At 37.6% G+C, this 57,671-nt stretch carries 59 protein-coding genes and 1 other annotated feature (1 of these 60 running past the window's edge); of the genes, 39 read left to right on the forward strand and 20 right to left on the reverse strand.

Annotated features, from left to right (window positions below; translation table 11 throughout):
* Positions 1-159 precede the first annotated feature (159 nt).
* The 9 genes from gyrA to dnaA all read right to left on the reverse strand — a co-directional run bounded on the left by gyrA (position 160) and on the right by dnaA (position 12,462).
* Entirely contained in the window at positions 160-2,676 is a 2,517-nt protein-coding gene (gyrA, locus tag GVV22_RS10490) for a DNA gyrase subunit A (protein WP_159650002.1), read from the reverse strand.
* Positions 2,677-2,686: 10 nt separating this feature from the next.
* On the reverse strand, positions 2,687-4,606 hold the full coding sequence (gyrB, locus tag GVV22_RS10495) for a DNA topoisomerase (ATP-hydrolyzing) subunit B (RefSeq protein ID WP_159650003.1): 1,920 nt from the start codon (positions 4,604-4,606) through the stop codon (positions 2,687-2,689).
* The gene (gene recF, locus GVV22_RS10500) at positions 4,606-5,703 is read right to left on the reverse strand and encodes a DNA replication/repair protein RecF (RefSeq protein ID WP_236261958.1); all 1,098 of its coding nucleotides are present in this window, start codon (positions 5,701-5,703) and stop codon (positions 4,606-4,608) included. The genes gyrB and recF overlap by 1 nt, the downstream gene beginning before the upstream one ends.
* Entirely contained in the window at positions 5,675-5,896 is a 222-nt protein-coding gene (locus GVV22_RS10505; RefSeq protein WP_159650004.1) for an RNA-binding S4 domain-containing protein, read from the reverse strand. The genes recF and GVV22_RS10505 overlap by 29 nt, the downstream gene beginning before the upstream one ends.
* Positions 5,897-6,086: 190 nt before the next feature.
* Entirely contained in the window at positions 6,087-7,946 is a 1,860-nt protein-coding gene (locus GVV22_RS10510; protein WP_159650005.1) for a PTS fructose transporter subunit IIABC, read from the reverse strand.
* Between the two features lie 2 nt (positions 7,947-7,948).
* Entirely contained in the window at positions 7,949-8,860 is a 912-nt protein-coding gene (locus tag GVV22_RS10515; RefSeq protein WP_159650006.1) for a 1-phosphofructokinase family hexose kinase, read from the reverse strand.
* A gap of 107 nt (positions 8,861-8,967) precedes the next feature.
* Positions 8,968-9,705: a DeoR/GlpR family DNA-binding transcription regulator gene (locus GVV22_RS10520; protein WP_159650007.1), complete on the reverse strand. Its 738-nt coding sequence runs from the start codon at positions 9,703-9,705 to the stop codon at positions 8,968-8,970.
* 2 nt (positions 9,706-9,707) lie between these two features.
* Complete coding sequence (dnaN, locus tag GVV22_RS10525) at positions 9,708-10,826, reverse strand: DNA polymerase III subunit beta (RefSeq protein WP_159639949.1); 1,119 nt, start codon at positions 10,824-10,826, stop codon at positions 9,708-9,710.
* 262 nt (positions 10,827-11,088) lie between these two features.
* Positions 11,089-12,462 (reverse strand): chromosomal replication initiator protein DnaA, encoded by a 1,374-nt coding sequence (gene dnaA, locus GVV22_RS10530; protein ID WP_159650008.1) that lies wholly within the window; start codon positions 12,460-12,462, stop codon positions 11,089-11,091.
* 596 nt (positions 12,463-13,058) lie between these two features.
* Here dnaA and rpmH point away from each other — a divergent pair.
* The 8 genes from rpmH to GVV22_RS10570 all read left to right on the forward strand — a co-directional run bounded on the left by rpmH (position 13,059) and on the right by GVV22_RS10570 (position 19,891).
* Positions 13,059-13,193: a 50S ribosomal protein L34 gene (rpmH, locus tag GVV22_RS10535; protein ID WP_003774176.1), complete on the forward strand. Its 135-nt coding sequence runs from the start codon at positions 13,059-13,061 to the stop codon at positions 13,191-13,193.
* A gap of 46 nt (positions 13,194-13,239) precedes the next feature.
* On the forward strand, positions 13,240-13,566 hold the full coding sequence (rnpA, locus tag GVV22_RS10540) for a ribonuclease P protein component (protein ID WP_159650009.1): 327 nt from the start codon (positions 13,240-13,242) through the stop codon (positions 13,564-13,566).
* A 24-nt stretch (positions 13,567-13,590) separates the two neighbouring features.
* The gene (yidC, locus tag GVV22_RS10545; protein WP_159639953.1) at positions 13,591-14,436 is read left to right on the forward strand and encodes a membrane protein insertase YidC; all 846 of its coding nucleotides are present in this window, start codon (positions 13,591-13,593) and stop codon (positions 14,434-14,436) included.
* Positions 14,437-14,452: 16 nt separating this feature from the next.
* A complete protein-coding gene (locus GVV22_RS10550; protein WP_159650010.1) occupies positions 14,453-15,067 on the forward strand; it encodes a protein jag in 615 nt (204 codons plus the stop codon).
* A gap of 38 nt (positions 15,068-15,105) precedes the next feature.
* Positions 15,106-15,660, forward strand: coding sequence for an aminoacyl-tRNA hydrolase (pth, locus tag GVV22_RS10555; RefSeq protein WP_159650011.1), 555 nt, complete (start codon positions 15,106-15,108; stop codon positions 15,658-15,660).
* Positions 15,657-19,079, forward strand: coding sequence for a transcription-repair coupling factor (mfd, locus tag GVV22_RS10560; protein ID WP_159650012.1), 3,423 nt, complete (start codon positions 15,657-15,659; stop codon positions 19,077-19,079). The genes pth and mfd overlap by 4 nt, the downstream gene beginning before the upstream one ends.
* A complete protein-coding gene (locus GVV22_RS10565) occupies positions 19,069-19,332 on the forward strand; it encodes an RNA-binding S4 domain-containing protein (RefSeq protein ID WP_159634878.1) in 264 nt (87 codons plus the stop codon). The genes mfd and GVV22_RS10565 overlap by 11 nt, the downstream gene beginning before the upstream one ends.
* 238 nt (positions 19,333-19,570) lie before the next feature.
* Positions 19,571-19,891 (forward strand): FtsB family cell division protein, encoded by a 321-nt coding sequence (locus GVV22_RS10570; RefSeq protein WP_159650013.1) that lies wholly within the window; start codon positions 19,571-19,573, stop codon positions 19,889-19,891.
* Between the two features lie 21 nt (positions 19,892-19,912).
* On the opposite strand, the gene GVV22_RS10575 is transcribed toward GVV22_RS10570, so the two are convergent.
* Together GVV22_RS10575 and GVV22_RS10580 are read right to left on the reverse strand one after the other, a co-directional pair.
* The gene (locus GVV22_RS10575; protein ID WP_159650014.1) at positions 19,913-20,455 is read right to left on the reverse strand and encodes an NUDIX hydrolase; all 543 of its coding nucleotides are present in this window, start codon (positions 20,453-20,455) and stop codon (positions 19,913-19,915) included.
* On the reverse strand, positions 20,439-20,657 hold the full coding sequence (locus GVV22_RS10580) for a hypothetical protein (protein ID WP_159650015.1): 219 nt from the start codon (positions 20,655-20,657) through the stop codon (positions 20,439-20,441). The genes GVV22_RS10575 and GVV22_RS10580 overlap by 17 nt, the downstream gene beginning before the upstream one ends.
* 101 nt (positions 20,658-20,758) lie before the next feature.
* Here GVV22_RS10580 and tmk point away from each other — a divergent pair, with 101 nt between their 5' ends.
* The 9 genes from tmk (at position 20,759) to GVV22_RS10625 (ending at position 28,721) form a co-directional block, all read left to right on the forward strand.
* Positions 20,759-21,391, forward strand: a complete 633-nt coding sequence (tmk, locus tag GVV22_RS10585) for a dTMP kinase (RefSeq protein WP_419178514.1) — start codon at positions 20,759-20,761, stop codon at positions 21,389-21,391.
* Positions 21,375-22,316: a DNA polymerase III subunit gene (locus tag GVV22_RS10590; RefSeq protein ID WP_159650017.1), complete on the forward strand. Its 942-nt coding sequence runs from the start codon at positions 21,375-21,377 to the stop codon at positions 22,314-22,316. Before tmk ends, GVV22_RS10590 begins: the two co-directional genes overlap by 17 nt.
* Before the next feature lie 11 nt (positions 22,317-22,327).
* Positions 22,328-23,173, forward strand: coding sequence for a 16S rRNA (cytidine(1402)-2'-O)-methyltransferase (rsmI, locus tag GVV22_RS10595; RefSeq protein WP_159650018.1), 846 nt, complete (start codon positions 22,328-22,330; stop codon positions 23,171-23,173).
* Positions 23,174-23,183: 10 nt separating this feature from the next.
* Entirely contained in the window at positions 23,184-24,158 is a 975-nt protein-coding gene (guaC, locus tag GVV22_RS10600; RefSeq protein ID WP_159634899.1) for a GMP reductase, read from the forward strand.
* A 30-nt stretch (positions 24,159-24,188) separates the two neighbouring features.
* Complete coding sequence (locus GVV22_RS10605) at positions 24,189-24,587, forward strand: Fur family transcriptional regulator (protein WP_159634902.1); 399 nt, start codon at positions 24,189-24,191, stop codon at positions 24,585-24,587.
* A gap of 46 nt (positions 24,588-24,633) precedes the next feature.
* Positions 24,634-25,401 carry a tyrosine-protein phosphatase gene (locus GVV22_RS10610; protein WP_159650019.1) on the forward strand — a complete coding sequence of 256 codons (768 nt, stop codon included), beginning with the start codon at positions 24,634-24,636 and terminating at the stop codon, positions 25,399-25,401.
* A gap of 95 nt (positions 25,402-25,496) precedes the next feature.
* Positions 25,497-27,416, forward strand: coding sequence for a methionine--tRNA ligase (gene metG, locus GVV22_RS10615; protein ID WP_159650020.1), 1,920 nt, complete (start codon positions 25,497-25,499; stop codon positions 27,414-27,416).
* A 43-nt stretch (positions 27,417-27,459) separates the two neighbouring features.
* A complete protein-coding gene (locus GVV22_RS10620; protein ID WP_159650021.1) occupies positions 27,460-28,062 on the forward strand; it encodes a histidine phosphatase family protein in 603 nt (200 codons plus the stop codon).
* Between the two features lie 50 nt (positions 28,063-28,112).
* Complete coding sequence (locus GVV22_RS10625) at positions 28,113-28,721, forward strand: histidine phosphatase family protein (RefSeq protein ID WP_159650022.1); 609 nt, start codon at positions 28,113-28,115, stop codon at positions 28,719-28,721.
* A 31-nt stretch (positions 28,722-28,752) separates the two neighbouring features.
* Here GVV22_RS10625 and GVV22_RS10630 read toward each other — a convergent pair whose 3' ends face one another.
* Genes GVV22_RS10630 through GVV22_RS10640 form a run of 3 tightly spaced genes read right to left on the reverse strand, consistent with a single transcriptional unit; the run spans position 28,753 to position 31,960 of the window.
* Positions 28,753-30,738, reverse strand: coding sequence for an ABC transporter permease (locus tag GVV22_RS10630; protein WP_159650023.1), 1,986 nt, complete (start codon positions 30,736-30,738; stop codon positions 28,753-28,755).
* The gene (locus GVV22_RS10635; protein WP_159650024.1) at positions 30,735-31,604 is read right to left on the reverse strand and encodes an ABC transporter ATP-binding protein; all 870 of its coding nucleotides are present in this window, start codon (positions 31,602-31,604) and stop codon (positions 30,735-30,737) included. Before GVV22_RS10635 ends, GVV22_RS10630 begins: the two co-directional genes overlap by 4 nt.
* Positions 31,601-31,960: a GntR family transcriptional regulator gene (locus GVV22_RS10640; RefSeq protein WP_159650025.1), complete on the reverse strand. Its 360-nt coding sequence runs from the start codon at positions 31,958-31,960 to the stop codon at positions 31,601-31,603. The genes GVV22_RS10635 and GVV22_RS10640 overlap by 4 nt, the downstream gene beginning before the upstream one ends.
* Positions 31,961-32,089: 129 nt before the next feature.
* Between GVV22_RS10640 and mnmG the strand changes: the two genes are divergently transcribed.
* From mnmG to GVV22_RS10705, 13 genes are all read left to right on the forward strand, one after another.
* Positions 32,090-33,949 (forward strand): tRNA uridine-5-carboxymethylaminomethyl(34) synthesis enzyme MnmG, encoded by a 1,860-nt coding sequence (gene mnmG / locus GVV22_RS10645; protein WP_236261959.1) that lies wholly within the window; start codon positions 32,090-32,092, stop codon positions 33,947-33,949.
* Positions 33,950-34,104: 155 nt separating this feature from the next.
* On the forward strand, positions 34,105-35,076 hold the full coding sequence (locus tag GVV22_RS10650) for a Gfo/Idh/MocA family protein (RefSeq protein WP_159650027.1): 972 nt from the start codon (positions 34,105-34,107) through the stop codon (positions 35,074-35,076).
* Between the two features lie 13 nt (positions 35,077-35,089).
* The gene (gene rsmG, locus GVV22_RS10655) at positions 35,090-35,806 is read left to right on the forward strand and encodes a 16S rRNA (guanine(527)-N(7))-methyltransferase RsmG (protein ID WP_159650028.1); all 717 of its coding nucleotides are present in this window, start codon (positions 35,090-35,092) and stop codon (positions 35,804-35,806) included.
* Positions 35,799-36,548 carry a nucleoid occlusion protein gene (noc, locus tag GVV22_RS10660; protein WP_159650029.1) on the forward strand — a complete coding sequence of 250 codons (750 nt, stop codon included), beginning with the start codon at positions 35,799-35,801 and terminating at the stop codon, positions 36,546-36,548. The genes rsmG and noc overlap by 8 nt, the downstream gene beginning before the upstream one ends.
* A 27-nt stretch (positions 36,549-36,575) precedes the next feature.
* Complete coding sequence (locus GVV22_RS10665) at positions 36,576-37,352, forward strand: ParA family protein (RefSeq protein WP_159650030.1); 777 nt, start codon at positions 36,576-36,578, stop codon at positions 37,350-37,352.
* Between the two features lie 5 nt (positions 37,353-37,357).
* Positions 37,358-38,230 carry a ParB/RepB/Spo0J family partition protein gene (locus GVV22_RS10670; protein ID WP_419178512.1) on the forward strand — a complete coding sequence of 291 codons (873 nt, stop codon included), beginning with the start codon at positions 37,358-37,360 and terminating at the stop codon, positions 38,228-38,230.
* Positions 38,231-38,253: 23 nt separating this feature from the next.
* A complete protein-coding gene (locus GVV22_RS10675; RefSeq protein WP_159634941.1) occupies positions 38,254-38,547 on the forward strand; it encodes a hypothetical protein in 294 nt (97 codons plus the stop codon).
* A gap of 194 nt (positions 38,548-38,741) precedes the next feature.
* On the forward strand, positions 38,742-40,310 hold the full coding sequence (locus GVV22_RS10680; protein WP_159650031.1) for a hypothetical protein: 1,569 nt from the start codon (positions 38,742-38,744) through the stop codon (positions 40,308-40,310).
* Positions 40,311-40,522: 212 nt separating this feature from the next.
* Positions 40,523-41,356, forward strand: coding sequence for a hypothetical protein (locus tag GVV22_RS10685; RefSeq protein WP_159650032.1), 834 nt, complete (start codon positions 40,523-40,525; stop codon positions 41,354-41,356).
* Between the two features lie 17 nt (positions 41,357-41,373).
* The gene (gene kduI / locus GVV22_RS10690) at positions 41,374-42,210 is read left to right on the forward strand and encodes a 5-dehydro-4-deoxy-D-glucuronate isomerase (RefSeq protein WP_159650033.1); all 837 of its coding nucleotides are present in this window, start codon (positions 41,374-41,376) and stop codon (positions 42,208-42,210) included.
* 105 nt (positions 42,211-42,315) lie between these two features.
* Entirely contained in the window at positions 42,316-42,879 is a 564-nt protein-coding gene (locus tag GVV22_RS10695; protein ID WP_159650034.1) for an SIR2 family NAD-dependent protein deacylase, read from the forward strand.
* Positions 42,876-43,424, forward strand: a complete 549-nt coding sequence (locus GVV22_RS10700) for an SIR2 family NAD-dependent protein deacylase (RefSeq protein WP_159650035.1) — start codon at positions 42,876-42,878, stop codon at positions 43,422-43,424. The genes GVV22_RS10695 and GVV22_RS10700 overlap by 4 nt, the downstream gene beginning before the upstream one ends.
* Before the next feature lie 30 nt (positions 43,425-43,454).
* Positions 43,455-44,201 carry an NUDIX domain-containing protein gene (locus GVV22_RS10705; protein ID WP_159650036.1) on the forward strand — a complete coding sequence of 249 codons (747 nt, stop codon included), beginning with the start codon at positions 43,455-43,457 and terminating at the stop codon, positions 44,199-44,201.
* Positions 44,202-44,210: 9 nt separating this feature from the next.
* On the opposite strand, the gene GVV22_RS10710 is transcribed toward GVV22_RS10705, so the two are convergent.
* On the reverse strand, positions 44,211-44,459 hold the full coding sequence (locus GVV22_RS10710) for a hypothetical protein (RefSeq protein WP_159650037.1): 249 nt from the start codon (positions 44,457-44,459) through the stop codon (positions 44,211-44,213).
* Positions 44,460-44,593: 134 nt separating this feature from the next.
* Here GVV22_RS10710 and mnmE point away from each other — a divergent pair, with 134 nt between their 5' ends.
* Together mnmE and GVV22_RS10720 are read left to right on the forward strand one after the other, a co-directional pair.
* Positions 44,594-45,931 carry a tRNA uridine-5-carboxymethylaminomethyl(34) synthesis GTPase MnmE gene (mnmE, locus tag GVV22_RS10715; RefSeq protein ID WP_159650038.1) on the forward strand — a complete coding sequence of 446 codons (1,338 nt, stop codon included), beginning with the start codon at positions 44,594-44,596 and terminating at the stop codon, positions 45,929-45,931.
* Between the two features lie 7 nt (positions 45,932-45,938).
* Positions 45,939-46,724 (forward strand): TatD family hydrolase, encoded by a 786-nt coding sequence (locus tag GVV22_RS10720; protein WP_159650039.1) that lies wholly within the window; start codon positions 45,939-45,941, stop codon positions 46,722-46,724.
* A 123-nt stretch (positions 46,725-46,847) separates the two neighbouring features.
* On the opposite strand, the gene GVV22_RS10725 is transcribed toward GVV22_RS10720, so the two are convergent.
* The 5 genes from GVV22_RS10725 to GVV22_RS10745 form a co-directional block, all read right to left on the reverse strand.
* Positions 46,848-47,849, reverse strand: a complete 1,002-nt coding sequence (locus GVV22_RS10725) for an N-acetylglucosamine kinase (protein ID WP_159650040.1) — start codon at positions 47,847-47,849, stop codon at positions 46,848-46,850.
* A gap of 88 nt (positions 47,850-47,937) precedes the next feature.
* Positions 47,938-48,879 (reverse strand): N-acetylglucosamine kinase, encoded by a 942-nt coding sequence (locus tag GVV22_RS10730; protein WP_159650041.1) that lies wholly within the window; start codon positions 48,877-48,879, stop codon positions 47,938-47,940.
* An 18-nt stretch (positions 48,880-48,897) separates the two neighbouring features.
* A complete protein-coding gene (locus tag GVV22_RS10735; protein WP_159650042.1) occupies positions 48,898-49,884 on the reverse strand; it encodes an SAM-dependent methyltransferase in 987 nt (328 codons plus the stop codon).
* Between the two features lie 99 nt (positions 49,885-49,983).
* Complete coding sequence (locus GVV22_RS10740; RefSeq protein ID WP_159650043.1) at positions 49,984-50,661, reverse strand: methionine ABC transporter permease; 678 nt, start codon at positions 50,659-50,661, stop codon at positions 49,984-49,986.
* Positions 50,661-51,683 (reverse strand): methionine ABC transporter ATP-binding protein, encoded by a 1,023-nt coding sequence (locus GVV22_RS10745; protein WP_159650044.1) that lies wholly within the window; start codon positions 51,681-51,683, stop codon positions 50,661-50,663. The genes GVV22_RS10740 and GVV22_RS10745 overlap by 1 nt, the downstream gene beginning before the upstream one ends.
* Positions 51,684-51,717: 34 nt before the next feature.
* Positions 51,718-51,947, reverse strand: a binding site (T-box leader).
* 170 nt (positions 51,948-52,117) lie between these two features.
* Between GVV22_RS10745 and GVV22_RS10750 the strand changes: the two genes are divergently transcribed.
* The 7 genes from GVV22_RS10750 to rsmA form a co-directional block, all read left to right on the forward strand.
* Complete coding sequence (locus GVV22_RS10750) at positions 52,118-53,449, forward strand: aldehyde dehydrogenase family protein (RefSeq protein ID WP_159650045.1); 1,332 nt, start codon at positions 52,118-52,120, stop codon at positions 53,447-53,449.
* Positions 53,450-53,460: 11 nt separating this feature from the next.
* A complete protein-coding gene (locus GVV22_RS10755; protein ID WP_159650046.1) occupies positions 53,461-54,384 on the forward strand; it encodes a hypothetical protein in 924 nt (307 codons plus the stop codon).
* 69 nt (positions 54,385-54,453) lie between these two features.
* A complete protein-coding gene (locus tag GVV22_RS10760) occupies positions 54,454-55,368 on the forward strand; it encodes a hypothetical protein (protein ID WP_159650047.1) in 915 nt (304 codons plus the stop codon).
* A gap of 42 nt (positions 55,369-55,410) precedes the next feature.
* Positions 55,411-55,881, forward strand: a complete 471-nt coding sequence (locus GVV22_RS10765) for a QueT transporter family protein (RefSeq protein ID WP_159650048.1) — start codon at positions 55,411-55,413, stop codon at positions 55,879-55,881.
* Between the two features lie 164 nt (positions 55,882-56,045).
* Positions 56,046-56,849 carry a 3D domain-containing protein gene (locus GVV22_RS10770; RefSeq protein ID WP_159650049.1) on the forward strand — a complete coding sequence of 268 codons (804 nt, stop codon included), beginning with the start codon at positions 56,046-56,048 and terminating at the stop codon, positions 56,847-56,849.
* A gap of 67 nt (positions 56,850-56,916) precedes the next feature.
* A complete protein-coding gene (rnmV, locus tag GVV22_RS10775) occupies positions 56,917-57,462 on the forward strand; it encodes a ribonuclease M5 (protein WP_159650050.1) in 546 nt (181 codons plus the stop codon).
* Positions 57,459-57,671, forward strand: partial view of a 16S rRNA (adenine(1518)-N(6)/adenine(1519)-N(6))-dimethyltransferase RsmA gene (gene rsmA, locus GVV22_RS10780; RefSeq protein ID WP_159650051.1) — the start only. The gene runs 603 nt beyond the window's last position; only the first 213 of its 816 coding nucleotides appear in the window; it begins with the start codon at positions 57,459-57,461; the stop codon falls past the right edge of the window. The genes rnmV and rsmA overlap by 4 nt, the downstream gene beginning before the upstream one ends.

The raw sequence follows: 57,671 nt of genomic DNA on the forward strand, positions 1-57,671 counted from the left end.
TGGTCTTTTATTTTTTTATTTAATTGCTTATACTTCATATGGGAGCTCCTTTTAGTCGGGTGGGCTCCTTTTATTATACAAAAACAACCGCACCTTGGTGGTGCGGTTGAGACTTGAATTTAGGAAAGCATACGACTAATCGTATGCTTTTATACTATATTATTCTGAATCTACAGTTTCGATTTCAATATCTGCATCATCGTGTGACTTATCATCGATATCAGCGTCAGAGTCAGCAATTTCTTCCCTAACTTTCAACACCGCCACTGAAGCTACAGCGTCATTTTCTCCAACATTGATAATTCGAACACCAATCGTTGAACGACCATATATTCCTATATTTGCAACTTCTGTTCGAATAACAGTTCCATCACTTGAAATAACAAGAAGCTCTTCATCACCTTCGACAGCTCGAAGTGATACGAGATTTCCGTTCTTCTCAGTAATATTAACTGTTTTAACACCTTTAGCACCACGTTTTGTTAAGCGGTACTCATCTAATTCAGTACGTTTGCCATAACCTTTTTCAGTAATGGCTAAAATATACTTACCTTCACGGTCAGTTGCGACCCCTACAACGATGCCACCATCAACATCGAATCCTCGAACACCAGATGCGGTACGTCCCATTGGTCTAACTTCATTCTCGTCAAAGCGAACTGCTTTACCGTTGTCTCCACCGATGATAATTTCATTTGAACCATCAGTCATTTTGACAGCGACGAGTTCATCGTCTTCGCGTAGCGTAATTGCAATTTTACCATTTTGTCGAATTGACTCAAACTCGCTCACTGCAACACGTTTTACGATACCTTGACGAGTTACGAAGAATGCATACTTAGAGTCTTCATCATCTCTAGGTACTTTCACCAGTGTACGAACTTCTTCTCCTTCATCCAGAGATAGTAAGTTGACGACTGGAATTCCTTTAGCAGTTCTACTTGCTGCTGGAACATTAAATCCACGCATTCTATACACTTTACCTTTATTAGTAAAGACTAGTAAGTAATCATGAGTTGAAAGAGCTAAGAACTGATCAATTTCATCTTCATCGTATGTCGCCATACCTTTAACACCCTTACCACCTCTATTTTGAACATTAAATGAGTCTATAGTTGTACGCTTAATATAACCATTCATGGTCATCGAAATTACGATATCTTCTTCAGGTATCAAATCTTCATCAAGCATATCGATATCTGCTTCTATTACCTCAGAGCGTCTTGGATCTCCAAATTTAGTCTTAATTTCTTCTAAATCTGTCTTAATAATATCTAAAACACGACTGTGATTTGCGAGAATATCTTTTAAATCTTCTATTGTTAGTGTTAACTCTGCGTATTCTGCATCGAGTTTTTCACGTTGCAATCCAGTCAAACGTCTGAACTGCATATCTAAGATTGCTTTAGATTGAATTGCTGTAAGGCCAAATCGTTCATTAAGACGACTACTTGCCTCAGCATCATCATTTGAACTTCTGATAATTGTCATTACTTCATCAATATTATCGAGAGCAATGATCATTCCTTCGAGAATATGAGCACGTTCCTCAGCTTTTCGAAGTTCAAATCGTGTTCTTCGTGTAATAATTTCGATTTGGTGATCTCGGTAATATCCTAGTATTTCAAGAAGGTTGAGCAATTTTGGTCTATTATCGACCAACGCTAACATATTTACACCAAATGTCGATTGCATTGCAGTTAAGCGGTATAGTTGATTTAATACAACTTCCGGTTGTATTTCACGCCGTAATTCAATAACTATTTTGATACCGACTCGGTTTGACTCATCTCTTAAGTCGGTAATTCCTTCAATTTCTTTATCACGAACCAGACTAGCGATTTTCTCAACAAGATTCGCTTTATTTACTTGGTAAGGTATTTCAGAAATTGTAAGAACCGGCTTCCCATTAGGTAACTCAGTGATATCAACTTTAGCACGCATAACTACAGATCCACGACCAGTTTCAAATGCAGACTTGATACCTGAGCGTCCGAGTAAATAAGCTCCTGTTGGGAAATCCGGACCAAAAATATACTCATCCATCAATTCCTTAATTGTTATTTCCGGATTATCAATTAACGCAATTGTAGCATCAACGACTTCTCCTAAGTTATGAGGAGGGATATTCGTTGCCATCCCGACAGCAATCCCCGTTCCACCATTAACTAAAACATTCGGAAAACGTGAAGGTAGAACCGAAGGTTCTTTCTCTTCTCCATCATAGTTAGGTTGAAAATCAACAGTCTCTTTATTAATATCGCGCATCATTTCCATCGAAATTTTGGACATACGAGCTTCAGTATAACGCATCGCAGCAGCGCCATCGCCGTCAATTGAACCAAAGTTACCATGGCCATCAACTAGCATGTATCGGTAAGAGAAGTCTTGTGACATACGAACCATTGATTCATAAACAGCACTATCACCGTGAGGGTGATACTTACCAATTACGTCCCCAACAATACGTGCAGATTTCTTATACGGTTTATCACTCGTCATACCCAAATCATTCATCGCATATAGAATACGACGGTGAACAGGTTTCAATCCATCACGTACATCTGGAAGGGCACGTGAGACAATAACAGACATTGCATATGAAACAAAAGATTTCTTCATTTCATCAGAAATACTACGCGATTTTACGCGATCAAATTCTTTATTCTCTTCCATTTTTCCCTCCCTAGATATCTAAATCTGCATATTCTGCATTTTCTTGAATAAACTGGCGACGGGGTGCAACTTCATCACCCATTAACGTTTCAAAAATCATATCGGCTTCCATTGCATCTTCAATATCAACACGAATAAGCGTACGTGTTTGAGGATCCATAGTTGTTTCCCATAGTTGCTCTGGATTCATTTCACCAAGACCCTTGTATCGCTGAACATTGAAACGATCACCGAACTCAGGTTTAAGCTCTTCTAATTCTTCGTCGCTATAGGCATAAGCCATTTTATTTCCACGAGAAATTTTATACAAAGGTGGCTGCGCAATATACACAAAGCCTCCTTCAATGACTGGACGTAAGAAGCGGTAAAAGAAAGTTAAAAGTAACGTTCTAATGTGCGCACCGTCTACGTCAGCATCGGTCATGATAACGATTTTATGATATCTCAACTTCTCAAGATTCATTTCTTCACCAATTCCTGTACCGAATGCTGTAAGCATCATACGAATTTCATTATTGTCAAAGATTCGGTGTAAACGAGCCTTCTCGACGTTGATAACCTTACCACGTAGTGGAAGAATTGCTTGGAATTTACTATCTCGACCTTGTTTTGCACTTCCACCAGCGGAATCACCCTCGACGAGGTAGATTTCACTTTCGGCCGGGTTACGATTTGAACAGTCTGCAAGTTTTCCAGGTAATGATGATACTTCAAGAGCACCTTTACGACGTGTCAATTCCCGCGCTTTACGAGCAGCAACACGTGCTTTTGATGCAACGAGAGCTTTATCAATGATAATTTTTGCATCATCAGGATGCTCCATTAAGAAACGTTCAAATTGATTACCAAAGATGTTAGAAACAATCTTGCGTACTTCACTATTTCCAAGTTTTGTTTTTGTTTGCCCCTCATATTGAGGATCTGGATGTTTAACGGAGATTATAGCAGTGAGTCCTTCACGAACATCATCACCTAAGAAGCCATCTTCGTCTTTTTTCAATAGATTATTTTCTTTAGCATAATTATTAATAACACGTGTTAAAGCAAGACGGAAACCATCTTCATGAGTTCCTCCCTCTTGGGTATTAATATTATTTGTAAATGAATAGATATTTGGAACAAATCCATCATTATACTGCATTGCAACTTCAACTTGGATTTGATCTTCTTCGCCTTCAACATAAACAATCTCTTCATGAATTACTTGGCGATTTCTATTCATAAAATGAACATATTCAAGAATTCCATTTTCATAATGGAACTCGTTGACGCGTGACTCTTCAGGCTCTCTCTCATCAATAAATGTAATCTTAATTCCTTTATTCAAGAAAGCCATTTGACGTAAACGATCACGTAATACATCAAATGAATACTCTGTTGTTTCTTTAAATATTTCTGGATCAGCTTTAAATCTAACCTCTGTTCCTTGGCGATCGGTTGTTCCACGTTCTTCTAATGGAATAGCAGTGTGGCCACCGTTTTCGAAACGAAGATAATACTCAATTCCTTCTTTAAAAATAGATACTTCTAAGAAAGTAGACAAGGCATTAACAACGGATGCCCCAACCCCATGAAGTCCACCAGAAACTTTATAGGCGCCACCACCGAATTTACCTCCGGCATGAAGCACTGTATAAATTGTTTCTGCAGTAGAAACACCAGTTTTTTCGTGAATTCCAACTGGAATACCACGACCATTATCAGAAACAGTGACAATGTTATCTTTATCGACAGTAACTGTAATTTCACTTGCAAAACCAGCTAGAGCCTCATCAATACCATTATCAACAATTTCCCATACCAAATGGTGCAAACCACGAGCAGATGTACTCCCTATGTACATCCCAGGACGTTTACGAACAGCTTCTAATCCCTCTAATACCTGAATATCTTCTGAAGTATAAGAATGTTCTACTTTGTTTGATGCCATTAAATTACCTCCTTATGAATAATTCCTTTATTAACGTGAAACACATTTAAGTTTCTCTCTGTTTGTATAAATTGCATATCAGTCGTTGTAATAAATACTTGTACGGCGTTTGGAATCATTTTCAGAACCATTTTACGACGTGACTCATCTAACTCCGAAAATAGATCATCCAAGCATAATATTGGATAAGCCCCTTGCAACTCGTAAACCAACGAGACAAGCGCAAGTTTAAACGCAATCATGAGCATTCGTTTCTGTCCTTGAGACGCAGTATTGATAACAGGAACCCCATCCATCTTAAATACGTAGTCATCTCGATGAATTCCCACTTGCGTTGCACGTAAATCCAAATCTCTTTGGTACATTTCTTGCATACGTTTCGTAAGATTAGTAAGAATCGAACTATCAACACTTACAGGGCTCCTATACTCGAAATTAACACGAGTCGATGTTTGACTCATTGCTTGGTAAAATCTTTCTACAATTGGCTCTAAACGAGCTATAAATGCATTTCGTTGCTTGATAATCGGAATTTGATACTCAATTAGTTGACTATCCAGTATTTCCAATAAACTAAAGTCAATATTTCGTGATTTCAATAATGCATTACGTTGCGTTAAGACCTGTGTGTATCTAGATAAAATGCCAATATAATCCTTAGAAAGTTTTCCTAATTCAAAATCAACGCTTTTACGTCGAATTTTTGGTGCATCCGTAAAAAAATTTAAATCATCAGGATTGAATAATATTACATTGCAATACCCGATAAAATCACTTAACTTTTTCAATGGTGAATGATTAACCTGTAAATATTTTCCTTGCTCGCTAACAACTATTTTCAAAAGGTGTCCCGAATCCATAACTGCTTCGGCTTTAGCAAATTCTTTTCCATTTTGGATCAGAATTTTATCATCATTAACTCGAAATGATCTGCCTGAACCTAAAAAAACTATCGATTCGATGATATTTGTCTTACCTTGACCATTGTTTCCAACAAACACTGTAATATTTTCCGGAAAATCGAGACGTACGTCCTCAACATTTCGAAATTGTTTAAGTTCAAGTTGCTTAATCTGCATCTTCTTCAGAAATTTCATGCATTTTCCCGTTAATCACAACTTGATCACCAGGGTAAAGTTTCTTTCCACGACGATTTTCATTCTCGCCGTTTACTTGAATTGAGAATGTATGAATAAGGTGTTTAGCTTCTCCACCCGATTGCACATAGTCCATAACTTTTAGAAACTGTCCAAGTGTTATGTAGTCTCCTTCTTTTTTCATATTATCCATCCTTTTTTTAACTCCTCTATTTTATCATATTTTACGACAAAATGCACGTATATGAATAATCATAAAAGTCCTATATTAGTGGGTTTGATGACATTTTTTTGCATAAAAAAAAAACAACCGATTTTGCACCTTCAAAAATTGTTTTTTTTTAGATGAGTGTATTCGGTTGTTATTATGTTTTATATGCTAATTATTTGGATAAAATACCCATAATGAATCCGCTAATTATTGATCCAATTGCAATGTAAGCAATGTATAGGACTGGTTGCGAAACAAGGAAGATCACGAAGATACCACCGTGAGGTGCACTTACCATAATATTTGATGCAAGGACAAGTGCACCGGTAACAGCGGATCCAACTACAAAACTTGGAATGATTCGTAACGGATCTTTTGATGCAAAAGGAATTGCTCCTTCAGTAATAAAAGATGCTCCTAAAACTGCATTAGTAAATCCCGCTTGTTTCTCTTCGACTGTAAATTTATCTTTGAAAAATAGTGTTGCAACAAATACTGCAAGCGGTGGTACCATACCGGCCGCCATAACGGCTGCCATGACACTACTTCCTCCTACTGATGCTGTAGCAAGCGTTCCTGTACCAAAAACATAGGCCGCCTTATTAACTGGACCCCCTAAGTCAATTGCCATCATTGCACCTAAAAGCAATCCTAGGATTACAGCATTCGTGCCTGACAGGTTCAGTAGAAAGTTGTTCATCATATCATTAATCGTTTTCATTGGTACATTAACAATAAGCATTATTGCACCAGTAATGAGGACACCTAATAGAGGATATAACATGATGTTTTTTAATCCATTCAGTGAATGTGGCAGTCCATTGAGCATTTTTTTCACAAAATTAACTACATATCCTGCCACAAATCCACCAATTAGGGCGCCAAGGAAACCTGCGCCACCAGTGCTAGCAATTCCACCTGCCACAAATCCCGATACGAGACCCGGACGATCTGAAATACTGTAGGCAATGTAACCCGCTAATACGGGAAGCATGAATCCAAATGCTGCGCCACCAATTTTATTCAGAGATGATGCTAGTTCATTATAACTACCTAATTTACCTAAACTATCTTGTGGCACACCTATTAACTGATCGACCAAAAAGGAAAGTGCAATAACAATTCCACCACCAATAACAAATGGGAGCATATAAGACACACCACTCATTAGATGTTTATAGATTCCTTTTTTCTCATCTCGTGGTGATTCTTGAGCCTTCTCACTATGAATAGGAGTATTATCAGAAAGTGCTTCTTCAAATAATTTTTGTGGTTCTTTAATTGCTTTAGCTACTGGGACTGCAAGCATCTTTTTACCATCAAATCGTGATGTTTCAACCTTGATGTCAGCAGCAACAATCACAGCATCAGCATTCTCAATATCAGCCTTCGAAAGTTGATTGCCAACACCAGAAGTTCCGTTAGTTTCAACTTTTACATCAATGTTCAACTTCTTTGCAATTTCTTGAAGTTTCTCTGCTGCCATATATGTGTGTGCGATTCCTGTTGCACATGCTGTTACTGCTACAACTTTTTTATGATTATGTAAATCTTTCGTTTCGATATTATTAGAAGTATCCTCAATTGAGAATGCTTCAATTATTTCTGAATACGTTGAGGCATTTTTTAGTTTTAACACAACATCAGCATGCATGAGCTTACCCGATAATTCCGCAAGAATTTTAAGATGCTCATTTCCTGAATTTTCCGGAGCAGCAATCATAAAGAATAAATGTACAGGCTTGCCATCCATACTTTCGAAATTTACTCCAGCAGCACTTCTTCCAAAAAGAACAACTGTTTCTGTAACTAAATTGCTCCTACCATGAGGGATTGCAATTCCATCTCCAACACCAGTCGTACTTATAGCTTCTCTTTCAAGAAGTACATCTAAGAACTGGTTTGCATCACTAACAAATCCTTGTGCCTTTAGGTATTCGGACATTTCTAAAAGCACTGATTTCTTATCATTTTCTTTCAAATCAAAAATAATACTATTACTTTTAAGCACATCACTAATTTTTAATTCCATAATTAGATCCTCTCTATTTTGATTTTATTCATTAAATTTGATATTTCATCTGCTGTTGCAAGAGCTTCAGAAAACGCAGTTGCCGTTCCTGAAGCTGATGATAATAAGTATGTTTCTTTTTCGGATTCTCCTTTTACGATTCCTGCAATAAATCCGGCAACCATAGAGTCTCCAGCTCCAACTGAATCAATAAGCTTCCCTTCTGGTACCGTCGCCTTAAATAGGTCTTGATTGGAAATATATATAGATCCATCTTTACCACAAGAGATAATAATATTTTTGACACCTAATTTAATCATTTCTTTACCTGCAATAAGGATCGATTCGTAATCATTCGAGACATTGGTAATTTGAAGGAATTCATCGATATTTGGTTTAATTAAGAGGGGATGATATTTTAAAATATTTATGAGCTCATGACTTCCAATGTCAACGATAAAATCAATATTCTTCGAATGCAAATATTGCGCTATCTTTGTATACCAACTGTAGTTCATTCCCCGGGAAATACTGCCACTCATAACAACAATATCGTTTTCGGTAAATGTCTTGATTTCTCGTTCGAGTTGTTCAATGTATTTCGAATCAATGATTTCTCCAGAACCGTTCAACTCAGTTTCGGTATCGGTTTTAATCTTTACGTTGATCCTCGTTAATACATTTGAATCGATAAATCTATCCTTTATGTGTGGGTACTCTTTCAAATTTTCACGAATATGTTCGCCAGTAAAACCTCCTAAAAATCCATGAAGCGTCGTATCAATTCCTAAATTATTGAGTACGATTGCAACATTAATTCCTTTACCTCCAATTCTTATTTTTTCGAAGTTTGACCGATTCGTCTTGCCAAGTTCCATAGAACTTGCAGACATTAAATAATCAATTGATGGATTTAGTGCAATAATATGTATCATGAAATCACCTCTATTTGTATTTTATCATAAATGTAATCGTTTTCAACCACTATTTATCATTTATTATCATTTATATTCAAATCGATAATAAAAAAAGTAGGACACGCCTACTTTATTACTTTTATATTTAGGTATTTATCTCCTGGATGTTTATTTGAAACTAGGTAGCCATCACTAATTTGAGCAAAGGACATTCCTGACTTTCGTCCAAATTTACTATCATCACCTAGGAAATACACTACATTAGATTGCTTGATAATTGTTGCCTTGATCATTGCTTCCATTTCATCAGGAGTTGAATAACCAAACTCTGGATCAAGAGCATTAAATCCTATAAATGCTATATCAAAATTCATACGTTCAAGATACTTGATGCTTAGTGATCCAACCGTTGCAAGTGTCTTAGTTTTTAGATGACCACCGATAATATACGTATCAATATTGTATTTGTTTAGCATTTCAATATGATGTAAGCCATGAGTAAACACCGTTACATTCTTGTTTTCGAGATATGGAATGACAAGTGATGTTGATGTTCCTGCATCTAAATAAATTGATGAATCGTCGGGAATATAATCTGCAGCGATTTTAGCAATTTTTAGTTTTTCGTCAGCATTAGTAGTTCGACGCAACTCGAGCTCAATATCCATAGCAATATGATTTTGCTTGAGAGAGCTCGCGCCTCCATGAACTTTTTTAATGACATTTTCTTCATGAAGTTCATTAATATCTCTTCGAATCGTAATTTCGGAAACATTCAGAAGTTGCGATAATTCTTCTACTTTCGCAAATTGATGTTCACTTACGTATTCAATAATTGCGAGATGTCTTTGATTCTTTAACATGACTAGTCAAATGTTCTAAGTGGTAGGATTAACTGAACAATTGAATCATCTTCTGGATGACGAATTACAAATGCTTGCATTTCACCCACGAACATAATTTTAACTGTTTCTGACTTGAAGGATTTTAAAGCTTCAATCAAGTATTTTCCACTGAATGAAATTTTTAGATTGCCTCCCACATAATTTATTGGATGGAGAATTTCTTCTGATGATCCAATTTCTTGAGATTTTGAACTAATAATAATTTCATCTGGAGTAGCTTCAAGTTTTACAGTCCAATACCCTTCACTCTTTAAGAATGAAGATCTATCAACAGCATTGATTAAATCGGTTTTCTTAACTACGAGTTCAAATCCATACTCGTTCGGAATCAAACGATTTACATCTGGGAAAAGACCATCAATAAGTCGAGATTGAATCAATGTTTCGCCAATATAGAATTGAACTAATTTATCCGATACTGCAATAGTAATGATTTCATCACCGGTAATTGTCTTTTGTACCTCGTATAAGTTAGAGGCTGGGACTGAGATATTGAAGTCCATCTCTACAGGAAGTTCTACAACTTTCTTTGCAAGACGGTAACTGTCAGTTGCGACACTATTTAAAGTCGTTCCATTAGCTTTAAAGTTTACGCCTGTAAAAATTGGACGATCTTCACTTGTTGAGCAAACAAAAGCTGTCTGAGAAATAATCTCAGATAATTTACTTCCAGAAATCTCGAATTGTTTTTCTGGTTTTGTAAAGTCGATAATTGGGTACTGATCGCCCTTTGTTCCATTAATGTTATATTCTGCTTGATTTCCACTGATACGTGTTAGAGCACCGTCAATAATTTCCATATTAATGATGTCAGCATCTAATTTTCGAACTGCTTCAAGAACATAACGCGCTTCTAAAACGACATCACCTTCTTCATGGATAACTAAATTATTTTCATCGTTAGCATAAATGACTTCACGAATAGAAATATTTGAATCACTAGCTATCAACGTTAACGTGTTGTTACGTAATTCAAATTTGATTCCTGAAAGTATAGGTAGCGGTGAGTGTGTTGATGAAGCACGACCAACTGAAGATAATGATTTATAAAACGATTGTTTTTTGATATTAAACTTCATAGATTCCTCCAAAGTATATTGAATACAATTACATTTATTATAGCATAATTATGCAAAATATTATTAGCGAAAAAAGAATTCGTAAAGAACGATTTTTTGTTATTTATAAGTATATTAAGTAATTTAATACTATTAAGGGCTGTGGAAAAGTGGATAACATATTATTTAAGCCTATAATACGCTAAATAAGGCTATTTTAGGGTGTTATCAATATGTGGATAACTGTTGATAACTTCTCTAAAAGAAAAACCAGCTGATAAATTTAGCTGGCTTTAAATTCAGATTCAATTTCAAAAATTGCTCGTGCAAGAAGCTGATCTGTTTTAAGTTTTTTTTCAATTTTGTCACATGCACTTATTATGGTTGAATGATCACGTTTTCCAAATTCTTCACCGATTTTATTGTACGGTAAATCGAGATGTTTTCTCGATAGATAAATTGCAATATGGCGTGCATTCGCAATTGCTTTCGTTCGTGCCTTAGAAACAAGCTGAGCTTGTGTAAGTCCATAGTAGTCAGCTACAATGCGCTTAATAGTTTTTGTATCCAATTCATTTGTTTTTATGGGTTGTCCATTTGTTACCTTAAATGCAGACATGGCTATATCTAAATTTATATGGTCATTATTAGAGAATTGAATAGAGTAAAACAATAAGCGGTTAAGTGCACCTTCTAAAGTTCTCACATCTTTAGAGAAATTTGCAGCAACATAAGCGAGGACATCCTCATCAAAAATTCCTGGATCAACACTTCGACTCATTATTTTCATTTTTAGAATTGCAAGCGAAGTTTCAAACTCTGGCGAATCAACACCAACAGATAAACCTGAGGAAAAGCGGCTAATTAAGCGGTCTTCGAGTCCTTTAATTTCGGTTGGAAGTCGGTCACTAGTAATAACAATTTGTTTACGGTTATAAATTAATTCATTGAAAATATGGAAGAAAATCTCGTGGGATTTTTCTTTACCCGCTAAAAACTGGATATCATCAATGAGTAAAACATCGAGATCGTACATTTGATCTTTGAAGTCTTCAATTTCTCTATTCTGAATAGAGTTGGCAACCTGTCTGACAAAATCAGAACTTGATGTATAAAAGACCTTCGCATTAGGATTCTTTCCTTTGATATAGTTACCAATTGCATTTAGTAAGTGGGTTTTACCTAAACCGGAATTTCCATATATAAATAGCGGTGTATAAAACTGTCCAGGCCGATACGCGCAACCTAATGCAGCCGAATGACTTTCCTTATTACTAGGTCCAACTACGAAATTTTCAAAAGTCTGGTCAATAGCAATTCCATCAGATTTAACAACACGCTTTACTTCAGGAACAGGATTAGCAGTAATTGGCTTCTTCTGTGTAAACTCGCCTTCTTCAAGAACTTCACAGACCATGTTTTCTCGTTCTAAAACAGAATTTATGGCTTTATTCAAGTATTCAAGCTGATCATGTAGAATGACTTTTTGTAAATAAGTTGAAACAACAATCGTTGCTGTTGCATCATCGAGTGCACCAAGACGAGTATCAGATTCAATATATGTTTTAAAAATCATATCATCTAAAGGACTGTTTTTCTGAATATATGATTTAACTTTTCCCCAAACATCCTCTAAATAGAATTTCATCGTTGTCATGGCATTTCTCCTTGTTCATTTACTATAATACCAAATTAAAATAAGAAAAAAAGTAGGTATTTTTTTGGTAACAAGTTATCCACAATCGTAAGTGTCAACCGTACAGTAAACAGTGGATAGTTTAGAGTTATCCACACTTATCCACAAAATTAACAATGGGGATTAATTGAGGGAAGTTGAAAAGATAGTCAACAACTGTTGATAAATGAATAAATCAGGAATATTATTTGAGCTTCGAACGTATTAACAACATCATTATATAGCTTGTAAACTGGATATAATTCACTTTTCCACATATCAACAAAGTGTTGATAAACAATGTTATAAAGTAGTGGTAAAAGGTGTTAAGAGTCAAAGTGGATAAAAAAATCAGATATTTAATCCACTGATTTGTAAACAGGGTTATCACCATTCCTTAAATTATTAAAATAATGTGGATAAATGTTGTTGAATTTGTTAAAATTCAAAGGCATGTTTTCTGAATCAATAAAAAAAAGCGTACTCACTTGTGGGTTTCGTTGACATTTGGATACAGATTATATATAATTTTAAAGCATTTGCTCTTTATCGTAAAAAAGAACTGGAGGTGGTTTTCAATGAAGAGAACTTATCAACCGAGCAAAAGGAAACACCAAAAGGTCCATGGCTTCAGAGCCCGTATGAAAACAGTTGGCGGACGTCGAGTGCTTTCACGTCGTAGATCAAAAGGAAGAAAAGTGTTATCTGCATAAAAAGTCACCCATGCGGGTGGCTTTTTTGTAAAGATGGAAGTGAATTATGAAAAGAGAACTTAGAGTAAAAAATCCAAGAGATTTTCAGCGAATTATACAACGACGTCGTTTCAAAAATTCGAAGTCTTTTTCAGTATATATAGATACAAAAAAAGAGATGAGCCCACGATTTGGAATATCAGTTCCTAAAAAACTAGGTGGAGCCGTATTAAGAAATAAAACCAAGCGCCAAGTACGCTCAATGGTTCAAGATATTGGAGTTTTTGAAAGTGATTATGACTATATTATTATGGTACGTAAAAGCTATTTCGAAACAAGTTTTGAGGAAAACCGAAAAGACTTGGAAAAACTCCTAAAAACAGTTAAAATATAACAGTACGTATGTTAGGAGATTTAGATGAGAAAATATAAAAAAATTGCACTCCTAGGATTACTACTTGTAGTACTAACAGGATGTATGAGCTATGTTGATCCTGTAACGAAACAAGTGTATCCAGAATCAATTATTCGATTAGGAGATGCATGGACATGGGGTAAAGAGAGCTGGTTCGGCGCTATCTTTGTATGGCCTATTGCACAATTACTTAACTTCTTTGCTCAATATGTTGGAGCGTTATTATCAATTGTTATCGTTACATTGTTAATTCGTTTATTAACAATTCGTGGATCAATCAAATCAACGATTCAACAACAAAAAATGCAATTGTTAGGACCTGAACAAGCAAAAATTGAAGAGAAATACCGAAATAGAACTGACCAACAATCCAAAATGGCTAAAGCAACCGAAATGCAAAAGCTATATCAAAAACACGATATCAAACCGATGTCAGCAATCGGAGGTCAATTACTACAATTACCAATCATGATTGCAATGTACTATGCGGTTACACGTGCAGACTTAATTATTAGCGGAACAGTATTTGGAGAAACATTAGAAAAAACACCAATGCAAGGATTCCAAGAAATGAATGTTGTGTATATTACAATATTCGCATTAATGGTTATCTTCCAAGCATTATCAATGTTCTTACCACAATACTTAGCAAAACAAAAATTGAAGAAATATCCAAATCAAAAGCAACCAGCAAACCCAGCAAGCTCAATGATGTATGTATCATTAGCAATGATCGTTTTCTTTGCTTTAACATGGAATATCGGAATGAGTCTATACTGGATGATTTCAGCTATGGGACAACTATTCCAAACACTTTATATTAACAATAAATACGCAGATCAAAAATAGTTCATAGGAGGAAGTCATGAAGCAATATACCGCAAAGACTTTGGATGAATTACTAAGTAAAGCAGCCAAAGAAAAAAATGTTCAACCCGAAGATTTAGTATATTACGTAACTGAAGAAAAGACAGGATTCTTAGGAATTGGGTCCAGTGTTACTGCTGAAGTATATGCCCTCCAAGACGTGTCTGAGTTCATTAAAGATTACCTAACTACATTCTTTAGTGGTTTAGGACAGAACGTTGAAATAGAAATTGATCAAAACAATAATAATATTCGCATTAATATTAATGCAGAGAATAATGCAATCTTGATTGGCCGTGGTGGTAAATCGCTAGATGGACTAGGACAATTGGTTCGTCACGCCGTTAACGCTAAGTTCAAGCGTAGATTCTTTGTTACCCTTGATATTAATAACTATAAAAATGACCGTTACCAAAAACTTAAAGCAATGGCAAAACGTATTGCTAAACAAGTTCAACGATCTAAAGTTGATGCATCGTTAGATCCGATGCCAAATGATGAGCGCCGCGTTATTCATAAAGAATTAACGAACTTCCCTAATGTCAAAACGTTAAGTGAAGGTTCTGGCCGTAACCGTCATCTAAAGATCATTTATGATCCAAACAAAGAGTAAGGGGAAGCCCTTATTCTTTTCTTTCTAAAGAGGTATGTATGAAAATAGTTGTAGGTCTAGGAAATCCTGGAAAACAATACGAACGTACACGCCATAATGCTGGTTTTATTACAATAGACAAAGTTGCTTCTAAATTGGGAGTAACAATTTCTACGAAGAAATTTAAAGCATTGATTGCGGAGACATTCGTAAAGGGTCAAAAGGTTATTCTCGTTAAACCACAAACATATATGAACTTATCAGGCGAAGCTGTCCGTGAAGTTGTGGCATATTATGATGCATATCCAGAGGATATTATTATCATAAGTGACGATAAAGACCTTGATTTGGGAAAAATCAGAATCCGTCCGAAAGGCAGTTCTGGTGGACAAAATGGAATCAAGAGTATCATCGAACATATTGGTACATCTGAAATTGCACGGATTAAAGTGGGGATAGGAAAAAATCCCCATATGAATACTGCAGATTACGTCATGGGAAAAATTGATGAGGAAACAGCTATCGATCGTGCTGCAGATGCGGCGATTGATTTTGCTGAAGGAATAGAAATTCTTGAAATTATGAACCGTTATAATGGAGCAAATAATTCATGAATTGGCTTAAAGATTACTTACAATCGAATCCTATTGTTGAACAATACACCCAGGGCAAAGATAACTTTGCCCATTTGAGCGTGATGCAAGAAGCAATGTTAGCTGTAGGATCCACATTAAAAAATAAGAAAAGAGTATTTATTGTTAAAGAAAATGAGCAGCAAGCTCAAGAACTGTTCGATCAAATTCGGCGAATTAGTCCCGAATCAAGAGTTATATATTATAATCATGAAGAATCTCTAAGAGTTGAAGCTATCGTACAATCTGAAATTATGCGTGCCAATCGAATCGAGGCACTCTATCGCATATTAGAAAATGACTATGACATATGTATCACGCATGCAATTGCTTCGATTCGTAAGCTTTCGTCACCCAATACATTACAAGAGGCAATTACAACCATAAAAATTGGTGACCAGTTTGAGCCAATTGAACTTGCGCGTCGCTTGCATAATATGGGTTACTCGCGCGTTAAATACGTTGATCAGCCGTTTACGTTTGCAATGCGTGGTGGTGTTTGTGATATCTTTTCAGTTCAAATGGAAAAGCCAATTCGCATTGAATTCTTTGATGTTGAGGTTGAAAGTATTCGATCCTTCAATATTGATGATCAAAGATCAGAAGAGAAACTTGAATCTGCAACAATCGTCTTTGCGAATGATGTGCTATTAACAGATTCCGATAGAGCGGTGATTGTATCAAAAGTTGATCAAGCATTGGCATTAGAAAAAAATGAAGAGCTTATCAATAACGTTGAAGTCAAACGGGAGCAGATAAGCCAAGGATCGTATGATACGACACTCTATCCCCTTCTTGGATACTGGGAAAACTATGCAACCATCTATGATTTCGTGAAAGATGCACAGCAAATTTTAAGTTCGGTTGAGGGTGTGGAACGCACATTAAAACAAAATACGATAGATTTAGCAGAGTATTCCGAAGAATTGTATGACATGCACGAGTTAATCTATATCAATAATATGTATGCAGAATATACCTCTTACCTTAGTGATGCTTCAAAAATGAAAATTCATGAGTATCAGATTGAAAATGAAGTCTTCGTTCCTTGGCATAGTGCAAACATAATATCGGATAATATCGTAGAGACACTCCAATGGATTCGTAAAGAAGCAATAACCCAACGTGTTATCATTGCTTTAAATGAACACAACATGGAAGAGTTTATCCGTGCACTCATTAATGCAGATATGTCTTATACAGTATTAACGGACTACCCAAGCAAACCGGGGATTTATATTGATTACTCAGATATCCAAAGTGGATTTTATCTAGAAGATGAGAGAATTCTTGTTTTCACTGAAAAAGAGCTATACCAATATCGTAAAAAGAAATACCGCTATGACAATAAATTCTCAAAAGCAGAGTCTTTGAACCAACTTCAAGATTTAGACACTTCTGATTATGTTGTGCATCGTCAATATGGAATTGGTCGTTACATGGGAATTACGACCAAAGAAATTGAAGGAGTCCATAAAGACTTTATGAGAATCATGTATCGTGATGGTGATGAATTGTTTGTCCCTCTCGAACAATTTAGTTTAGTTCGTAAATACATGTCTTCTGAAGCAACTGCGGTTAAGCTTAGTAAACTTGGAAGTAGTGCATGGCAAAAGAATAAAGATAGAGTTAAACAAGATGTTGCATTAGTTGCGGATAAACTTGTTAATCTCTACTCACAGCGAATGGAAAGTGTTGGTTACGCATACCAACCTGATACCGAATTTCAAAAACAATTTGAATCAGAGTTCGAGTACGAGTTGACTCCAGATCAAAAACAAGCAATCAAAGAGATCAAGGAAGATATGGAAAGACCGCTTCCGATGGACCGACTTCTCATCGGTGATGTCGGATTCGGAAAAACAGAAGTCGCAATCCGGGCAGCATTTAAAGCATTTGTAGATAGTAAACAAGTTATATTCTTGTGTCCAACTACGATTCTTAGCGCCCAACATGCTAGAACGTTTAAAGAACGCTTTGCAAATTATCCAATTGTTGTTGAAGTATTGAATCGTTTCGTATCTGATAAAGAACAAAAAGATATCATTCAGCGTTTTAAAGATGGAAAAGTTGATATTTTAGTTGGAACGCATCGTGTTTTATCACGAGATATCAAGCACCATGATCTCGGGTTATTAATTATTGATGAAGAGCAACGTTTTGGTGTCGAACATAAGGAACGGATTAAAGAATTCAAAGTATCGGTTGATGTACTATCGTTGAGTGCAACGCCGATTCCGAGAACGTTACAAATGTCATTAATTGGTCTTCGTTCATTGTCACAACTTAATACTCCACCGTCTAATCGACTTCCAGTTATGACCTATGTAATCGAGAAAAACCAAAAAACAATTAAAGAAATTCTTGCAAAAGAACTAAATCGTGATGGGCAGGCATTCTATCTCTATAACAATGTGGAGCAAATTTATAGTGTTGCAAATAATATTGCAATGTCGGTTCCACAAGCGCGTGTTGCGGTAATACATGGACAGATGGATCGGAGCGATATTGAAGATGTTATGATCCAGTTTATTGAGAAAGAAATTAACGTCTTGGTATGTACCACAATTATCGAAACAGGCATTGATATTCCAAATGCGAATACAATTATTGTAGATAATGCTCATCGATTTGGACTGTCTCAGCTGTATCAGATTAAAGGTCGTGTTGGTCGATCAGATCGTCTAGCCTATGCATATTTTATGATACCAAGTAAGCAAAATATTACAGAAGTCGCACAAAAACGTCTGCAAGCAATTAAGGAATTCACGCAATTAGGAAGTGGCTACAAGATTGCAATGCGTGATCTTACCATTCGTGGTGCGGGAGAATTGTTAGGCGGAAATCAATCCGGATTCATTGACACAGTGGGTATTGATTTATACGTTCAACTTCTTAAAGAAGCTATTTCCGAGCGTCAAGGCAAAGGAATTGAAACACCAGAAACAGAATCACGATACAATCTAAGCGTTGATGGTTATTTACCTGACGATTTTACAAGTGATGACGGTGAAAAACTGGAATTGTATCAACGTATTAATGACTTAGAAACAATTTCAGATCTAAAACGATTCTATGATGAAATGCGGGATCGATATGGAGAGCTTCCAGAGTCGGTAACAATGTTATTGGAAAAAACACGATTGGAAATCTTCTTGCGAGATGAACGTATTGAATCATTTAAGGAACGTGTGAATAAAGTTGAATTAAGATTCACAGAAGCATACAGTTCAAATGTCGATGGTATCAGTCTCTTTGAATTGATTTCGGAACGCTCAAGTGAGATTAAAATTAAGTATACGAATCGAATGATATCAATCGAATTACCTGTCTATAAAGGATGGGCTGAAGATTTAATTTATGTTTTAGAACATGTAAAGGAGCAAAATCATGAGGCTTGATAAGTATTTAAAAGTATCGCGAATTATCAAACGACGTACAATTGCGAAAGATTTGGCTGATGATAATCGTGTGTTTGTGAATGGGAAATTAGCAAAACCATCGACTGAAGTCGCGGTTGGAAACGTCATCGAAATTCGCTTTGAACACCGCCATATTAAGGTGGAAGTAACCTTTCTAAGTGATAAAATTCTGCGTTCAAATCCTCCAATGTATGAATTATTGGATGATAAACGCATTGAAAAGAGTGAATAAGTATCTTCGAATATGTGAATTAGTTTATTTTAATTCACATTCACTGTCTTTATATATTAAAAAAAAAGACCTGAATTGTGACAAAAACGTCACTACATAGTGCGAAAATTTAAAATATGTGAAGATATCCTTGAAATATTATTACAATATGAGGATTGTGAAAGTGAAGTGACAACTCTTGAAACGTAATAATTTGTCGGTATAATTAGGTGTGTAAAGAAAAGGAAGATGAGACACTATGGCTCAAATTGCTAAGAAAAAAATTAAAAAAACATCACCACTTGTTAGAATTATTTCAACATGTCTTGGTGTTGCCGTTCTTGCATTTTCGGGATACATGTTAACAAAATCCGTAAACGAATTAGTTACAACAGCACAACTTAAACAAGAACTAAATACAGTTCAATCCCAATTGGATACATTGAAAGATGAACAAACAACGCTCAATGAAGAAAAGGCTCGTTTAGAAGATCCGACCTACGTTCAAAACTATGCACGTGGTACCCACCTCTTATCGAAGTCAGGGGAACAAGTATTTATTTTACCTAAGGGTGAATAATAGAAAAGGTATGACATAATGTCATACCTTTTTATTTTGTAAGTAAAGACGCAGCTTCATTGCAAGTGCAATTGTCTTTGCATCCGTAATTTCATTACTCATGATTTTTGCTTCAATCTCTGAAAGATTGAGTTGGTGAACGTGAAGTTCTTCACCCTCATCAAGATTTTGTCCAACAAATTCTAAATCAGTAGCGTAGAATAAGGCTAATGTTTCTGTAAGATAGGCAGGTGTTGGATGCATAATGCCAAGTGGCACAATAGTTTGGGCGCTATATCCAATTTCTTCTTGAAGTTCACGTTTCGCAACATTGAGGGGAATTTCACCCGGATCTGTTTTCCCAGCTGGAAATTCAGTCATGATCATTTCTGTACCAAAACGGAATTGGTCAACGACATAAAAGTATTCATCATCGTGTGTCGCTGCGATTACAGCCCCACCAGGGTGTTTTAAGACTTCAGCTGTGAAAATACCTGCATCGGTCTCAAAATCAGTCTCAAAGGCGTCTATAAGAAAGCCATCAAATTTTTTTCGTTCATCGAGTTTTTTATAAGTTTTTACCATTGTTTTTATAATCCTTTCGCGCACCAACATAGTGTTTAATAAGATAACCAAAGCAAACAATCAACAAGATTCCTGTGATAACGGGAATAAAAGGTTGTGTCCAAAACATATAAACAATCATCAAAATAAAAATTATAGCAATCAATCCATTATAAGTTTTGTCATCAGCAGCATTGTGAAATGCCTGTTTAAGTGGTTTCATCAACGTTATCCTTCTTTCATCACTTTTCATTCTAACTGAAATCATTTTTTCAAACAACAATAAAGAATGATGCATGATATAATGATAAAAAAAGAGGTGTGATTATGGGATTATTTGTATCATTTGAAGGACCAGACGGAAGCGGTAAGACAACCATCACAAAATATTTGACAGAGTATTTTATGGACAAAGGTGAAGATATCTTGCTAACGCGTGAACCTGGGGGAATTGGAATTTCAGAAAAGATTCGAAACCTGATCCTTGATCCAGTCCACACAGAGATGGATGATCGAACGGAAGCATTATTGTATGCAGCAAGTCGTCGTCAACACTTAGTGGAGAAAATTGTACCTGCCGTTGAAGCAGGTCGTATCGTTTTTTGTGATCGTTTTGTTGATTCATCACTAGCGTATCAAGGATATGCCCGTGGAATTGGCATTGATGAAGTTTGGGAGATTAATAAGTTTGCAATTGATAGTCATCTTCCAGATGTTACGATTTTTATTGATTGTGATCCGGAAATTGGTTTGGAGCGTACTGGTAAGCGGGGTGCAAAAGATCGTTTGGAGATGGAAGGGTTTGAGTTTCATAAACGAGTTTATGAAGGTTATCAAGAAGTCATTCGTCGTTTTCCAGACCGTATTCGTGTGATTGATGGAACTGGAACTGTCGAAGCGGTTGCTGCACAAGCAATAGCAATTATTGAAGAGGTTATTAATGAACGTTCAAACTGAAGCATTAAATTTATTTCATAAACAACAAGAAAAAAATCGTGTGTCACATGCATACCTAATTGTAGGGAAAAGTGATGCTTTTTCTTTTGCAGAGTATATGGCGCAGAGTTTAATGTGTATGCAACAAGAAATTGGTGCGTGTGGAACATGTAGTGTGTGTCTTCGAATTAAAGAGCGAACACATGGTGACTACAGCGTTTTAAGTAGTAAAGACGAAAGTATCAAAAAACAAGAGATTGTAACGTTGAAAGAGCAATTTGTTCAAACCAATATGGAAGCCAATTCTCGTAAAGTTTATATTATTGAAGATGTAGAAAATGCTAGTATCGCTGCAATGAATAGTATTTTGAAGTTTCTTGAAGAACCGGATAGCGATGTGACTGCAATTCTCACGACATCGCAACCCAATCGTGTCTTAGAAACGATTAAATCACGATGCCTACTTATTCAATTAAAGGATAACGATCAAAAGGTGCTCTTCGAAGCCGGTATTGAGGAAGGACTTGATGAGCAAGATGCTTATTTATTATCAAGGGTTGAAAATACCGTTGAGGCAATGCTTTCTGTAAGTCAAAGCGAAGGTTATCAAGCGACCGTAGATCTGGCGTTAGAAGTTTTAGGGATGTTAAATGATAAACGCATTCACGAAGGTGTCGTTCTTATGCAGCACCGTGGCATTAAACAAAAAGTCTTAGACAAAGCAACGATCGATTTATTTTTAGACGTACTCTTAGTGAGCTTGGATTTTGAAACATTTCCAAAATTCAATCAATATGTCGATAAAATGAATGATAATACAAAACTTGGATATAAGAAGCGTATATTGATGATTAAAGATAGAATTCGCCCTGGGGTAAATACAAACTTACTCATTGATCAACTTGCTTATGAAATTGTAAATCAGCATAAAACATTTACGCTCTAGGAGGTCCCGCTATGATTAAGCAACAAAGTTTTAAAAATGAACTACCAACACTGTATCTTGTCGCAACACCGATTGGAAACTTACAAGAAATGACACCACGTGCCATTGAGATTCTCAAAACGGTAGACATTGTTGCTGCAGAGGATACACGTAATGCGCGTAAATTATTTTCGCATTTTGATATTGAAACGAAGTTAATCAGTCATCATGCTCACAACGAACATGAGAGTTCACAAGGGATTATCGAACTGTTGCATAACCATTCGAGCGTTGCATTAATTAGTGATGCAGGATACCCCCTAATTTCAGATCCCGGGCAAACTTTGGTTCGAGATGTTATTGCTGCAGGATATAATGTTGTACCAATTTCAGGTGCGAGTGCATTTCTAAATGCATTAGTCGCATCAGGTCTTGTTGCCCAGCCATTTGCGTTTATGGGATTCTTGGAACATAAAGAGAATCAACTAAAAAAACAGCTCGAAAAGGATAAAGATTTGCCGATGACAACTGTCTATTATTTATCGGTACACAAGTTAGCAAAGACCTTAGAAATCGTGTATGATGTATTAGGTAATCGCCAAATATGCCTTGTTCGTGAACTCACCAAAATGCATGAAGAATTCATACGTGGCAGTGTTACCGAAGTTATCGATGCAGTCGATGTGATTAAAGGTGAATTTGTTCTTGTCATTGAGAAAAATTCAGTTGAAGAAATTGTGACGTTTGAAACGCTCATTTCGCAAATTGATGACGCAATTTCAGAAGGAAATTCAGTATCACGATCAATCTCATTGGTAGCGAAGCGTAATAATGTATCTAAAAATGATCTTTATGCGCAGTACCACGAATCAAAATAGGAGAGATAAAATGAAAATTTTTGATTATGAAGATATTCAATTGATTCCCAATAAATGTATTGTGAACAGTCGTTCAGAGTGTGATACAAGCATTGAATTAGGAAACCGCCGTTTTGAAATGCCAATTGTTCCTGCAAACATGCAAACCGTTATTGATGAACCCCTCGCAATCTGGTTAGCAGAAAATAACTATTTTTATGTTATGCACCGCTTCGATGAAGCACGTCGTTATGACTTCATAAAGGAAATGGCAGAACGTAATTTATTTTCATCGATTAGTGTTGGTGTCAAAGGTGATGAGTATGGTTTTATCGAACAACTCGCTAATGACAATGTGATCCCTGATTATATTACAATTGATATTGCTCATGGTCACTCAGAGTCCGTTATCTCAATGATTAAACATATTAAAAAATTCATTCCTCAAACATTCGTAATTGCAGGTAATGTCGCAACACCTGAAGCTGTTCGTGAACTTGAAAATGCGGGAGCGGATGCTACGAAAGTTGGCGTTGGACCTGGAAAAGTATGCATCACAAAATTAAAAACAGGTTTTGGAACTGGTGGATGGCAACTATCAGCGCTGGCATGGTGTGCTAAAGCTGCACGTAAGCCAATTATTGCTGATGGTGGTATTCGCGACCATGGTGATATTGCAAAATCAATTCGTTTTGGAGCAACAATGTGTATGATTGGTTCACTCTTTGCAGGGCACGAAGAATCTCCAGGTGAAACTGTTGAAAAAGATGGTGTTACATTCAAAGAATACTTCGGTAGTGCGTCACAATTCCAAAAAGGTGAACACAAAAATGTCGAAGGTAAGAAAATCTTGGTACCATACAAGGGAAACCTTGCCGATACATTGTTAGAAATGAAGCAAGACTTACAATCTTCAATTTCCTATGCGGGTGGAAGAGACCTTGAGTCAATCCGCAAAGTAGATTACGTAATTGTTAAGAATTCTATATTTAACGGCGACCGTTAAAATATGATATAATTTACACAGGGTGATGCTATGAGTTTAAAACTTACAAAACAAAGACAAGAAATCCTCGATGTTATTCAAGCATCTGACGGACATATGACCGCAGACGAAATACATTCAACATTAAAAGAGCATGGAGTATCGGTGGGAATTGCGACTATTTATCGTAATCTTAACGTTTTGTATGCAGAAAAGTTGATTAACCGTGTGCGCCATCCTGAGCTAGGATTTATCTATGATAAGAATCTACATGATCATTATCATTTTAGATGTCGCGAATGCAATCGAATACAAGATGTAGAGATTGAGTATCGTGATGATTTACATGCGCTTGTAGAACAAGAACTTGGATGTCTCGTGATTGATCACGATATGTCATTTGAGGGGATCTGCAGCGAATGTTTAAAAAAACGAACCAAAAAAAGCTAAATCCCGTAATTACGGGATTTTTCAATAGATACGAAAGGGATAGTACATGCATACAAAAATATTAAATTTCCGTGATTTAGCTGGAATACCTGTTACTAATGGTGTTGTGAAACCACATAAATTGTTGCGAGGTGGTCCTCTTGAAAATTTAGACGACCAAACGCGAGCACGTCTTGTTAATGAATTTGAGTTAACGCATGTTATCGACTTGCGAACACTTGATGAACAAGATCGTCAACCTAACGAAATTATCGCGGGTGTCCGTTATACGCATTTAGATATACTCGGTAAACGTGAACGCACAACAGCAGACCCAATGGAAATGCTAAAGATGGTCGAAGACGTAAATTCGGTTGAGCATATGCAATCACTAAATGATACATTTATTCGTGATGAAGACGCTCGTAATGAGTACCGCCAATTCTTCAAGGAACTTTTAAACAATCGTGAAGGTGCTACTTACTTCCATTGTTCAGCAGGAAAAGATCGGACCGGATTCGCAGCTGCTCAAATATTGAAAATTCTGGGTGCATCCCGGGAATCAATTTTAGAAGATTATTTGATGACAAATATCCTCAACAAAAATAATCAAAAGCGCATGGTTGCTCTCATGTTGGAACAACATCCTGATGCGACACCAGAACAAATTGAAAATTATCGAGGATATACAATGGTTGCGGAATCTTATATTCAAGCGGCATTTGATGCAATCGATGAAGATTATGGTGATTTTGATACCTACGTTGCGGAAGTCCTAGAACTTACTGCAGACGATATTGAAATACTTCAAACAATTTACGTAACAGAACAATAATCTCAGTGGGATTCAATCCCATTGAGATTTTCTTTTCTAAGTTGTGAGAAGCGACTAAATAAGCTATAATTACAAAGAAATATGCGGAGGCCTATATGAAAGATAAAAAAAATTATTACATTACATCCGCCATTGCTTATACCTCAGCAAAGCCTCATGTTGGGAACATTTATGAAATCGTATTAGCTGATGCTATTGCGAGATTTAAACGTGCACAAGGCTTTAATGTTCGCTTCCAAACTGGAACAGACGAGCATGGACAAAAAATCGAGGATTATGCGATTGCAGCGGGCATTACACCAAAAGAACATGTCGATAACATTTCTACAATTATTCGTGATCTTTTTGATCTCATGGACGTAAAGTATGATTACTTCATTCGAACAACAGATGAAGATCATAAAACACAAGTCAAAAAAGTATTCAAAAAATTACATGACCAAGGGGATATCTATAAAGGTGTTTACGAAGGTTGGTACTGTAAAGCTGATGAAGCATTTTACTCAGACATTCAAGTTAAAGATGGCTTATGCCCAGATTGTGGTGCAAAATTAGAACGTCAAAAAGAAGAAACATACTTCTTTAAAATGAGTAAATACCAAGAACGTTTGGTAAAACATATTCAAGATAATCCAAATTTCATTCAACCAGAGTCACGTAAAAATGAAATGGTCAAAAACTTTTTAACAGAACCACTTCACGATTTAGCGGTTTCTCGTACAAGTTTCAAATGGGGAATTCCTGTTGATTTTGATCCAGAACATGTTGTTTACGTATGGATTGATGCATTAATCAACTATATTACAGGTATTGGATATGATGCTGATGGAAACCATAGCGCAGAATTTGCTGAATGGTGGCCGGCAGATGTTCATTTAATTGGTAAAGATATTTTACGATTCCACACAATTTACTGGCCAATTATTCTCATGGCATTAGATGTTGAATTACCCGAACAAATTTTTGGTCATCCATGGTTACTTGCCGGGGATGATAAGATGAGTAAGTCAAAAGGAAACATGGTTTATGTTGACGACTTGGCTGCAGTGTTTGGTGTTGATCCTGTTCGTTATATTATGCTTCATGAAATGCCATATGAACGTGATGGGCATATCACAAATGAACTGATGATTGAACGTATTAACACAGACCTTGCGAATATTATAGGGAACTTAGTTAATCGTACAGTTGCGATGATCAATAAATACTACGGGGGCGTCTTAACGGTGAACACTGTGACAGACCCACTAGATACAGAACTTGTTGATGCAATTCAAAACTTAATACCAAATGTCGAAATAAAAATGGAAACGTTACATGTTGCAGATGCAATCAGTGAAATTGTAAGTCTTTTCCGTAAAGGAAATAAATATATTGATGATACACAACCATGGGTACTGGCAAAAGACGAAGCGTCAAGTGATCGCCTACAAACTGTACTTTATAATCTTGTAGAATTGATTCGTGTTGGTGGTATTGCTTTAGAAGCGTTCATTCCATCGACATCTCAAAAAATTCTTGACCAAATTAATGTTGAAGATCGTTCATTCGAAAGTGCTCGTCAATATGGTCTTACACCACCGGGTCACAAAGTTATCGATAAAACAGAAATTATTTTCTCACGTTTAGATAAAGAAGAAACTTTAGCAAAACTTACTGTTGAAGAAGAACCAGCAGTGGTTGAAGAAGTCGTCGAAGAAATCACGATAGACGAGTTCAAGAAAATGGTCCTAAAAACAGGAACAATAGTTGATGTCGAGAAACATCCAAAAGCCGACAAACTCTATGTAGTTCAAGTTGACTTAGGATCTAAAACTGTCCAAGTCGTAAGTGGTCTTGTGGAACACTTTACGAAGGACGAACTAATGGGGAAACAAGTTGTTGTTGTAACGAACTTAAAACCTGTCAGTTTACGCGGTGTCCAATCAAACGGAATGATTCTGGCAGCAAAAGATGCTGAGGGAATGGATCTTGTTTCAGGTGGAACTGTCGTAAACGGAACACAAATTAGTTAACCAGTCCCTCCGCAAGGAGGGATTTATTTTTTAGGAGGAATTTATGAAAGTTGTTTTTATCCGTCATGGTCGTTCCATGGCCAATGATACGGGTGTTTGTGCAGGTTGGTACGATACACCGTTATGTGAAAAAGGAATTGAAGAGTTACATCAGCATCGAGAAACGTATACCTATCCCAAAACCGATCGTTATTACAGCTCTGATCTGAGCCGAGCTTACGATACATTTAAAATTCTTTATGGTGAAGAAACACCACTTGCAGAGAAAACATCAGCATTTCGTGAAATGTCAGTGGGTGATTACGAAAATGTTGCATGGGATGCCATGGATTTTAATCCGTTCGACGAACTCTTTGGCAACAACAAGCCAGTTCTAAATGGTGAGACTGTTTCGCAAATGAGTTTACGTGTCTTTGGAAAGCTAACTAAAATACTTTCCGAAATGGATGCATCGAATGAAGATAGTGTTACAATTGTTTGTCATGCAGGTGTTATTATGATGGTTCTTACATTTCTTGCGCCATTGTCGTTTGAAGAGCGCATGAATATTGAAACACCCAATGGACTGGGATATGTCATGGATTTAGAATTTGATGCAATGCATAATCATATCCGCCTTAACTCTTACCATAAAGTCTGGGAGTAAAGGTCGCTTTCAAGGGTGAATCTTGGTACAATACAACCAGAGGTGATAGCATGAAAGTTGTATTAGTAAGACATGGATTTACAGTTGGAAATGATTTAGGTACTTATACAGGGTGGAGCGACACAATGTTGTCGGATAAAGGAATTCGAGAACTCAAAGAATATCGTGAAACGTATAATTACCCAAAAACAGATCGTTATTATACATCTGATTTAACACGTACAATTGATACATTTAAACTTATTTATGGTGAAGAAACACCAATTACGGAATCAACATTTGCCTTCCGTGAGATTAACTTTGGTGATTATGAAGATGTTCGTTGGGATCAGATCAACAACATTCCTTACAATGAAGTTTATATCCAAAACAAACCCCATGTGAATGGTGAAACCATTTCTCAAGTTAGTTTGCGTTTGTTTGGAAAACTGACGGCAGTACTTGGAGAAATGCAAAAAGCAGGCGAAGATAGTGTAACAATCGTCTGTCATTCAGGAGTCATTAAGACCATCTTGATGTTCCTCAAACCTGTATCTTTTGATAATTATCGTCGAATCGATACGCCAAATGGCTTGGGTTATATTCTCGATGTTGATTTTGATGCTTTAAATAACTACATCACACTGAACTATTATGATCCAATCGAGAAGATAAAATAAAAACTGTCTAGATAGACAGTTTTTTGTTTGATTATTTCAATGGAATTGCGATTGAAAATGGAATTAGTGTATCTTGACCGATTGACTCAACATATAAGATGTTATGAAGCTCATTGGTGTAATCAGCAGCAGTTACTGCCGTTTCATAAGTGAGTGCCTCAGCTCGAGATAAATTAGATAAAGTTACGGTGTCATAGTTCAAAAAAGACAATGCGTTGGTACTCATAAACCCGTATTCGGGATTAAAGAATCGCGGAATTACAATATCTGTTTTTGGCTTGGCAAGGAAATAGTTTAGATTAACATCGGTTTTCTTACCTGTGTTTGCATTGAGGTAGGCAAGCGTTCCTGGGAATCGTTGGTCAACGTTTAATTGATAGATTTCAGCATTCTTTTGATACATAACAATGTATTCAAGTTTGCCACCATCCTGAGTGTAATCTTGTATTGAATCAATATTTCTCAAATCATTAGTATAGATGGTCCCAAGTTCGGCAAAGTTTCCAGTAAACTCATGCTCAGCTGTCAGTGTGTTATTAAAAATTTGCATAGCAGTAGGATTAAAACGTGGTCGTGATAATGGATTAATTTGAATCAGTGTTTCTGATGTATGCATCATTGAAAAGAGTGGATCCAACTTATCTTTACGAACAAAGAACTCCCGGTTCATTTGACTGCCATTATCCAAGTTATAGGAAAATTTGAGTAACGCATAAGGTGACTGTCCTGGTTCTGTAAAGATATCACTGTAGGATAATACTGATGCATCTTTTTCAAAATCATTCACAATTGATTGGTGGAATGCAACGAAATTGTTAATACCCTGATCAGATGTGATAAAGATATCTTTGGTTGAACCTTCACCAAACGGTAATTGAGCAACGGTACTTCCTGAAATCTTAATACGTTCAACATTTTCGACATGTGGCACGCGTGTTGTGAAACCATAGCCATTTGAAATAAAAATAAATGCACAGGTTACAATTGTAACAAGAACAACAATCCCGTAGTTTCGTGTTATTTCTCGGATATTTCGCGTCGATCGGTTTTTGATAATATTTAATAAAACGTAAATGACATAGCAAAGTAAAATAGGGAGAATAATGACGAATGGTGATAGGAAGTGGTTCACATTAGTGAGAATTGCCCAGAATGCGATCAAACCAACCAGTAACAATGCTGTGAATAAAGATGTAATGAGGCTGAAGAAGACCCGATTCGTAAACGGTTGTTCTGTCTTTTCAGATTTTCGAATTTGGTATAGATAGATGGAAACAGCATTAATAATAATTCCGAGAATAAGCCAGTACGATGAGATAATCGTAGGACTATATTCGACCCCTAAACTATTGGTAACATGGAATGTTGCGATATGGGGCGAGAAGAGTGCAAGCATTTCTCCAGATCCTGATGCAAAACCAAGAATGAAGCGTCCGGCAAAGAATTGGACAGCGGTATATGCAATATAAGGTGCGATAGATAGAATTACAGTATAGATAATTGCATCGGACAATGTTCCGGTATTCATGATGACAAAAATTGTCATACTCATAATTGCTGCGAAAATAATAACTAAACGTGCATATATAAAGAGATGTTCTATGGACATTGGAATAATATTCAAGATATAAGAAAGAATATAACCCAAACCATATGTAATCGTAAATGGAATTACAACCATCATTAACGATGCAAACAAATAGGTAATATATAGATCACGACGTCGTACTGGCAACGAGTGATAAATGTTCACCGACTTACTCGAGAATAAATAGTTAAAGAATAAGAAGGGTGAAATGGCACTGATGAAAACAGTGACAGTCGCGAGTAAGCTAACCAAGAATTGTGGAAATGGATTCAATGTCGATGTTGCTGAACTATTGAGCCAATTGATAAAGATTGGTAGTGGAAAAGTTGTTAGTAACAATATAGTGAAAACCGTCATAAAGGCCTTGAGTCGTTTCGCGTGGAAGCCGATGAGATCAAAGTTTATCCGTGATGTGAATAAGAGTTTCATATGTTGACCTCCGCCATAAAAATTTCATCGAGTGATGTATCATCATGTTCGTAAAGAATAGGGTTTAGTGTTTCAAGGAAGGATTCTATTTCTGACCGATTTCCTTTAACCAGAAGTGTAAAGATTCGCGATTTACCACTGATACGTAGTGTCTCAATGTTTGCGAATACTTTAGGATCAATATCGTTCGCAAATGCAATCTGGTATTTATGATAGGAATTTAAGAACTCTTCTTGAGAGTAGTTCATCTGAATTGTATTCTTATCTAAGATGACTACTGAATCGCAAATATCTGACAACTCTTGAAGGTTATGTGATGAGATGATCACAATTGTTTTATTTGTTGCGACTTCATCGCTAATCATCTGACGAATTTTGAAGCGCATTAAGGGATCAAGACCATCAAATGCTTCGTCCAAAAGCAGAACTTTGGTGCGTGCTGCGATTCCAAGAAGGAGTGAGACTTGGCGTTTCATCCCTTTCGAGAAGGAGTTTAAAGATTGATCTTCATCTAAATCAAAAAGATAGAGTAATTCGTAGAAACGACCATCGTCAAAATTTTTATAGAAGACTTTATAAAAATCGCGCATCTCTTTGATGGTTGCTTTAGTCATAAAATAGGCGTCATCGCTGACAAAGAAAACCTCTTTTTGGACATTTGGATTATCGAAAACTTGTTGTTGGTTAAATGCAACAATTCCTGCATCAGCTTCAACGACACCAGCAATGAGTCGTAAAAAGGTGGATTTTCCAGCACCGTTTCGGCCGATAAGTCCTAAAATCGTACCATCTTCAATACGGATGTTGATGTCTTCGAGGACTTCGCGGTGCTCGTAGCGTTTGTTAACATTAATAAATTGGATCATGAGTGTGCCCTCTTTAGAAAATTTTGAACAGTCTCTGGGTCTTCGCCCAGTTCAATAAGTTGTTGATATGCACTTGCTAACGATGAATAGGCATCTTCTAAGACTGAGTCTAGGCCTTCGGTTGTATCGCTGACAAACGAACCTTTTCCTGCTACGGAATAGATTAAACCAGCCATTTCGCATTCGTGATAAGCCTTCGAAACCGTATTCGGATTGATTCCTAATTCTTTAGCAAGAATCCGTACTGTTGGAAGTTGATCGTGTGGCTTCAATACCCCAATAGCGATATACTTAGCGACTTGTTGCACGATCTGTTCAAAGATTGGCAAGGAACTTCTTGAATTAATACTGAACATAATGTCACCTCTATCTGTACCACTTATAGTAATACAGTAATACAAAGCGGTATCAGGTGTCAATAGTTTAGGCATAAAATAGCGGATTTTATGGATAATGTGTTAAAATCTAAGACGGAGGCTTTAGATATGTATGATGTTATAGTAGTAGGAGGCGGTCATGCCGGTGTTGAAGCAGCAGTAGCTGCAGCTCGCATGGGACAAAAAACTGCACTCTTTACGTTAAATATTGATCGAATCGCAGCCATGCCTTGCAACCCCTCAATTGGAGGTCCTGCAAAAGGTATTGTTGTTCGCGAAATTGAGGCATTGGGTGGTGTAATGGGAAAAATTGCAGACCAAACAGCACTACAATTCCGTGTATTAAATTCAAGTAAAGGACCGGGCGTACAAAGCTTACGAGTCCAATCTGATAAAATCGAATACAGTAAAGCCATGCGTGATGCTGTATTAAATGAACCAGGTATTGAAATTGTCCAAAAAATGGTGGAAGGACTTGTTGTTGAGGATGGAAAAATTGTTGGTATTCAATGTGCTAACGATGAATTCATTGCAACAAAGACGGTTATTATTACTTCCGGAACCTATATGAGCTCAAAAATTTTGGTCTCAGATCGTGTTACCCATTCGGGTCCTGAAGGAGATCCAACGTCAAACAAACTGTCCAATTCAATACGTGCTCTTGGTCTAAAAACATTCCGTTTAAAGACTGGAACCCCTGCACGTGTCTATACAGACAGTATTGACTTCACTAAGACAACAATCCAACCAGGTGATGACAAACCGTATTATTTTTCAAATACAACACGCAAAGAAGATGTTATTCAAGAACAATATGCTTGTTACCTAACCTATACAAATGAAGAAACTCATAAAATTATCCAAGCCAACTTAGGAAAATCAAGTATGTATTCAGGTGTTGTAGAAGGTGTTGGTGCGCGTTACTGCCCATCTATTGAAGATAAGATTGTACGTTTTGCAGATAAAGAACGTCATCAAATTTTCTTGGAACCTGAAGCAGCATCGCTTGATACAACATATGTTCAAGGATTAAGTTCATCTTTACCTGAAGATGTACAAGATGCAATGTTACGTACGATTCCTGGATTGGAAAATGTACGTGTTCAGAAATATGGATATGCCATTGAATATGATGCAATTGATCCAATTCAATTGAAACCAACCCTAGAAATAATGTCTGTTGATGGTCTATTTACAGCGGGCCAAATTAATGGTACTTCAGGGTACGAAGAGGCCGCGGGTCAAGGACTTATGGCCGGTATCAATGCAGCATTAAAAGTACGTGGGGAAGAACCGCTTATTTTAAAACGTGATGAAGCTTATATTGGTGTTATGATTGACGATTTGGTAACAAAAGGAACGTTAGAGCCGTACCGTTTGCTTACATCACGTGCAGAATACCGTCTGTTATTACGTCACGATAATGCGTATAGACGTCTAACCCATTTTGGACAACGCATTGGCTTATTACACGATGATAAGGCGCAATCTATTCAAGATGATATTGCGATTATTGATACATTTATTGAAGAAGCGAAAACAATCAAAGTACCTCATGACGAAAACTTTACGGCATACTTTGCGTCAAAGGATTCTCCGTTTGAAAGTCATGACTTAACGCTGTATGATGCGGTTAAACGTCCGGGTATCGAATTACTGGAGATGCTTGAATTGTTCAATATGGATGTTCGTCAAGATCTTGCTTTCCAGATACAAGTAGAGATCAAGTATGAAGGTTATATCCGTAAAGCCATGAAGGATGCGGAAAAACTACGTTCGATGGAGAATATAAAACTTCCAGAAGACATTAATTATGATGCCATTGATAACTTATCAATTGAGGGAAAACAAAAACTTGGGTTGGTGCGTCCTGTCACAATGGGACAAGCTTCACGAATATCGGGTGTTAATCCTGCCGATGTCGCAATCCTAGCAATGGTTCTCAAACAAAGAAATAAACAAGCTTAACACCCATTATTGGGTGTTTTTCTTTGCAGTTTACCACCCAATAATGTATAAAAAATGAAAACTACGCACTTTTAGAATGACTTCGAGATACAACAGCATGAATACACCAAAAAAATGATATAATACAAGTAATCGACCCCAAAGGAGGACCTGTTATGAAAATAGGGACAATCGGAAGTGGTGTTATTGTTGAAGAATTTATACAAGCTGCACGGATCGTTGAAGGTGTCAGTTTTGATGCCGCATATTCCAGAACCATGGACCGTGCAGCACTCTTTGCACAAAAAAATGACATACCTAAAGCTTATGATGATCTTGACGCAATGCTAGCTGACCCAGCATTAGATTTTATTTATATTGCATCACCAAATAGTTTACATTATACCTATACAATGCAATCACTCCATGCTGGAAAAAATGTCATTGTGGAAAAACCCTTTGCCGGAAATGTGGCCCGAGCACAAGAAATGATTGCCTTGGCAAAAGCGAAAAATTTAATGTTGTTTGAAGCGATTTGCAACATACATATGCCACACTTCAAGTATGTAAGCCAACAATTCGACCGAATTGCTCCAATTAAGGCAATTCAATGTAATTTTAGCCAGTACTCAAGCCGTTACACACAATTAAAAAATGGTGAAGTCACAAATGTTTTTGATCCAGAATTTTCGGGCGGAGCGCTAGCAGATATTAACATTTACAACCTTCATTTTGTTGTGGGGTTATTTGGGAAACCTGAGCATGTTACTTACATCGCAAATACGCATGAGAATGGTATAGATACTTCAGGTGTTGTAACACTTACGTATCCTGGTATAGTTGTTGAATGTGTTGGTGCGAAAGATAGTTTTTCCAAGAATTTCGGACAAATACAAGGCGAAAACGGCTATCTCTACATTCCTGAAGGTGTAAACAGTATTAAAAGTGTCGAAACGATTACAAAAGACGCAAAAATCGATTATAATATTCAAGATAAACCACGTCTTTACTATCAAGTAGATGTATTCAAAAATATTTATGATACACAAGATTTTGCCCGTCGTGACGCATTACTTGAACACAGCCTTGCTGTTGTCGAAGTTGCCGAAAAAGCACGCAATGCAATCAATCTAAAATTTGAATTTTAATAAAGGAGTATGTATGAATTTCAACGTATTTATAGAACAGATAAATACATTAGGAATTGTTGTTTCAGATACGATGGAGCAACAATTTTTAACGTATAAATCACTTATTCAAGAAGTGAATCAAGTGTTGAATCTTACTGCCATTGACGATGATGCAGGGATTTTCCATAAGCATTTTTATGATTCACTACTGATATCTCCATTGATTAAAGCAGACACTACCCTAGCTGATATCGGTAGTGGGGCTGGCTTTCCAGGGATCGTGATTGCTATTGCAAGACCGGATGTTCATGTGACATGTATTGAGCCAACAACAAAGCGTACGAATTTTCTGAATCGTGTTGTTGCAGAATGTGAGCTCAAAAATGTTACGGTCTTGAACCAACGAGCTGAAGACGCAATCGTTGATTTGAGAGAATCGTTTGACTATGCGACGGCACGGGCTGTAGCATATCTCGATATTCTCAGTGAGTTATGCCTTCCATTCGTCAAAATGGGCGGAACCTTTCTGGCGATGAAGGGTCAACGCGCAATGGAAGAATTGGAAATATCAAAAAAAGCCATCGCAACCCTTGGCGGGTCTTTCAAAGAAAGTCACTTTTTTGATGATGAAATTATGGGTGAGCGATATAACCTTGAAATCGTTAAAATTAAGAACACGCCAAAGAAATATCCACGTATTTATGCTAAAATAAAGAAGACACCGTTGTCGGGGAGGAATCATGATTGATCGCAAAGATATACCGATTGAACTAGTACAGCCCAATCGTTACCAACCACGTACTGTATTTGATGAAGAAAGCTTATTGGAATTGGCCCAATCTATTCGTGAGAATGGCTTAATTCAACCAATAGTTGTTCGTGAAGTTGATGATCATTATGAGATTATTGCAGGCGAAAGACGTTATCGCGCCATGCTCATGTCCGGATTTTTAACGGTACCAAGTATTATTAGCAATATCGATGATGAAAAAAGTGCAACATTAGCACTTATCGAAAATATCCAAAGAGAAAATTTAAGTGTCCTTGAGGAAGCACGCTCATACCGTGACTTACTAAGACTTCAAGGAATTACGCAAAAAGAGCTTGCATCACGTGTCGGAAAATCACAATCAGCAATTGCCAATAAAATTCGTTTGTTGGAATTGCCTGAACCGATTCTTGAATCACTCGGAAAAAGAGAAATAACGGAGCGTCATGCACGAGCACTATTGGGTGTTGATCGTGAAAAACAAGAAGAATTCCTAGAGGCGATACTTGCCAAAAAGTTGAATGTTAAACAAACAGAAACTATGGTAAATAAACCGAAAAAACGCAAACCTGTTACGCGTGGAATTTCCCAACATATTAAAATTGGTATCAATACGATAAACCAATCGGTACAAATGATTGAAAAAACAGGAATTGCTGTAAAAGCAGAAATGGAAGACCTAGAAGACGAAGTTGTCATGACAATTCGCTTCCCAAAATAAAACCATAGAAATAAAGGATGTGAGTCAATGGGGAAAATTATAGCCGTAGCAAATCAAAAAGGTGGCGTAGGAAAAACAACGACCAGTATCAACTTATCTGCAGGATTAGCTTACTTAGGTCAAAAAGTTCTACTAATTGATCTGGATCCGCAAGGAAACGCATCGCAAGGTGTTGGCGCAAGCCGTATGTCGATTAAAGACAGCACCTATGACTTAATCCTTACAGATAAAGAAGTAGAAGACGTAGCGATTTCGCTAACGACACCACCAATGGATTTAATTCCTGCTACCATCGATTTAGCGGGTGCTGATCTTGAGATGGTTGAATTTAAAGTAGGGCGTGAACGTTTACTTAAAAATAAATTAGAATCAGTTAAAGACACATACGATTTCATTATTATCGATTGTCCACCATCATTAGGATTACTGAATACAAATGCATTAACTGCAGCAGATTCCGTAATAATTCCAGTACAATGTGAATACTATGCTTTGGAAGGATTAACACAATTGCTTTCAACGATTCGTCTTGTACAAAAACTGTTTAATCCAGAATTAAAAATTGAAGGCGTACTCCTTACCATGTTTGATGTTCGTACACGCTTAAGTGTTGAAGTTCAACAAGAGGTTCGTAAGTATTTCAAAGAACGCGTCTACAAAAGTAATATACCGCGAAATGTTAAATTATCTGAAGCACCATCTCGAGGCAATACGATTTTTGAATATGACCTCAAATCCGAAGGTGCAAAAGCTTATGCTTCATTAGCAAAAGAAGTTTTATCGCAGAATAAGAAAGAGAGTTGATATACATGGTCGATAGCAATCGCCTTGGACGTGGACTTGGAGCCATCTTTGGAGACGATGTAAGTAATGTCTTAGAAGATATTCAACAGGGGAAAAACGATGCATTTGGAGGCGTTAAAAACGTCATCAACATTAAAGACATTCGTACGAACCCGTATCAACCACGCCGCCACTTTGATGAACAAAAAATCGCAGAGTTGGCCGAATCAATTAAAACACACGGTTTATTTACTCCGATTTTAGTTCGTGAAACTAAAAAAGGATATGAACTTGTTGCAGGGGAGCGCCGTTTACGTGCATCAAAACTTGCAGGTCTCAAAGAAATTGCAGCTATCGTTGTAGAATTTGATGATTCACAAATGATGGAAATTGCGATTATTGAGAACGTTCAACGTGAAGATTTAAATGTCATTGAAGAAGCTATGGGATATCAATCCCTCATTGAACGTCTTGGGTTAACTCAAGAAGAAGTTGCGTCACGTGTCAGCAAATCACGCAGTCATATTACCAATTTGCTCAGACTTTTACGATTGCCCAAAGCAGTCCAAGAGATGGTAAGTGAGAATAAGTTAACGATGGGTCATGTTCGCCCACTTGTTACACTAGAAGACGATAAAGAAATCACTCGGATCGCTCAAGAAATCTACGATCGTAAATTATCAGTTCGTGAGGCTGAGGCACTTGTCAATAAACAAGGGCAAACCGATGAACCTAGCGAAAAGAAAGCTTCCGAGCATCCTGAGTACAGCTATGTGAAATCGCTGTTTGAGAAGAAACTTCAGACACGTATCAATGTAGATAATAAAAAAGTAACAATTCATTTCTCAGATGATGATGACTTAAACAGAATCTTAGAAATTTTAGGAGTTATGGAATAGTAATGATCCGGTAAGGAGGACATATGCCATTATTCTTTCAAGTAATTGCGATGATTGGTGCCTTAAGTGCGATACCACTCGCAATATGGATGTATCGAAAAAAATACATCGATATCTTTATTCTGGGTGGGATAGGAATATATGTTGCCGTGTTTAGTAGTATGGAACCAATGCCATTGTTTGCTATTAATTCCGACATCTTTATTATTCGATTTATAAATGATTTTCTACTAGTTCAGCTCTTCTCAATAACACTTGTTTTGTGTGTTGTGTTGTTAGTTACGATACTATACCGAAAATTTATCAAGAAGCAATAACTGAAACTCTGGGTATGAAATACCCAGAGTTTTTTTTGAGAGCAACATAAAAACGCATATAGTTGCGATAGACCATAAAAAGCAAGATAACACATGAAATCCTCAATGTTTTCATAGCAATACGGTATAATTTCTCGTAATCTATAAGATAGAAAGATAGAATGCACATTAGTGAATTCTATAGAGACGATAGTATGGCACAAATTTATTATGTAGATGCACAATTAGGTCATGATACCAATAACGGAACCAATTCTCATGAAGCATGGCAGACGCTCGAGAACGTTAATACGATAGTATTTCAACCAGGAGATTCAATCCTGTTTAAAACGGATTGTGAATGGTTCGGACACTTGCATCCACACGGTTCTGGAACCGTTGATAAGCGCATTAAAATTGGTTCATATGGCACAGGGTCACGACCGGCAATTCATGGCTTGGGTGTTGAATCTGTAATTTTACTCGTCAATCAAGAATACTGGGAAATATCTCATTTAGAAATAACAAATAAAAATCCAGAAGGTGTTGTACCAGGCCCCCGCCGGGGTATAGATATTCAAAACGTTAACTATGGAAACGATACTAATCGGGTTACGAACCTCGATACGATAACCAAGCTTCATGATTTTTACATTCATGATATGTACATTCACGACATTCAAGGTGAAGGTAAAAAAGATGCTAATGGAAGTGCGGGAATACAGTTTAGTGTATTAATTCCTAATATTTCGGAGGGGATTCCAGCGGAATATTCAGTCAATCAACGTAGTACTTTTGATGGAATTCGAATTGAAAATAACGAATTAAGAAACATTGATCGTTCAGGGATAATCTTTTGGACTGATTGGAAGAGTCGTGATTTATTACGCCATGCTGACTTCTTGTATGGTGATAAAACTAAAACACCATGGACGCCTATCCTAAATACTTATATTGCACGTAACAAGTTATTCAATATTGGTGGTGACGGGATTGCGCCGCATATGACCGAATCGGCAGTTATCGAATATAACTTTATTGACGGGTATAATACAACATCTGAAGGCTTTAATGCAGGGATGTGGGTCTGGAATAGTGATAAAGCGTTATTCCAGTACAACGAAGCAACGGGTGGGATATCCATTCGTGATGGAATGGCGTGGGACTTCGATCAAGCTAACAGAGGAACTATCTACCAATACAATTACTCTTATGGAAATGAAGGGGGAACACTTCTTATTTGTCCTGAAAATGAGGGTAATGGTATTGTCGACTGTATCTTTCGTTATAACTTAAGTTATAACGACTTATATCAAACATTTACAATTGGTGTCGGTGATACCGCTCAAAACATTCAGGTTCATAACAATGTCTTCTATCTTGATGAGACGATGAATACGAATCATCTGGTTGCCCAAGGTGGTAATAATCATGCAGAAATTTTTAATAATATTTTTGTAAATTATGGTACTGGTACCTATACAAAGAAAGATAAATGGCAGTACCGCCATAATTTCTATGTTGGTAATAATGTACCTGATTATGAAACGATCCCAGATGGTGACTATAAGAAAAAAATTGAAACGGCAGTTGATGCAATTATGCTTAGCCTCATCAAAAATTATTCCAATACACAACCAGTCAAAGGTCATGCGCTTCTTAATGAAGGTGTATATTCGTGGCATGACCAATTTGGCATAGAAGAAGGAAATATTTGGGGAGATTACTTTTATGTCGAAGCTCTGATGCGCCTCAACAATCCATCATGGAAGCCGTACTGGTAACAAAAACACACATTTATATAACCGGTTTACTAGCACTGTTTACTAAATAATTGCGATACAGCACGTTATTCGCAATCTATTGCCTGAACCCGGCAGTTCTACAAAAAGTATATGGTATGATAGAAATGTTGTTGCATGTGTCGTTGCGTTGAGTAAAACGAAACATGAAGCATATGCCATCACAATTAACCCTATTGGTAAAAGGAGAATCTATGATTAAATTAGGTATTTACAATAAAGACAATCAGATCGTACGTGAAAAATTTGATCCTAAATATGAATTGCCAGATCGTTTACTGTATGGCGAATCGGAAGATGCGGTTCACATTGGGAGTCGTAAAATTGCACTTCAAGAAGGAGATTTTATTCGCCTTGAAGTTGATCAACCCAATCAATACATTTGGGTCAAGTTCGATGACACATTCGAACCAAGCCTTGTCTACATTAAAGATGCAATAACATGGGATTATCAAATTCCATTTGAACAATTAGAACGAAGTGCTTTGAAAGATACATCATTCACCGGAAATGGTCATTATATTTATGCGCGTTATGCCTATGATTTTGAAATTAGTCAGTATCGCAACTTGGCATTAAACCGCCATGCAGAATATCTCAACAAAGGGGTATACCCCCATGCCTCAGCAAACGTGGAAACGCGAAATGACCCAACTTTCTTTGCTCGTAATGCAATTGATGGTGTTTGGGCAAATGATGATCATGGAGCTTATCCATATCAATCTTGGGGTATTAACCAACAAGATGATGCAGCGTTAACGATTGATTTCGGACGTGAGATTGTGACCGATATGATTAGTATTACTTTGCGTTGTGACTTTCCTCATGATACGTGGTGGAATCAAGTATCGATGTCGTTCGATGATGGATCTGAAGCAGTCTTTGAGACCGTTAAAACGGATGCCCGTCAAGTCTTCAAATTCGAAGCTAAAACCATTACATCACTAACAATGCATTCACTGATTAAAGGAGAGCCAGGACCATTCCCAGCCCTCACCCAACTTGAAGTTTTTGGAACTAACAAATAAGATAAGGAGCCTTTATTATGAAATTAGAAACACGCTATGCAGCAAGTCCACGTGAAATGGAACGATTAAATACAACCGAATTACGCGAACAATATTTGGTTGAATCAATCTTTATTCCTGGAGACATCTTGTTAACATATACGCACAATGACCGTATGATTTTTGGTGGGGTAACACCAACTACGACGCCATTAGAAATCGTCTTAAGCACAGAACTCGGTGTGGAATACTTTTTGGAACGTCGTGAATTAGGTGTCATCAACATTGGTGGTAGTGGATCCATCACGATTGACGGTGAAACGTTTGCCATGGAAAAACAAGATGGCTTCTACATTGGAAAAGAAACGAAAGACATTCAATTCATGTCAAACGATGCAAGTAACCCAGCAAAATTCTATGTCGTCTCGGTACCGGCACATAAAAAATATCCAAATGTTAAAATTAGCATCGATCAAATTACACCACGCCTTGCTGGTGAAGCGAAGAGCATGAACGATCGCGAAATCTTCCAGTATATTCATCCAAATGTATGCGAAAGCTGCCAACTTCAAATGGGATATACGATTCTAAAGGAAGGTTCATCATGGAATACCATGCCAAGTCATACTCACGAACGTCGTATGGAAACGTATCTTTACTTTGATATTCCTGAAGGAAACCGTGTGTTCCATTTTATGGGTCAACCTCAAGAAACACGTCATTTACTCGTATCAAATGAACAAGCATGTATCTCACCAAGTTGGTCAATTCATACGGGTGTTGCGACATCAAACTACTCATTCATCTGGTCAATGTGTGGGGAAAATATTACGTATGACGACATGGACCATGTCGCAATGGAAGACTTACGTTAATTAAAAAGGATACTTTGTATCCTTTTTTTGTGCTTGTGCATTTGAACTGACTATCCTTGGAACTTGCGTATAATGAATATTAAGATGAGGAGACGTAGAAATTATATGATTATAGCATTAACCGGAGCGGGAATTAGTAAAGCTTCAGGACTTAAAACATTTGATGAGATGCCAGGGGTACGCCAAATGTTGAATAAAGAATTCTTAGAAAAAAATCCCGATGCATTCCGTAATTCCGTATACAACATGCATGATTTGTTCATGGTTGCTGAGCCCAATGATGCACATCTCGCATTAGCTGAATATGGTGTTCAAATATTGACGATGAATGTGGATGGATTGCATGAAAAGGCGGGAAGCAAGCCGATTAACTTACACGGTACAATTCCGACACAGTTTCAAATCGATAATGATTTGGACCTAGAAAATCGTCCCGTACTATATGGTGAAGCAGCTCCAAACTATCCCAAAGGCATTGAGGCTATTAAAAAGCTAGGAAAAGATGATATACTTTTAGTAATAGGAGCATCGGAGTATACCGTTATATCCAATGACATTCGCCGCATTGCAGCAGAAAATGGCGCCCATGTTATTGAAATTCAACAGAATGCGGTTGTGAATACTCGAATTGTTCTTGAGAATCTTATAAAGGCGGGTATACAAGTATGATATTAGCATTTACAGGAGCAGGAATTAGTAAAGACTCAGGCATTAACACATTCATGGAGATGCCAGAAGTACGTGATCGTTTGTACCGTACATTTGCGACGGCACATCCTCAAGCGTATCAAGAAACGATTCGTGACCTTGTGAATGCAGTCAAAAAGGCGAAACCTAATGACGCACATCGTGCCCTTGCTGAATACAAAATTCCAATCATCACGATGAATATTGATGGGTTGCATGAACGTGCTGGAAGTACCCAAGTTCTTGAAGTTCATGGAGTACTCCCTTCTGAAGATGAAATTGAGTATGCCCATGAACTCTTTCATAAGCCCGTTCTTTATGGCGATCCAGCACCCAATTATGCCAAAGCAATTCAGAAAGTTTCGAAATTAAAATCTGGAGATATTCTTTTGGTAGTTGGTGCATCGCGGTATACACAAATTGCTGTTCAGATACGCGAAATTGCCTATATGAATGGCGCAAGCATCATAGAAATTCAAGATGACGCAACTTCAAAAGTACGAGATTTTCTATCACGAAATGCTTGATGGGGATATACAATCCCTAAAGGAGGATGTATGGAAACAACGATATTAGGTCGCACAGTAAATGTTAAGGTACATCGCCCAATGGGAAGTATGCATCCTGTTTATAGTTCGTTACTTTACGAACTTAATTATGGTGAGGTAGAGGGTGTATATACACATAATAACGAACTCCAAGACGCTTACTTAGTTGGTGTTGAAGGGCCGGTGTCAGAATTTACGGGACAAGTTATCGCTGTTATTCATCGTGAAAATAGTCCAATTACGAAATGGGTAGTGGCTCAAGAGGGAGCTATTTTCTATCATGACGACATTTTGCGTCAAGTAAACTTTCAAGAACAGTACTTCAATATTACGATTGATGCACTCTATAAAGTATCGGCTGGGTTTTTAGTATATCGCGAACAACTGGAACGTGAGTACTTGTTGATTCGCCTCCAAGACCAAGAGAACTGGTCATTACCTAAAGGACGTATCAAACGTGATGAGTTATCATGGGATACCGCAAATCGTGAACTTTACGAAGAAGTGGGATTATCGGTTGACAGTGTCGAGACAACGCATTTTGTGCTAGAGTACGACTACCGTGATCAGTATCATAAGAAAATCATTCTATATTTGGGGTCTATTGACACCGAGCAAGAAGTTATAAAGCATCCAAAAATTGAAACATATGCATGGATGTCATATGATAAAGCCTATCAAGCGGTTGCAGGAACCTACTGGGAATCTATCATTGTTTCTGCAGAGCAATGGCTCAATCCAATACCATTACAATAAAGACATTCGTCAGATTAATACGATCTTCCGAATGTCTTTATTGCGATATAGATAAAACCCAAAATATTGACGATAACTGCGATTAATGCCAGCGACTGAAAAAAGTAAGGTAAATCCGATTTGATCGTATAGCGTTGGATAGTTCATGTTTAGATTGAAACCAATAAGTGATGTAAGCATGACATAACATGCAGCAGTAACGATACAGTTAAAAACAATGATCAAGATAAGAATATAACGATTTTTATTGTGGATCATAAGTTCCTCCATTAAATATAGTATAAAATGAGAATGAAGCCTTGTATGTGAAACTGAACAAAAAACGACACAACAAAATCGTATGACATAGCATTCAGTTTGATTAAACAAAGAAATATCCTTATAATTAACCTATGATAACAGATACAATAGTTTCAATCATTACGGCACTTCAAGAAAGTGCTATATCCGTAATTCGGTTGAGTGGTGTTGAGGCAATCGCCTATGCCAATCAACTTTTTTCTCGTGATTTAACAAAGGCAGAATCGCATACTGTGCAATACGGACACATCGTTGATCCTGTCACAAACAATGTCGTGGACGAGGTTTTAGTGAGTGTTTTTAAAGCGCCTAAAACATACACACGAGAAGACGTCGTAGAGATAAGCTGTCATGGTGGTGTATTAGTAACAAAGAAAGTATTAGAACTATGCTTATCGGTAGGTGCTCGAATGGCTGAGCCAGGAGAATTTACCCAACGCGCCTTTTTAAATGGAAGGATTGACTTATCACAAGCGGAATCGGTTATGGAATTAATTCAAGCTCCCAATGAATTTGCTCAAGAGATGGCAATTTCCGGAGTTCAAGGAAGTGTTAAAAAGCTGATTGATCCCTTGCTCGAGCGGTTGATTCAAATAATTGCAAATATTGAAGTTAATATTGATTACCCTGAATATGATGATGTTCAAGTGCTAACCGAAGATGTAATTTTACCGTTGTCAAAAGAATTCTTATCGGATCTAGACCGTATTTTAAAAGAATCAAAGAGTGGTCGTATCATGAAAGAAGGCGTTAAGACGGTTATCCTTGGGAAACCAAATGTTGGAAAATCAAGCATTCTTAATGTACTGTTAGATGAAGAAAAAGCTATTGTGACGGATATAGCTGGAACAACCCGAGATCTTGTGGAAGGGTGGATTCGTCTCGAAAACGTTGCCCTTCATCTTGTGGACACAGCTGGACTTCGAGAAACTGGAGATGTGATCGAGCGTATTGGAATTGAGAAGAGTCGCAAGGCTCTCGAATCCGCAGAGTTAGCAATTCTTGTGTTTGATGCCTCTAAAGAACGGGACCAAGAAGACCTAGAATTACTTGAAGCAACAAAAAATAAAGAACGAATTATCGTCTACAATAAGCAAGACCTCATTCAAAGTCATGATGAAGAGGGTGTCTACGTGAGTGCGTTAGATGGGGATGTGGAGGCCTTGAAGGAGGCTATAAACGTTCGTTATGTTGAACATACTCAAGCTTTAAGCAAACCAACACTCTCCAATCACCGCCATATCGCAGCAGTTCAACGCAGTTATTTGGCAATGAAACGTGCGATTGAAGCCTTGGAATTTGGAATGGAACTTGATCTTGTTACGATTGATCTTAATGAATCGTATGTGGAATTAGCTTCCGTTGTAATGGCGAAAGAGGACATCAATGTCTTAGATGAAATCTTTGCTAGATTTTGCCTTGGAAAGTAGGAGTAATATGAAATTAGGATGGATTGACTCACACGCCCACATCGCCAGCGACCCTTTGTTCGAATCATTTGATGACATTGTGGTTCGCGCACAAGAGATGGGAATTACCAAAATTAATATTATTTGTGGAACATTAGCTGAAATAGAACGTGCACTTTCAAAAGTCGAAGGGAATCCGTTGTTTGATTTATCGGTTGGTGCTCACCCTATGGAACTGAATACGTTGCAAGAATCGGAACTGAAGGCAATGGAAGCGTACTATACGCATCCTCAAGTAGTCTGTGTTGGTGAAATCGGTATTGATTACTATTGGGATGATTCGTATAAGGTCCACCAAGAAGCAATGTTGATTCGCCAAATCGAGTTAGCGAATAAGTATGAACTTCCTGTTGCCATTCATGTTCGTAATGAAAAAGATGGAAGTGGTGCAATTGATGATGTGATTCGTATTTTTAAAGAACATCCTGTAAATCATCATGGTGTCATTCATTGTTATACCGATTCGGTTGAGAATGCGAAAACACTCTTAGATATGGGATTTTATCTCGGATTTGGTGGTGTTGTTACCTTTAAAAATGGCCAAAATGTTCGCGATGCATTAGAAGTTACGCCGATAAACCGAATCCTAACAGAAACTGATTCACCGTACTTAGCACCAGTTCCAATGCGTGGTAAGCAAAATGAACCAGGGTTTGTATCCTATGTTGGAAAACATATGAACAATCACTTTGGAAAAGATATGCGCGAACAACTTCAAGAAAACTATAAACGTCTCTATACAAAGACACGATAAAAGACTCCATAGGGAGTCTTTTTGATTTATAAGCTTATATCATAGATTTGATGTGTACGATGACAACCATCGTGTTAGGAACAATGGTTGTTGTTACTGCCAAAAGATTGAGAAAAAGGAAGGTCAATTGGCAATGCTTTGTTTCAAATTATAGATAATCTGCGGTGTTACGGAGATGGAGGCGGTTTTGAACCCTAATATAACACTACCAAGGGAAGGTTCGAAAACAGGCGCAACAATTTCGACATTCAAGTCGCTTAATGCTTCTTTGAAAGGATCAAGTATAAAGACGCCACTGTTGAAGACACCGCCGGCATAAGAAACACGGACAGTATCTTTGAAACTAAGATTGTTATAAATACTACGAACCAGGCTAGCAAGTTCTATTCCTGCTTCTTCAAATAGCGCTATAGCATAGGGTTCGCCGATCCTTGCAAGAACTCCAACATCCGTTGCCAGTTGTGCAATAACGGTTCGATTATCACCATGCTCAATCACAAATTTCTGAATTAAGTCAGAATCTTCTTTAAAGCTATGCTTCTGTTTCATGTATTCATACAGTTCGGTCCGTGGAAGGCGGCCATCGCTCTGTTTGGTAAATAATTGCATGTAATGTTGCGCAATCCATGCAGCACTACCCTCATCACCGCCAAAGGTATAATACCAACCGCCACTTGTATAGCGATTGCCGTTATCATCAATGCCTAGACCAATTGAACCGGTACCAGCAATGACACAAATTCCGTGATCGTCTGCTAGTGATCCTGCAAGTGCGTTATCGGTATCGTTACCAACAGCATGCGGAATATCAGACAAAGCACGCGCAATACTTGCTTCAATCAGTTGCATATCTTCAGCAATATTACCGTATCCGGGGCAACCGACAAAACAACCCGTGATTTCATTTAAAGAAATACCGGTATCATGTACTAGGTTTTCTAATCCAGTTTTAAGTGTATCATAAAGCCCTTCTAATCCGACTTGAAGGTAATGAATTGTAGGGGTGATTAATTCGTGAATTATTGTGCCATCAGTTTGTGCTAATGTAAATTTCGTTTTGGTACCACCACCATCTATTCCAAGAATATACATAGACCGTAAGCTCGCTTTCTTTATTGAATTCATTATGTCATACCTATAGCAAAAAGCGTATGTTTTACCTGTAGAACCTCAAGATACCACAAGTATAATTCAAGATATAACAAAAAAACTATCAGTTGATAGTTCTCAAGTTGTTTAAGATACGCGATGATAGTGGAATGTCGGCATATTTGAACGCGAGAATGACACTTCCGATATCCGGCGTAAACACAGGGGCTTGTGTATTTGGGAAAACAGATTTGATGGGGTCGAGGATGAGGTTACCACTTTCAAATACGCCTCCGGCATAAGAAACTCGGACAGACTCATCTGATTCGAGACAACAAGCTCTAATTATTTGAATAAGTTCAGAGGCTGCTCGTTGAAATATCTCAAGTGCATACAGATCGCCAGCTTCGGCGAGTGTGTATACAACTTTAGAAAATGCTGCGGTATGGGTGCGTTGATTGTGAAGTAGGATGGTATTTGGAGTAAGTGCTTCAGTATTGAAATGGTGTGTTAATGCCTGTACTGCGAATTGAAACATGTTTGATTGGGGTTGGCGTCTATCCATTTGTTTATGAAGGAGTGTGATGTAGTGTGAGGCAATCCAATAAGCACTACCTTCATCGCCACCGAATGCGTGATGCCAACCACCACTGATAATGCGTTTCTCACCAAGTACGCCCATGCCAATTGAGCCCGTTCCGGCGATGATACATACACCATCATGTCCTTGTAGCGCCCCAGCATGTGCATTTTCAATATCATTACCGACTCGGTGCTTAATGGGACCCATAGCGAGCGCAATAGCATCTCGTATCGAAGCTTCGTCATCTTTAATATCGCCAAATCCGGGACAGCCAATATATGCATAATCAATGAGCGTTTCATGAAGCCCAGTTACTGAAAGAAGGTCGTTAAGACCTTCTCTAATAATATGAGTAATACCATTGAGGCCAACCTGCATATAGTGGATTGTTGGATATGTGTTACGGTAGATGCTTTTTCCATACTGATTTGTAAGAATAAACGCTGTTTTGGTGCCACCACCATCAATTCCTAAATAATACATAGGATCCTCCTGTTTTGATTATCGTTTGCGAACAATGACCGTAAACTCACTTCGGTTGTGGAAGAGTTGACGTGCTGCTTCAATACGAACTGATTTACGCAATTGTGCAAGTGCGAGTAAGACATGGGTATATTGGAAATTCTTGCCCATTTTAATTGTGATAATACCCCATCCATGATCTTCAAGGTGTGAAGCAACATTCGCAAAAAGTTCAACACTTAGCTTGGATGACATTTTCATATCATTGACGACCATTGCATATTTGCTATCATGCACTGAATCTAAGAAATGCTGTGCAGTATCTTTGTAGTGGGTAACACCTTTGAGTTTTGCGACACGTGGGTCAAGTTTTGCAGGGTCAACTGCAATGACATGGTATCCACGTTCTTGTAAGACCCAAGTCCAACCACCAGGAGCTGCACCAAGGTCAACAGCAAGTCCATTAGGGTCCACTGGAATGTTGAAGACATCAAATACTTCGCGAAGTTTAAATTCGGCACGTGAGATGAGCGCAATATCACGGGAAAAGTGAATCATTCCGCCCGACCATTTTGAAAGTTGGAGTTGTGGCGTGTTATAACCGTAGTAGATGGTCCATTCGTGGAAGTATAGCGAAATGACACGTTCAGGATTTTTAACATCAAGCGTATAGCCTTGTGCTACTAATTGGTCAGCCCAATCATTACGGAATGCAACTGCCTCTTCACGGAAGGCTTTCTCTGAACGGATCTGGATGGCAAATGAATGGTTTTTGTCGATATGAGCACGTTCGATTAAATCACCAGCGGTTTCAAATGGTTCTTGGTCGATGATTTCAAATAAATGACGGATGAAGACAATTGGCGTTGTACGGATAACTTCGTTAAGTTTATCAATTGGAAGTTTGCTGTCTAATATAGCTTCGGTCTCCGTCAACCAAGTGAGCGTACCCATTCCAGGATGATGCTTAATTTCATAGATTAAATGTGATTGTGCATTTTCGTTACATGTAATGATATATTTCATAAGGTTCCTCAAGGTTTCTATTAACTGCACCCATCATACCATGTCAACGCTCAGATTAAAATTGGGGACAAAAGAAAACTCCACTTTTGTGGAGTTTCGCTAGTGTGTTGTCTTTTTAATGATAATATCACAGACAATTTGGATAATGAAGACAATCACAAGGATAACAATAACGCCAACCCATGTGACATCAGACATTGAACGTCCATGTCCATATCGAATTACAAACGATGCAAGTCCACCACCACCTACGACGGCACCAGATGCAGATAAGCCTAGAAGACTAATAAGCGTGATTGAGATAGATCTGAAGATGGAGGGAATACTTTCACGTAAATAGACTTTCCAAATGATTTGGAGTCTTGATAAACCCATAGATTGCGCAGCTTCAATTAAACCGCTGTCGACTTCCGAAAGTGAGAGGTCTACTTGACGAATGAAGAAGGGCGTACATGCGACAATTAATGGGAAGATAACACCTTCGGCACCAATAATCGTTCCGGAAATAACACGTGTTAGTCCGGTTAAGACCGCAATTAAGATAACAAAGGGAATCGATCGGAACACATTCGTGAAAGCACTTAGAGTCTGATGAACGATTTTATTCTCATAAATTTTTCCTGGGCCGGTAGTAACGAGGATAACTCCGAAAATAAGACCAAGAATGATGGAAAAGAATCCTGACACAGCAAGCATATAAACGGTTTCGATAATACTAATGATAAACTCGTCCCAGTTTGCTGCGACGTTGGGAGCAAGTGATGTAATAACTTCCATTATTTGTAGACCTCAACTTTCGCATCGATGGTTTGCAGATAATCAAGTGCTTCATGACGGCGTTCACCAGATAGAATCACAACCATGGAACCAATAATGTCATGCTTGATAACTTCAATATTCGCGAAGACAATCGAGGTATCAACATCAAAAACACGACTAATATATGAAATAGTGGAGTCTTTTGTGCTTTCACCGTAGAAATCGATGCGAATCAATTCCTGGTCGTCTGCAAGATTGATGATTTCGGGGTTATCTTGGAAAATTTGATGCAGTTGGTTAATGTTTGTTGTATTTGCAACAAAGTCCTTGGAAATCTGTGCCTGCGGTTTGGAGAAAATGGAGACAACGTCACTAATTTCTTTTACTAATCCACTTTCCATAACTGCGACACGGTCACAAATCTCTTTAATGACATCCATCTCGTGGGTAATTACAACGATTGTAATACCGAGCTTTTGATTCAGCGATTTAAGCAGTGTGAGAATAGTTTTTGTCGTTTGTGGGTCCAATGCACTTGTTGCTTCATCACATAGTAAAATTTTAGGGTCATTGGCGAGGGCACGCGCTATCGCGACACGCTGCTTTTGACCACCAGATAGTTGAGAAGGATAGACGTCTTGTTTCTCGGGAATTCCTACAAGTTCGAGTAAGGACTCCGCTTTTGCGTTTTTCTCAGCTTTACTCATTTTAGTATTATGCATTGCAAGCAAAATATTTTCTTTGACAGTGCGTGATGTCATAAGATTAAATTGTTGGAAAATCATCCCAATATCACGACGGTGCTCTAGGATTTCTTTTTGACTTAGATCGGTCATGATGGATCCATTGACGATGACATCGCCTTGGGTTGGTCTTTCTAATAGATTAATACAGCGTACGAGTGTACTTTTTCCAGCACCACTGTATCCGATAATGCCAAATATTTCACCCGCATTGATTTTGAATGATGCGTCTTTAACGGCATATAAAACACTGTGATTGGTTTTAAATTCTTTTGTTACATTTTTAAATTCAATCATAGGAAGTCCTTTCTAATAATAAAAAGCGCCCATCCATAAGGATGAGCGCGCTCATGTTACCACCTTAATGCGCCTTATCCTCACGAATAAAGCCTTAACAAGTATACGAAATACTTACACGATAACGGGTGATCCGATATGATTTTGGTTTCCCTTGACCATATAGCTCCAAGTCCATTTTCCGTATCCGTTATTTATCTGTTCGCACCTTGTCAGACTCTCTTAGAAACACTTGATACATACTCAACTCTTCGTTGCTTTGATGTAATTATCATGCATCGCATAGAAATTGTCAAATTGTAAGCGGTAGTTTTTGGATTAATATGTATGAGTGGTTCAAAGATATGCGAAGAAGGCACATTGATGTATAATAAGAGTATTAATCAGTGACCGTCATCAAACGTATGGTCACATTTCTGGGGAAGGGGAATTCAATGGATATTATCGAAAGACAGCGTCACTATTATAAGGAAGGGCACACGCTTAATCCAACGTGGCGAAAAGAACAATTACGTCGTTTGAAAGATGCTATAAAAGACTACGAGCCTTCCTTATATATTGCGTTTGAAAAAGATCTCGGAAAACATGCGCAGGAAGTCTATCTCACCGAGATTGCAATCGTGTATCGTGAGATAGATCATATGCTTAAGTATCTCCATAAATATCAGCGTCCTAAACGTGTTAGGACACCATGGATACTAGTTGGTCGAAATAGTAAAATTTATCACCATCCCCGGGGCAATGTCCTTATAATTAGTCCCTTCAACTATCCATTCCAGCTTGCAATGATGCCTTTAGTAGGAGCAATAGCGGGTGGCAACACAGCAATCATTAAAACATCTGAACTGACACCCCATGTTTCATCAGTACTTAAAGATATGATTACATCTATTTATGATCCGGCGTTTGTCTGTGTCATTGAAGGTGATGTTCATGTCAATCAAGAACTTTTGAAAGCGTCTTATGATTTAATCTTCTTTACGGGAAGTCCCCGTGTTGGAAAAATTGTAATGGAATGCGCTTCTAAGCATCTGACACCTGTTGTATTAGAACTTGGCGGAAAAAGTCCCGCAATCGTTTTTGAAGATGCAAATCTTCGGCTTGCAGCACAGCGAATTGCCTACGGAAAATTCGTAAATACAGGTCAAACTTGTATCGCTCCGGATTATGTTTTAGTCCATGAAAATACCAAAGAAAAATTCGTCCTATATATTAAGGAAGAGATTTTGAAATTGTATGGTCCAAATCCGCGTGAAAATCCTGATTACGGACGGATCGTATCAGAATCTCATGCCCATCGTTTACAGCAAATGATTAACACAGAAAAAAACAATATTTTGCATGGCGGAATGTATGATGGTCGCTATATAGAACCAACATTGATCGACAACGAGATCTATGACGACGAAATATTTGGTCCGATACTTCCAATCAAAAGTTTTCAAACAAAGACAGAAGTTATTGCGACCGTTAATATGCATCCTAATCCGTTAGCCGTCTATGTTTTCACGAAGACACATCAAGCAATTATTGATGAACTAAGCTTTGGGGGCGGAATGATAAACGATACACTGCTCCACATTACGAACGAAGCATTACCTTTTGGGGGTGTACGCACATCAGGGATTGGAAACTACCACGGAAAATATAGTTTCGAGACATTTACCCATCAAAAAGCGATTATGAAGTCAGGGAGCTTTCCCTTAACCATGATGATGCCACCGTATACAAAGTGGTATCATAAATATATTAGAAAGTTCTTTTAAGGAGAGAAATTATGAACAAAACAGAATTTATTCAGGATCTTGGGGTTATTGTTGGATCCAAAAATGACATCTACTTTATTATCCAGTATGATGCCAAAAAACGACTAAATACGTTACAAATTAATGTTGGAGATGAAGAAAATGGCGCATTCTTGGATTTTCTGGCCGGATATCGCGATTTTCATCCAGGAATTGGCTCGCGCATTGAATTTCAAGGAAATATCAGTCGCCTCTATATCCCACTAGATTTTAGTCAGATTGACCAGGAAAACGAGCTCGACCAAATTCTTGAAGCAATCACCTTGGAACTCGCAACACGCCGTTATATTCAACGTTGCGGTGTGAGTGGGCGTACAGATAATCTTGCAATCTACCGTCTTGATAACAATGTTGAAATTCTAAATGCCGAAGTCTACAACCAACGAGTCCGTGATTTCGAAGAAAATCGAAACAGTGGTTCTGAACGCTCGCCTCTTGCGTACATTGGAGCTCTTGGGGGTGTATTACTGGGGATGGCGCTTTGGGTAATCGTGGGTCTGATTGGCTTTATCGTAGGAATTATTGGTGCAGTTATGATCTTGGCCGGAATCAAAGGATATCAAATGTTTGGTGGTAAGAAATCAAAACAGTCCATTATCATCATTGCAATAATGTCCGTTCTTGGAATTATTTTAGCAGAATACATTTCGATAAGTATTTCATATTATCAAGCAATCGATGGACTGATTCCTTTTCAATATATACTCTTCGATATAATGCCGACACTCATTCAAGATCCAGAAATCATTCGCATCATGCTCTTTGATATTTCGTTTGGAATATTGTTGTCACTACTATCAACATGGTCACTCATAAAAGAAGAAATCAAGTCTGTTGAAAACCCAACAATCTATTACGAAGTTTACCGTGATGTTGATACATCACACCAATTTTAGTTCTTTCACAAGATACTCAATCGAATCTACGTGAAAGTATGCGACAATAAATACAAAAGGATGGTCACTATGATTCAACATATCAAAGAATTTAATCGCCACTATAACTACCTGTCAGATATTGAAGGATTATATGGTAAACATGGGGGATACTATTTTACTGCGATTCAACTCGATCAAAAAAATATGATCGCATTGACATTCTCAGTAACGGACGTGAATGCAATCTTGCCTGAAGTTGAAGCACTACGAACACAATATGAGAGTATGCCTCATGGCGGGGTTTATACAGATGGTCCAGAGCTAATTGTAGAGCTAAACATGGTTAACATGAATGACTCGCAAGATCTTGTCGATATTGTGGAAGCAATCACGAAAGTGATGCGCAATCATAATTCACAAAACCAATGCTCAATTTCTGGAAGCACAGAGGATATCGGAATCTTCCGAATCGGAACTAAAATGTTTATCCTCAGTGAAGCGGCATATCGTGCCCAAGTTCATACCAACGAAGCACAATACAATCACAAAGAGCCAGCACCAATCGTTCCGTTTCTTGGAGCCCTTGGGGGTATGTTGCTGGGTGTAGGGGTATGGATTCTTTTCTCAATGATTCGAATCGTCACAGGGCTTGCAGGGTATTTCATCTTGAAATTTGGATTGAATGGTTATGAGAAAATGGGTGGAAGCGTTACGAAACGCGTTGCCAAGATCTTGATTGGTCTATCCGTCGTTATGATTGTCTTTGCGCAAATACTCACGTATGCATGGCCTTTGTTCATGAATGGCGTGCCATTCTTCATGTCGTTTAAAATTGTGGTCGCACAGATTTTTAACGGATCCGTCGCAACCAATTTTATTATCAATATCGCAATTGGAATCGGATTATCATTGTGGTCAAGTTGGGGGCTCATCAATCACTTACTCAACTTTGCACCGACTTCAACAAAACGCGTTCGTCGTAAAAATAACCGTTTGCTCTAAACTAAGGGGTGGTGTAAAATAGAACCACTTAGGGAGTAAACTATGAAAACAAAAGATTTAGCAATACAAGCCATGATCGCTACAGTATATGTAGCAGTATCCTTGGCGTTTCAACCATTATCATTTGGAGCCGTTCAAGTTCGGTTTGCCGAGCTAACACTCTTACTACTACTGATCAACAATAAACATGCGACAGGAATTATTCTCGGATGTTTCATTACGAATCTGTTCAGTCCGCTTGGAATGGCGGATGTAATCTTTGGTACATTAGCCACAGCATTAACATGTTTCTTAATGGCAAAAACAGAAAACGATGTTTTGAAATTGTTATGGCCGGCCATTATTAATGGCGTCATCGTTGGTGCTGAACTCACAATATTATTTGGTGGAGTACCCTTTTTATTCAATCTTGCAACCGTATTCGCAGGAGAAATCATTGCAGTCTTTATTCCAGGAATGTTATTTAAAACAAACATCCGTAATAATAAGGCCTTGCAACAATATTTCAATTAATCACATAATTTCCCACAATTAAGGTAATTATGACTAAACCCACTGAAACAGTGGGTTTTTTAATACATGCATTTTGATGACTTCATGAAAAAGTAACTTTTATTTGACCGCACGAGTGAGATTTGCTATATTTTCGTGGTCTTTTTCGAAAGGAGACAATTTTAATGAAGAAATACATAATGACTGTGGTTTTATTAGTCATGGTAACAATCATTAGCGGATGCGCCGTTAATGCGGATGCAACACCACAAATAACCTATCCAAAACTAAATGAACTAACTGATACTGATGAGGAACCCTATAGGTTTGAGATCGAAACTGTAACGGAACCTTTAGAAGAACCAGGAATTGAAGAACGTGAAGCAAGTTACGTTGTTGACGGAGGTGCAGAATGGATCTATGCCAAAACTCAAGACGGAACAACTGGAACGAAAACTACAAAATACAAAACCATTTATAACAAAAAAGACGAATTATTATCACGTGTAGAAATTCCCGATGCTGTCGAAATTGCTGACACAACACCAACTGTTTATGAGGGTGGCCAAAAAGCACAGGTTGATGCTTACTATCGCGCATCACGTATTACCCGTTACGGTGTTGACTGTAATGGCTGTAACATGGGTGCCAATGGGCGTGGATCTACAGCTCTTGGAATTGGTGTAGGACTTGACGAAGTACGCCAAAGTGATGGAACTTGGAAAAAGGGCCTCACCTATGATGGATATTATATTATCGCAACATCTGCAGCGATTCCTTTTGGAACAATTGTAGAAATCTCAAATCACACTGTTAGTGGTGCCGGAATTACACCAGGTGTTCCATTTCAAGCGATTGTAGCTGATCGTGGTGGGGCAATTACTGGAAGTAAGATTGACCTCTATGCAGGAAGTGAACACAACATGCTCATGTCACAAGGTGGTATGCAATCTGCCGATGTTCGCATTGTTGGAATGAACGGAATCTAATTGAAAAATAAACTGGGGGCCTAAGCTCCCAGTTTTCATCATTTTTCAAACATGATATAATATTAGTATGAAGAAACAACGAATCAAAGAGGTCATTGTTGTCGAAGGAAAACATGACCGTGAAAAGATACTCAAGTGTATTGATGCAGATATTATTACATCAAGCGGTACCCACATGTCGCAAGAATTTTTAGAATTATGCAAGAAGATGCATGCTTCTCGGGGTTTAATCGTCTTTACCGATCCGGATGGACCTGGTGAAATGATTCGCCGTCGGATTATTGAAACAGTAGGAACTACAAAACATGCATCCTTGCATGTAATACAAACCAAGAAGAAACAAAAAGTCGGGATTGAGCATGCAGATTGCGAAGATATCCTTGAGGCGCTCGCTAAGGCGGCTACTTTTGACATTTACAATGAATCCATGACGTGGGGTGAATTTATTGATTGCGGCCTTTCAGGCCTCCCAGATAGTCAATTAAAACGGGAAAGACTATCTGAAGCTTTACATTTCCCCAAGTCCAATGCAAAAACTACATTTAAGTATCTGAATATGATGAACATAGACGTAGCAACATGCCGCACTATTTTGAAAGAGAGTAACCTATGAAAACAATTGCTAATTATTCCGTAAGTATGGAGTTGCTAAAACGATACGAACGCCGTGCCAAGAAACACTTTGGACAAAATTTTATTATTGACCCGTCGATCGTTAAAAACATTGCAGCCCACAGTGGTGAAAAAGGAACAGTCATTGAGATTGGTCCTGGTTTGGGTGCATTGACGCAACAACTTGCTGAACGCTATGACCAAGTCATT

Origin of the sequence: Erysipelothrix aquatica (assembly GCF_009828825.1) — a bacterium.
GTDB classification, from domain to species: Bacteria; Bacillota_I; Bacilli_A; order Erysipelotrichales; family Erysipelotrichaceae; genus Erysipelothrix; species Erysipelothrix aquatica_A.

Bases quoted from the DNA above. Each gene is read 5' to 3' on its own strand.
- GVV22_RS10685 (WP_159650032.1), top strand. From the start codon at position 40,523: ATGATTAAATTAGGTATTTACAATAAAGACAATCAGATCGTACGTGAA.
- GVV22_RS10770 (WP_159650049.1), top strand. From the start codon at position 56,046: ATGAAGAAATACATAATGACTGTGGTTTTATTAGTCATGGTAACAATC.
- GVV22_RS10505 (WP_159650004.1), bottom strand. From the start codon at position 5,896: ATGGATAATATGAAAAAAGAAGGAGACTACATAACACTTGGACAGTTT.
- GVV22_RS10515 (WP_159650006.1), bottom strand. From the start codon at position 8,860: ATGATACATATTATTGCACTAAATCCATCAATTGATTATTTAATGTCT.
- rpmH (WP_003774176.1), top strand. From the start codon at position 13,059: ATGAAGAGAACTTATCAACCGAGCAAAAGGAAACACCAAAAGGTCCAT.
- GVV22_RS10670 (WP_419178512.1), top strand. From the start codon at position 37,358: ATGGTCGATAGCAATCGCCTTGGACGTGGACTTGGAGCCATCTTTGGA.
- rsmG (WP_159650028.1), top strand. From the start codon at position 35,090: ATGAATTTCAACGTATTTATAGAACAGATAAATACATTAGGAATTGTT.
- gyrA (WP_159650002.1), bottom strand. From the start codon at position 2,676: ATGGAAGAGAATAAAGAATTTGATCGCGTAAAATCGCGTAGTATTTCT.
- mnmE (WP_159650038.1), top strand. From the start codon at position 44,594: ATGATAACAGATACAATAGTTTCAATCATTACGGCACTTCAAGAAAGT.
- GVV22_RS10650 (WP_159650027.1), top strand. From the start codon at position 34,105: ATGAAAATAGGGACAATCGGAAGTGGTGTTATTGTTGAAGAATTTATA.
- GVV22_RS10625 (WP_159650022.1), top strand. From the start codon at position 28,113: ATGAAAGTTGTATTAGTAAGACATGGATTTACAGTTGGAAATGATTTA.
- GVV22_RS10580 (WP_159650015.1), bottom strand. From the start codon at position 20,657: ATGAAACCACTTAAACAGGCATTTCACAATGCTGCTGATGACAAAACT.
- GVV22_RS10755 (WP_159650046.1), top strand. From the start codon at position 53,461: ATGAACAAAACAGAATTTATTCAGGATCTTGGGGTTATTGTTGGATCC.
- GVV22_RS10520 (WP_159650007.1), bottom strand. From the start codon at position 9,705: ATGTTAAAGAATCAAAGACATCTCGCAATTATTGAATACGTAAGTGAA.
- yidC (WP_159639953.1), top strand. From the start codon at position 13,591: ATGAGAAAATATAAAAAAATTGCACTCCTAGGATTACTACTTGTAGTA.
- GVV22_RS10610 (WP_159650019.1), top strand. From the start codon at position 24,634: ATGCATACAAAAATATTAAATTTCCGTGATTTAGCTGGAATACCTGTT.
- mfd (WP_159650012.1), top strand. From the start codon at position 15,657: ATGAATTGGCTTAAAGATTACTTACAATCGAATCCTATTGTTGAACAA.
- GVV22_RS10605 (WP_159634902.1), top strand. From the start codon at position 24,189: ATGAGTTTAAAACTTACAAAACAAAGACAAGAAATCCTCGATGTTATT.
- GVV22_RS10695 (WP_159650034.1), top strand. From the start codon at position 42,316: ATGATTATAGCATTAACCGGAGCGGGAATTAGTAAAGCTTCAGGACTT.
- GVV22_RS10705 (WP_159650036.1), top strand. From the start codon at position 43,455: ATGGAAACAACGATATTAGGTCGCACAGTAAATGTTAAGGTACATCGC.
- rnmV (WP_159650050.1), top strand. From the start codon at position 56,917: ATGAAGAAACAACGAATCAAAGAGGTCATTGTTGTCGAAGGAAAACAT.
- GVV22_RS10720 (WP_159650039.1), top strand. From the start codon at position 45,939: ATGAAATTAGGATGGATTGACTCACACGCCCACATCGCCAGCGACCCT.
- mnmG (WP_236261959.1), top strand. From the start codon at position 32,090: ATGTATGATGTTATAGTAGTAGGAGGCGGTCATGCCGGTGTTGAAGCA.
- dnaA (WP_159650008.1), bottom strand. From the start codon at position 12,462: ATGACAACGATGAAATTCTATTTAGAGGATGTTTGGGGAAAAGTTAAA.
- GVV22_RS10680 (WP_159650031.1), top strand. From the start codon at position 38,742: ATGGCACAAATTTATTATGTAGATGCACAATTAGGTCATGATACCAAT.
- GVV22_RS10730 (WP_159650041.1), bottom strand. From the start codon at position 48,879: ATGTATTATTTAGGAATTGATGGTGGTGGCACCAAAACAGCGTTTATT.
- GVV22_RS10640 (WP_159650025.1), bottom strand. From the start codon at position 31,960: ATGTTCAGTATTAATTCAAGAAGTTCCTTGCCAATCTTTGAACAGATC.
- GVV22_RS10765 (WP_159650048.1), top strand. From the start codon at position 55,411: ATGAAAACAAAAGATTTAGCAATACAAGCCATGATCGCTACAGTATAT.
- GVV22_RS10675 (WP_159634941.1), top strand. From the start codon at position 38,254: ATGCCATTATTCTTTCAAGTAATTGCGATGATTGGTGCCTTAAGTGCG.
- GVV22_RS10700 (WP_159650035.1), top strand. From the start codon at position 42,876: ATGATATTAGCATTTACAGGAGCAGGAATTAGTAAAGACTCAGGCATT.
- GVV22_RS10635 (WP_159650024.1), bottom strand. From the start codon at position 31,604: ATGATCCAATTTATTAATGTTAACAAACGCTACGAGCACCGCGAAGTC.
- GVV22_RS10590 (WP_159650017.1), top strand. From the start codon at position 21,375: ATGAACGTTCAAACTGAAGCATTAAATTTATTTCATAAACAACAAGAA.
- kduI (WP_159650033.1), top strand. From the start codon at position 41,374: ATGAAATTAGAAACACGCTATGCAGCAAGTCCACGTGAAATGGAACGA.
- recF (WP_236261958.1), bottom strand. From the start codon at position 5,703: ATGAAATTTCTGAAGAAGATGCAGATTAAGCAACTTGAACTTAAACAA.
- rnpA (WP_159650009.1), top strand. From the start codon at position 13,240: ATGAAAAGAGAACTTAGAGTAAAAAATCCAAGAGATTTTCAGCGAATT.
- GVV22_RS10740 (WP_159650043.1), bottom strand. From the start codon at position 50,661: ATGGAAGTTATTACATCACTTGCTCCCAACGTCGCAGCAAACTGGGAC.
- GVV22_RS10630 (WP_159650023.1), bottom strand. From the start codon at position 30,738: ATGAAACTCTTATTCACATCACGGATAAACTTTGATCTCATCGGCTTC.
- GVV22_RS10570 (WP_159650013.1), top strand. From the start codon at position 19,571: ATGGCTCAAATTGCTAAGAAAAAAATTAAAAAAACATCACCACTTGTT.
- GVV22_RS10750 (WP_159650045.1), top strand. From the start codon at position 52,118: ATGGATATTATCGAAAGACAGCGTCACTATTATAAGGAAGGGCACACG.
- GVV22_RS10710 (WP_159650037.1), bottom strand. From the start codon at position 44,459: ATGATCCACAATAAAAATCGTTATATTCTTATCTTGATCATTGTTTTT.
- GVV22_RS10745 (WP_159650044.1), bottom strand. From the start codon at position 51,683: ATGATTGAATTTAAAAATGTAACAAAAGAATTTAAAACCAATCACAGT.
- noc (WP_159650029.1), top strand. From the start codon at position 35,799: ATGATTGATCGCAAAGATATACCGATTGAACTAGTACAGCCCAATCGT.
- GVV22_RS10575 (WP_159650014.1), bottom strand. From the start codon at position 20,455: ATGGTAAAAACTTATAAAAAACTCGATGAACGAAAAAAATTTGATGGC.
- GVV22_RS10620 (WP_159650021.1), top strand. From the start codon at position 27,460: ATGAAAGTTGTTTTTATCCGTCATGGTCGTTCCATGGCCAATGATACG.
- GVV22_RS10760 (WP_159650047.1), top strand. From the start codon at position 54,454: ATGATTCAACATATCAAAGAATTTAATCGCCACTATAACTACCTGTCA.
- metG (WP_159650020.1), top strand. From the start codon at position 25,497: ATGAAAGATAAAAAAAATTATTACATTACATCCGCCATTGCTTATACC.
- dnaN (WP_159639949.1), bottom strand. From the start codon at position 10,826: ATGAAGTTTAATATCAAAAAACAATCGTTTTATAAATCATTATCTTCA.
- GVV22_RS10510 (WP_159650005.1), bottom strand. From the start codon at position 7,946: ATGGAATTAAAAATTAGTGATGTGCTTAAAAGTAATAGTATTATTTTT.
- GVV22_RS10735 (WP_159650042.1), bottom strand. From the start codon at position 49,884: ATGAAATATATCATTACATGTAACGAAAATGCACAATCACATTTAATC.
- GVV22_RS10565 (WP_159634878.1), top strand. From the start codon at position 19,069: ATGAGGCTTGATAAGTATTTAAAAGTATCGCGAATTATCAAACGACGT.
- gyrB (WP_159650003.1), bottom strand. From the start codon at position 4,606: ATGGCATCAAACAAAGTAGAACATTCTTATACTTCAGAAGATATTCAG.
- guaC (WP_159634899.1), top strand. From the start codon at position 23,184: ATGAAAATTTTTGATTATGAAGATATTCAATTGATTCCCAATAAATGT.
- GVV22_RS10665 (WP_159650030.1), top strand. From the start codon at position 36,576: ATGGGGAAAATTATAGCCGTAGCAAATCAAAAAGGTGGCGTAGGAAAA.
- pth (WP_159650011.1), top strand. From the start codon at position 15,106: ATGAAAATAGTTGTAGGTCTAGGAAATCCTGGAAAACAATACGAACGT.
- GVV22_RS10725 (WP_159650040.1), bottom strand. From the start codon at position 47,849: ATGAATTCAATAAAGAAAGCGAGCTTACGGTCTATGTATATTCTTGGA.
- rsmI (WP_159650018.1), top strand. From the start codon at position 22,328: ATGATTAAGCAACAAAGTTTTAAAAATGAACTACCAACACTGTATCTT.
- GVV22_RS10550 (WP_159650010.1), top strand. From the start codon at position 14,453: ATGAAGCAATATACCGCAAAGACTTTGGATGAATTACTAAGTAAAGCA.